Annotated in this window: 63 protein-coding genes and 1 tRNA gene (1 of these 64 cut by a window edge); 16 read left to right on the plus strand and 48 right to left on the minus strand. The window is 69.8% G+C overall.

Annotated elements, in window-relative coordinates; all coding sequences use genetic code 11:
• From ACZ6S5_RS09735 to ACZ6S5_RS09835, 21 genes are all read right to left on the minus strand, one after another.
• On the minus strand, positions 1-2051 hold a 2051-nt coding region (locus tag ACZ6S5_RS09735; protein ID WP_465999560.1), incomplete at its 3' end, for a tetratricopeptide repeat protein.
• Positions 2048-2440: a hypothetical protein gene (locus ACZ6S5_RS09740; RefSeq protein WP_465999562.1), complete on the minus strand. Its 393-nt coding sequence runs from the start codon at positions 2438-2440 to the stop codon at positions 2048-2050. The genes ACZ6S5_RS09740 and ACZ6S5_RS09735, both read right to left, overlap by 4 nt.
• 344 nt (positions 2441-2784) lie before the next feature.
• Entirely contained in the window at positions 2785-3084 is a 300-nt protein-coding gene (locus ACZ6S5_RS09745) for a hypothetical protein (protein ID WP_465999564.1), read from the minus strand.
• A complete protein-coding gene (locus tag ACZ6S5_RS09750) occupies positions 3045-3395 on the minus strand; it encodes a hypothetical protein (RefSeq protein ID WP_465999566.1) in 351 nt (116 codons plus the stop codon). The genes ACZ6S5_RS09745 and ACZ6S5_RS09750 overlap by 40 nt, the downstream gene beginning before the upstream one ends.
• A 12-nt stretch (positions 3396-3407) precedes the next feature.
• Positions 3408-3839 carry a hypothetical protein gene (locus ACZ6S5_RS09755; RefSeq protein WP_465999567.1) on the minus strand — a complete coding sequence of 144 codons (432 nt, stop codon included), beginning with the start codon at positions 3837-3839 and terminating at the stop codon, positions 3408-3410.
• Positions 3839-4093, minus strand: coding sequence for a hypothetical protein (locus ACZ6S5_RS09760; protein ID WP_465999569.1), 255 nt, complete (start codon positions 4091-4093; stop codon positions 3839-3841). The genes ACZ6S5_RS09755 and ACZ6S5_RS09760 overlap by 1 nt, the downstream gene beginning before the upstream one ends.
• Before the next feature lie 5 nt (positions 4094-4098).
• Positions 4099-4644, minus strand: coding sequence for a hypothetical protein (locus ACZ6S5_RS09765; RefSeq protein WP_465999570.1), 546 nt, complete (start codon positions 4642-4644; stop codon positions 4099-4101).
• Positions 4641-5423, minus strand: a complete 783-nt coding sequence (locus ACZ6S5_RS09770; RefSeq protein WP_465999572.1) for a hypothetical protein — start codon at positions 5421-5423, stop codon at positions 4641-4643. Before ACZ6S5_RS09770 ends, ACZ6S5_RS09765 begins: the two co-directional genes overlap by 4 nt.
• An 8-nt stretch (positions 5424-5431) precedes the next feature.
• Positions 5432-6373, minus strand: a complete 942-nt coding sequence (locus ACZ6S5_RS09775) for a PKD domain-containing protein (protein ID WP_465999574.1) — start codon at positions 6371-6373, stop codon at positions 5432-5434.
• Between the two features lie 137 nt (positions 6374-6510).
• Positions 6511-6801 carry a hypothetical protein gene (locus tag ACZ6S5_RS09780; protein WP_465999576.1) on the minus strand — a complete coding sequence of 97 codons (291 nt, stop codon included), beginning with the start codon at positions 6799-6801 and terminating at the stop codon, positions 6511-6513.
• Complete coding sequence (locus ACZ6S5_RS09785; RefSeq protein WP_465999578.1) at positions 6801-7187, minus strand: hypothetical protein; 387 nt, start codon at positions 7185-7187, stop codon at positions 6801-6803. Before ACZ6S5_RS09785 ends, ACZ6S5_RS09780 begins: the two co-directional genes overlap by 1 nt.
• A complete protein-coding gene (locus ACZ6S5_RS09790; RefSeq protein WP_465999580.1) occupies positions 7184-7690 on the minus strand; it encodes a hypothetical protein in 507 nt (168 codons plus the stop codon). Before ACZ6S5_RS09790 ends, ACZ6S5_RS09785 begins: the two co-directional genes overlap by 4 nt.
• Positions 7687-8235 (minus strand): hypothetical protein, encoded by a 549-nt coding sequence (locus ACZ6S5_RS09795; RefSeq protein ID WP_465999582.1) that lies wholly within the window; start codon positions 8233-8235, stop codon positions 7687-7689. Before ACZ6S5_RS09795 ends, ACZ6S5_RS09790 begins: the two co-directional genes overlap by 4 nt.
• Positions 8236-8382: 147 nt before the next feature.
• Positions 8383-8817 carry a hypothetical protein gene (locus ACZ6S5_RS09800; RefSeq protein ID WP_465999583.1) on the minus strand — a complete coding sequence of 145 codons (435 nt, stop codon included), beginning with the start codon at positions 8815-8817 and terminating at the stop codon, positions 8383-8385.
• A gap of 115 nt (positions 8818-8932) precedes the next feature.
• A complete protein-coding gene (locus tag ACZ6S5_RS09805) occupies positions 8933-9946 on the minus strand; it encodes an N-6 DNA methylase (RefSeq protein WP_465999585.1) in 1014 nt (337 codons plus the stop codon).
• 93 nt (positions 9947-10039) lie between these two features.
• Entirely contained in the window at positions 10040-10321 is a 282-nt protein-coding gene (locus ACZ6S5_RS09810; protein ID WP_465999587.1) for a hypothetical protein, read from the minus strand.
• 25 nt (positions 10322-10346) lie between these two features.
• On the minus strand, positions 10347-10655 hold the full coding sequence (locus tag ACZ6S5_RS09815; RefSeq protein ID WP_465999589.1) for a hypothetical protein: 309 nt from the start codon (positions 10653-10655) through the stop codon (positions 10347-10349).
• A gap of 165 nt (positions 10656-10820) precedes the next feature.
• The gene (locus ACZ6S5_RS09820; RefSeq protein ID WP_465999591.1) at positions 10821-11402 is read right to left on the minus strand and encodes a hypothetical protein; all 582 of its coding nucleotides are present in this window, start codon (positions 11400-11402) and stop codon (positions 10821-10823) included.
• A gap of 181 nt (positions 11403-11583) precedes the next feature.
• Positions 11584-11922: a hypothetical protein gene (locus ACZ6S5_RS09825; RefSeq protein ID WP_465999592.1), complete on the minus strand. Its 339-nt coding sequence runs from the start codon at positions 11920-11922 to the stop codon at positions 11584-11586.
• Between the two features lie 9 nt (positions 11923-11931).
• Positions 11932-12759: a hypothetical protein gene (locus ACZ6S5_RS09830; protein ID WP_465999593.1), complete on the minus strand. Its 828-nt coding sequence runs from the start codon at positions 12757-12759 to the stop codon at positions 11932-11934.
• A 64-nt stretch (positions 12760-12823) separates the two neighbouring features.
• Positions 12824-14533, minus strand: coding sequence for a major capsid protein (locus ACZ6S5_RS09835; RefSeq protein WP_465999594.1), 1710 nt, complete (start codon positions 14531-14533; stop codon positions 12824-12826).
• 446 nt (positions 14534-14979) lie between these two features.
• On the opposite strand from ACZ6S5_RS09835, the gene ACZ6S5_RS09840 reads away from it, so the two are divergent.
• Positions 14980-16629, plus strand: a complete 1650-nt coding sequence (locus ACZ6S5_RS09840; RefSeq protein ID WP_465999595.1) for a site-specific DNA-methyltransferase — start codon at positions 14980-14982, stop codon at positions 16627-16629.
• A 7-nt stretch (positions 16630-16636) separates the two neighbouring features.
• Positions 16637-17413: a DUF4145 domain-containing protein gene (locus ACZ6S5_RS09845; protein WP_465999596.1), complete on the plus strand. Its 777-nt coding sequence runs from the start codon at positions 16637-16639 to the stop codon at positions 17411-17413.
• 221 nt (positions 17414-17634) lie between these two features.
• On the opposite strand, the gene ACZ6S5_RS09850 is transcribed toward ACZ6S5_RS09845, so the two are convergent.
• From ACZ6S5_RS09850 to ACZ6S5_RS09870, 5 genes are read right to left on the minus strand one after another with little or no spacing between them, the layout of a single operon-like run.
• Positions 17635-19842: a phage minor head protein gene (locus tag ACZ6S5_RS09850; RefSeq protein WP_465999597.1), complete on the minus strand. Its 2208-nt coding sequence runs from the start codon at positions 19840-19842 to the stop codon at positions 17635-17637.
• A gap of 3 nt (positions 19843-19845) precedes the next feature.
• Positions 19846-20073 (minus strand): hypothetical protein, encoded by a 228-nt coding sequence (locus tag ACZ6S5_RS09855; RefSeq protein ID WP_465999598.1) that lies wholly within the window; start codon positions 20071-20073, stop codon positions 19846-19848.
• Complete coding sequence (locus ACZ6S5_RS09860) at positions 20066-20296, minus strand: hypothetical protein (protein WP_465999599.1); 231 nt, start codon at positions 20294-20296, stop codon at positions 20066-20068. Before ACZ6S5_RS09860 ends, ACZ6S5_RS09855 begins: the two co-directional genes overlap by 8 nt.
• Entirely contained in the window at positions 20293-22167 is a 1875-nt protein-coding gene (locus ACZ6S5_RS09865) for a hypothetical protein (RefSeq protein ID WP_465999600.1), read from the minus strand. The genes ACZ6S5_RS09860 and ACZ6S5_RS09865 overlap by 4 nt, the downstream gene beginning before the upstream one ends.
• Before the next feature lie 3 nt (positions 22168-22170).
• A complete protein-coding gene (locus ACZ6S5_RS09870; RefSeq protein ID WP_465999601.1) occupies positions 22171-22485 on the minus strand; it encodes a hypothetical protein in 315 nt (104 codons plus the stop codon).
• A 570-nt stretch (positions 22486-23055) separates the two neighbouring features.
• On the opposite strand from ACZ6S5_RS09870, the gene ACZ6S5_RS09875 reads away from it, so the two are divergent.
• Positions 23056-26412 (plus strand): hypothetical protein, encoded by a 3357-nt coding sequence (locus ACZ6S5_RS09875; RefSeq protein WP_465999602.1) that lies wholly within the window; start codon positions 23056-23058, stop codon positions 26410-26412.
• A gap of 145 nt (positions 26413-26557) precedes the next feature.
• Here the strand turns inward: ACZ6S5_RS09875 and ACZ6S5_RS09880 are convergent, their stop codons facing one another.
• The 4 genes from ACZ6S5_RS09880 to ACZ6S5_RS09895 form a co-directional block, all read right to left on the minus strand.
• The gene (locus ACZ6S5_RS09880) at positions 26558-29374 is read right to left on the minus strand and encodes a DEAD/DEAH box helicase family protein (RefSeq protein WP_465999603.1); all 2817 of its coding nucleotides are present in this window, start codon (positions 29372-29374) and stop codon (positions 26558-26560) included.
• Positions 29374-31854, minus strand: a complete 2481-nt coding sequence (locus ACZ6S5_RS09885; RefSeq protein WP_465999604.1) for a site-specific DNA-methyltransferase — start codon at positions 31852-31854, stop codon at positions 29374-29376. The genes ACZ6S5_RS09880 and ACZ6S5_RS09885 overlap by 1 nt, the downstream gene beginning before the upstream one ends.
• Before the next feature lie 247 nt (positions 31855-32101).
• Positions 32102-33214 carry a hypothetical protein gene (locus ACZ6S5_RS09890; protein WP_465999605.1) on the minus strand — a complete coding sequence of 371 codons (1113 nt, stop codon included), beginning with the start codon at positions 33212-33214 and terminating at the stop codon, positions 32102-32104.
• A complete protein-coding gene (locus ACZ6S5_RS09895; RefSeq protein ID WP_465999606.1) occupies positions 33211-33405 on the minus strand; it encodes a hypothetical protein in 195 nt (64 codons plus the stop codon). The genes ACZ6S5_RS09890 and ACZ6S5_RS09895 overlap by 4 nt, the downstream gene beginning before the upstream one ends.
• A 514-nt stretch (positions 33406-33919) precedes the next feature.
• Here ACZ6S5_RS09895 and ACZ6S5_RS09900 point away from each other — a divergent pair.
• Together ACZ6S5_RS09900 and ACZ6S5_RS09905 are read left to right on the plus strand one after the other, a co-directional pair.
• Positions 33920-34156: a hypothetical protein gene (locus ACZ6S5_RS09900; protein WP_465999607.1), complete on the plus strand. Its 237-nt coding sequence runs from the start codon at positions 33920-33922 to the stop codon at positions 34154-34156.
• Between the two features lie 117 nt (positions 34157-34273).
• Positions 34274-34933 (plus strand): HNH endonuclease family protein, encoded by a 660-nt coding sequence (locus tag ACZ6S5_RS09905; protein WP_465999608.1) that lies wholly within the window; start codon positions 34274-34276, stop codon positions 34931-34933.
• A gap of 80 nt (positions 34934-35013) precedes the next feature.
• On the opposite strand, the gene ACZ6S5_RS09910 is transcribed toward ACZ6S5_RS09905, so the two are convergent.
• A complete protein-coding gene (locus ACZ6S5_RS09910; RefSeq protein WP_465999609.1) occupies positions 35014-35301 on the minus strand; it encodes a hypothetical protein in 288 nt (95 codons plus the stop codon).
• Between the two features lie 234 nt (positions 35302-35535).
• Between ACZ6S5_RS09910 and ACZ6S5_RS09915 the strand changes: the two genes are divergently transcribed.
• The 4 genes from ACZ6S5_RS09915 (at position 35536) to ACZ6S5_RS09930 (ending at position 37017) form a co-directional block, all read left to right on the plus strand.
• Positions 35536-36138: a hypothetical protein gene (locus ACZ6S5_RS09915; protein WP_465999610.1), complete on the plus strand. Its 603-nt coding sequence runs from the start codon at positions 35536-35538 to the stop codon at positions 36136-36138.
• Positions 36139-36227: 89 nt separating this feature from the next.
• Entirely contained in the window at positions 36228-36512 is a 285-nt protein-coding gene (locus ACZ6S5_RS09920) for a hypothetical protein (RefSeq protein ID WP_393359842.1), read from the plus strand.
• On the plus strand, positions 36509-36805 hold the full coding sequence (locus ACZ6S5_RS09925) for a hypothetical protein (RefSeq protein ID WP_465999611.1): 297 nt from the start codon (positions 36509-36511) through the stop codon (positions 36803-36805). The genes ACZ6S5_RS09920 and ACZ6S5_RS09925 overlap by 4 nt, the downstream gene beginning before the upstream one ends.
• 5 nt (positions 36806-36810) lie before the next feature.
• Positions 36811-37017 carry a hypothetical protein gene (locus ACZ6S5_RS09930; RefSeq protein ID WP_465999612.1) on the plus strand — a complete coding sequence of 69 codons (207 nt, stop codon included), beginning with the start codon at positions 36811-36813 and terminating at the stop codon, positions 37015-37017.
• Here ACZ6S5_RS09930 and ACZ6S5_RS09935 read toward each other — a convergent pair.
• Positions 36948-37157 (minus strand): hypothetical protein, encoded by a 210-nt coding sequence (locus ACZ6S5_RS09935; protein WP_465999613.1) that lies wholly within the window; start codon positions 37155-37157, stop codon positions 36948-36950. The two genes, ACZ6S5_RS09930 and ACZ6S5_RS09935, sit on opposite strands and share 70 nt — an antisense overlap.
• 180 nt (positions 37158-37337) lie before the next feature.
• On the opposite strand from ACZ6S5_RS09935, the gene ACZ6S5_RS09940 reads away from it, so the two are divergent.
• The gene (locus ACZ6S5_RS09940; protein WP_465999614.1) at positions 37338-38399 is read left to right on the plus strand and encodes an ATP-dependent DNA ligase; all 1062 of its coding nucleotides are present in this window, start codon (positions 37338-37340) and stop codon (positions 38397-38399) included.
• Between the two features lie 56 nt (positions 38400-38455).
• On the opposite strand, the gene ACZ6S5_RS09945 is transcribed toward ACZ6S5_RS09940, so the two are convergent.
• On the minus strand, positions 38456-38578 hold the full coding sequence (locus ACZ6S5_RS09945) for a hypothetical protein (RefSeq protein ID WP_465999615.1): 123 nt from the start codon (positions 38576-38578) through the stop codon (positions 38456-38458).
• Positions 38579-39247: 669 nt separating this feature from the next.
• Here ACZ6S5_RS09945 and ACZ6S5_RS09950 point away from each other — a divergent pair.
• Together ACZ6S5_RS09950 and ACZ6S5_RS09955 are read left to right on the plus strand one after the other, a co-directional pair.
• Complete coding sequence (locus ACZ6S5_RS09950) at positions 39248-39988, plus strand: hypothetical protein (protein ID WP_465999616.1); 741 nt, start codon at positions 39248-39250, stop codon at positions 39986-39988.
• A gap of 553 nt (positions 39989-40541) precedes the next feature.
• Positions 40542-40919: a hypothetical protein gene (locus ACZ6S5_RS09955; RefSeq protein ID WP_465999617.1), complete on the plus strand. Its 378-nt coding sequence runs from the start codon at positions 40542-40544 to the stop codon at positions 40917-40919.
• A gap of 147 nt (positions 40920-41066) precedes the next feature.
• Here the strand turns inward: ACZ6S5_RS09955 and ACZ6S5_RS09960 are convergent, their stop codons facing one another.
• Genes ACZ6S5_RS09960 through ACZ6S5_RS09970 form a run of 3 tightly spaced genes read right to left on the minus strand, consistent with a single transcriptional unit; the run spans position 41067 to position 44237 of the window.
• Positions 41067-41813: a VOC family protein gene (locus tag ACZ6S5_RS09960; RefSeq protein ID WP_465999618.1), complete on the minus strand. Its 747-nt coding sequence runs from the start codon at positions 41811-41813 to the stop codon at positions 41067-41069.
• 13 nt (positions 41814-41826) lie between these two features.
• Complete coding sequence (locus ACZ6S5_RS09965; RefSeq protein WP_465999619.1) at positions 41827-42579, minus strand: recombinase family protein; 753 nt, start codon at positions 42577-42579, stop codon at positions 41827-41829.
• Entirely contained in the window at positions 42576-44237 is a 1662-nt protein-coding gene (locus tag ACZ6S5_RS09970) for a ParB/RepB/Spo0J family partition protein (RefSeq protein WP_465999620.1), read from the minus strand. Before ACZ6S5_RS09970 ends, ACZ6S5_RS09965 begins: the two co-directional genes overlap by 4 nt.
• 148 nt (positions 44238-44385) lie before the next feature.
• On the opposite strand from ACZ6S5_RS09970, the gene ACZ6S5_RS09975 reads away from it, so the two are divergent.
• A complete protein-coding gene (locus tag ACZ6S5_RS09975) occupies positions 44386-45723 on the plus strand; it encodes an AlbA family DNA-binding domain-containing protein (RefSeq protein WP_465999621.1) in 1338 nt (445 codons plus the stop codon).
• A gap of 20 nt (positions 45724-45743) precedes the next feature.
• Here ACZ6S5_RS09975 and ACZ6S5_RS09980 read toward each other — a convergent pair whose 3' ends face one another.
• The 9 genes from ACZ6S5_RS09980 to ACZ6S5_RS10020 form a co-directional block, all read right to left on the minus strand.
• A complete protein-coding gene (locus ACZ6S5_RS09980) occupies positions 45744-47141 on the minus strand; it encodes a terminase large subunit domain-containing protein (protein ID WP_465999622.1) in 1398 nt (465 codons plus the stop codon).
• A 2-nt stretch (positions 47142-47143) separates the two neighbouring features.
• A complete protein-coding gene (locus ACZ6S5_RS09985) occupies positions 47144-47527 on the minus strand; it encodes a hypothetical protein (protein WP_465999623.1) in 384 nt (127 codons plus the stop codon).
• Entirely contained in the window at positions 47521-47661 is a 141-nt protein-coding gene (locus tag ACZ6S5_RS09990; RefSeq protein ID WP_465999624.1) for a hypothetical protein, read from the minus strand. Before ACZ6S5_RS09990 ends, ACZ6S5_RS09985 begins: the two co-directional genes overlap by 7 nt.
• Positions 47639-48259, minus strand: coding sequence for a hypothetical protein (locus ACZ6S5_RS09995; protein WP_465999625.1), 621 nt, complete (start codon positions 48257-48259; stop codon positions 47639-47641). Before ACZ6S5_RS09995 ends, ACZ6S5_RS09990 begins: the two co-directional genes overlap by 23 nt.
• Positions 48260-48321: 62 nt before the next feature.
• Entirely contained in the window at positions 48322-48612 is a 291-nt protein-coding gene (locus ACZ6S5_RS10000) for an Acb2/Tad1 domain-containing protein (protein ID WP_465999626.1), read from the minus strand.
• A gap of 185 nt (positions 48613-48797) precedes the next feature.
• Positions 48798-49739: a hypothetical protein gene (locus ACZ6S5_RS10005; protein ID WP_465999627.1), complete on the minus strand. Its 942-nt coding sequence runs from the start codon at positions 49737-49739 to the stop codon at positions 48798-48800.
• The gene (locus tag ACZ6S5_RS10010) at positions 49736-50194 is read right to left on the minus strand and encodes a hypothetical protein (protein ID WP_465999628.1); all 459 of its coding nucleotides are present in this window, start codon (positions 50192-50194) and stop codon (positions 49736-49738) included. The genes ACZ6S5_RS10005 and ACZ6S5_RS10010 overlap by 4 nt, the downstream gene beginning before the upstream one ends.
• Positions 50191-51543, minus strand: coding sequence for a putative antirestriction adenine methyltransferase (locus tag ACZ6S5_RS10015; RefSeq protein ID WP_465999629.1), 1353 nt, complete (start codon positions 51541-51543; stop codon positions 50191-50193). Before ACZ6S5_RS10015 ends, ACZ6S5_RS10010 begins: the two co-directional genes overlap by 4 nt.
• Positions 51544-51568: 25 nt before the next feature.
• A tRNA-Gly gene (locus ACZ6S5_RS10020) sits at positions 51569-51641 on the minus strand.
• A gap of 123 nt (positions 51642-51764) precedes the next feature.
• Between ACZ6S5_RS10020 and ACZ6S5_RS10025 the strand changes: the two genes are divergently transcribed.
• The 3 genes from ACZ6S5_RS10025 to ACZ6S5_RS10035 all read left to right on the plus strand — a co-directional run bounded on the left by ACZ6S5_RS10025 (position 51765) and on the right by ACZ6S5_RS10035 (position 53079).
• A complete protein-coding gene (locus ACZ6S5_RS10025) occupies positions 51765-51995 on the plus strand; it encodes a helix-turn-helix domain-containing protein (protein WP_465999630.1) in 231 nt (76 codons plus the stop codon).
• A gap of 174 nt (positions 51996-52169) precedes the next feature.
• Positions 52170-52823 carry an HAD family hydrolase gene (locus tag ACZ6S5_RS10030; protein ID WP_465999631.1) on the plus strand — a complete coding sequence of 218 codons (654 nt, stop codon included), beginning with the start codon at positions 52170-52172 and terminating at the stop codon, positions 52821-52823.
• Between the two features lie 34 nt (positions 52824-52857).
• Positions 52858-53079, plus strand: coding sequence for a VOC family protein (locus ACZ6S5_RS10035; protein ID WP_465999632.1), 222 nt, complete (start codon positions 52858-52860; stop codon positions 53077-53079).
• A 139-nt stretch (positions 53080-53218) separates the two neighbouring features.
• Here ACZ6S5_RS10035 and ACZ6S5_RS10040 read toward each other — a convergent pair whose 3' ends face one another.
• The 3 genes in view from ACZ6S5_RS10040 to ACZ6S5_RS10050 are tightly spaced (at most 6 nt apart) and all read right to left on the minus strand, a layout consistent with a single transcriptional unit that may run on beyond the window.
• On the minus strand, positions 53219-53704 hold the full coding sequence (locus tag ACZ6S5_RS10040; protein ID WP_465999633.1) for a hypothetical protein: 486 nt from the start codon (positions 53702-53704) through the stop codon (positions 53219-53221).
• Positions 53701-54537: an AbiV family abortive infection protein gene (locus ACZ6S5_RS10045; protein WP_465999634.1), complete on the minus strand. Its 837-nt coding sequence runs from the start codon at positions 54535-54537 to the stop codon at positions 53701-53703. Before ACZ6S5_RS10045 ends, ACZ6S5_RS10040 begins: the two co-directional genes overlap by 4 nt.
• A gap of 6 nt (positions 54538-54543) precedes the next feature.
• On the minus strand, positions 54544-54733 hold the end of the coding sequence (locus ACZ6S5_RS10050) for a hypothetical protein (protein WP_465999635.1). The gene runs 503 nt beyond the window's last position; only the last 190 of its 693 coding nucleotides appear in the window; its start codon lies off the right edge, out of view; the stop codon is at positions 54544-54546.

Raw genomic sequence — 54733 nt, forward strand, 5'->3', positions numbered from 1 at the left:
ACGATCAGGGTGTTCCGATGATCGTCGCCGAGCAGCCGCACGAAGTCGGCGAGGACCTGCTCGAACAGGGTGATCGCCTCGCCCACCCGCCCCGCCGATTGGTAGGCGGAGGCGAGGCTGTTGCGGGCGATCAGGGTGTTCCGATGATCGTCGCCGAGCAGCCGCACGAAGTCGGCGAGGACCTGCTCGAACAGGGTGATCGCCTCGCCCACCCGCCCCGCCGACTCGTAGGCGGAGGCGAGGCTGTTGCGGGCGATCAGGGTGTTCAGGTGGTCGTCGCCGAGCAGCCGCATGGAGTCGGCGTGGACCCTCTCGAACAGGGTGATCGCCTCGCCCACCCGCCCCGCCGACTCGTAGGCGGAGGCGAGATTGTGGCGAGAACCCAGGGTGTCCAGGTGATCGTCGCCGAGCAGCCGCATGGAGTCGGCGAGGACCTGCTCGAACAGGGTGATCGCCTCGCCCACCCGCCCCGCCGATTGGTAGGCGGAGGCGAGGTTGTGGCGGGCGATCAGGGTGTTCGGGTTTTCGTCGCCGAGCAGCCGCACGAAGTCGGCGAGGACCTGCTCGAACAGGGTGATCGCCTCGCCCACCCGCCCCGCCGACTCGTAGGCGGAGGCGAGATTGTGGCGAGAGGTCAGGGTGTCCGGGTGGTCGTCGCCCAGCAGCCGCCGCCGGCCGGCGAGGATCCGCTTGAACAAGTTGACTGCAGGTACAAGCTGGCCTTGGAACTGTCGGTAGGCCGCTACCCGGTCGCCGAGAAACAAGACGTCGGTGTTGTCATGACCGTTGCCGATGCTTGCGATCAGCGCGTCTATGTGTGGCAGCAGACGATTCCACGAGGGCCAGCCCGCCATGTTATTGACCGGATCGTCCGGTATCGCTCGGACGAGCAGCGCGGCGGCAAGACCGACAGCGTCCTCACCAGGCCCCGGCAGCTGAGCAGGGCTACCAGTACGGGTGACCGCCTGTACCAGACGATGCACGCTCACCACGCCGCCCGCCCGCTGGATCATGTTGTACGAGGCCAACACCGCCAATGCCTCACCCAGCGCCACCTTGTCTTCGGTGATCGGCGTGAGCACGTCCTCGGGCAGATTCTCGGGCGCCAGCACCGCCAGCACCGCCATGACACGAGCAGCGAGCGGCGAGCGTCTGCTAATGGCTGCCATGGTGACCTGCCAGATCCTCGCGATGCTGCGCTCCGCAGTGGCACCCTCACCGGCGTGGGCGGCTACACGTGCGAACTGCTGTGCCAGCAGCCGTCGGTAGTCATCGAAGCTCAGCCCATCGTGCTGGCTGATGTAGGCGGCAGCCTGCTCCAGCGCCAGCGGCAGATCACCCAAGTCCGCCGCCAGCCGGCTCGCACCTGCGGTATCCCCGGAGCCGGCCAGGCGGGTCAGCAGCTGCACACTCGCCTCCCGGACCAGCACCTGCAGACGGAGCGGCGCCAGGCCGTACCTCGCCCACCGGGCCGCGCCCAGATCCCGGCGGGTGGTCACCAGAACCTGACCACGCCCAGCAACCTGACCCAGCAGCGGCGCAATATCAGCGATGTCCTCCACGTTGTCCAACACCAACAGCCAGCCCGAATGCGACTGCAGCCAGCCGATCGCCCACTCCTGCGCATCCGCCAACATCGCCACCGGATGCAACCGGCGTGTCAACCCCGCCAACCCCAGCCCGACGTTCTCCGCCGTGTCCGCGGTAATCCACCACACCACGGCATAGCGGTCGCGGTAGGCACGCGCATAGTGCAGCGCCAACTCCGTCTTACCGACGCCGCCCAGCCCATGCACGGCAGCTTGCCCCACCACCACACCCGCATCCGCGCGATGCAACAACGCCGTCAGTCCGGCCAGATCACGGCCAACGAACACCGCCGACGCGACGGGCATGTTGTCCACCCCCGCCGCAGACACCGAGGTTGGAGACGAAATCGTCGAGACATCCACACTTACATTCGTCTGCGTGTTGTGGTCCCCGACCTGCACCCCCGCCGAGCCATTCACCGTGGTCGGGTACGCGCCCGGCTCGGGCTTGCCGCCGGTCACCGGGCCGGGTAGTGGAAGGTGTTGGTCTGCGTGTTGTGATCCCCGACCTGCACACCGGCCGACTGCGACACCGTCACCGTGAACCTGCTGCCTGGCACACCCGCTTCCGTCAGCAGCCTCGCAATATCATCAGCCAGCCGCCCATCCTCGGCCAGGGCCCTCTTCACCTGCGTGAACAACGCCGCAATGAACGCCTCATCCTCCGGGTTCTCCGCCACGTCCGTCACGGCACCACCCACCTGCGCCGACCGCGACGACGCCAACAACCGACCCAGCAGGCGCCGCCCCCAGCCCAGCGTCGCATCAGCTGTGACATCCGCGCTCTGCTCCGTCACCCGCTGTACCACCGCACTGCCGTACGCACCCGCAGCCGCCGACAGGAACGGCACCACCGCACCCGCCAACCCACCAACATCAACCATTAGCCACCCCAGGAATGCCAGCCGACGACCTCCGATCTACCACACCCCCGTGCGCGAGCCGAACCCCCAAAGAGGCTGAACAGTTACCACCAACCAACCCAAACGTTCAACCACAACCGATCCCGGATCACCAATCCGCCGCGCGCCTACAGGAACAACGCGACGATCGAGCCAACGCCCCCAAGTCCACAGCGACACGTCGACAAGGTGAACGCACTACTTTCGGGCTATGACAGCTCGGAATGCAGCCATCAAACATGGCCTGGGACGTGGAGGGCAGCCAGCTAAACATGCCGGCACGCAGCCGGACATCAACTGGAGCCTGACAGCGCCCGGGCGAAACTCTGGTCAGTCTCCTCGTCGGACCACTCCTCGCGGCCCTCCAACTCCGCCGTCGCCGGTGGCGCCTCCAACGCCTGCCGGAACTTTGCCACGTCCTTCTCCGTGCCGCCCTCCACCCACCAGGCGTAGATCACGTCTAAGAGCGACGGCAGCGGCAGGTCCAGCGGCTCCCGGCCGGTCCGCATCAGCAGCGTCCCGTGGAACTCGGGCCAACGCTTGACCGCCAGGGTCAGGAGGCGCTGCCCGACCCAATAGGGCGGCCGGACCACTCCTCGCACACGTGCGTGAAGATCCCCATGGCGTCGGTGAAGTCGAAGCTGTCCTCCGTGGACAGCAGCCGCCGCCGGAACACCGCCAGGCTCTTCGGGTCCAGCGTCTGCTCGAAGAAGTCGAGCACCGCCGCCACCTGGTCGGCCTCACTGCGGCTCGACGACGCCGCCGCCATCAGGTACGCCAGCTGCGCGTCCTTCGGCGCCCGGCACACCATCTCCACCCCGTCCAGCTTGAAGGGCACGTCCGGCAGCTTCTTCTCGCCGCCGGACTCCTTCGCCACCTTCGTGCTGGTCCTGAACTCCCGCATCCTGCTTCCTCCCTACGAGCGGACGAGCCGGAACCCCTCCGACCCCGCTACCTCTTCCATCGCCTCGCGCAGCCACGGCTGCGCCCGCGTCCCCGGGTGACGCACCAGGCTGGTGAACACCACCTGGCCGCCCGTCTCGAACCGCAGCATCCCGCCGGCCCGCCGTGGCCGGATCAGGTGCGCCCCCGTGCCGTCGTGCACGGCGGCCGCGTACTCGACGTCGTTCTCGACGAACCCGTACACCTGGCCCGCCCGCACGCCGACTTCCTCGCGGTGCGCCGACCGCAGCCGGCCGGTGTCCACCGGGCACGTCAGCACCGCCCGGGTCCGCACCTTCCGGGTCACGCTGCGGATGAACGACACCACCTGCCCGGTCGAGCCGGTCAGCAGCTGACGCATCTCGCCGGCGAACAGGTCCAGCCGCGTGTTGACCCGTACCGCCATCAGCGGCGCGTCCTCCGCGTCTTGCCGTCGCCGTCGGCGTCCGTCGTCGGCGCCGGCGTCGGCTGGCTGGCGTCCGGCGGCTCCAGGCCGGCGGTCGCCGCCTGCTCGGCCTCCTCACCCTCCAGCACCTCGTACCGGCCGGCCTCCACGAGCGTGGCCAGCCGCGGCCCCCACTCGACGTGCTGCACCGACCCGTCCGGCACGCCCGGCATCGCCGTCAGCGCCCGCACCGTCACCTTCTGGCCCTTGCGCATCGCCCTCACTCCTCGTCGCACACGCACACGTTGGTCATCACCGCGACCAGGACCTCCTGGCCGACGCAGCCGCCGGACGGGCCGACGCTGGACTGCTCGCCGATCCACACCGACTCGACCTGCCCGAGGTCCTTCAGCTCGCACAGCACCGTCCGCCGGATCCGGCCGGCGTCGTCGGCCAGCTCCGCCGCGCTGCTCTCGAGCTGCGCCGCGGTCGGCGGGTTGCCGGCGTCGTCGGGGCTCGGCGCGCACCGCGCGGTGCCCGCGCCCAGCTCCACCGCCCAGAACGCCCCCGGGTCGGCGCCCTCGTCGAGCGGCGTGCCCCGCCCGCCGGGGAACTCCTCCGGCAGCACCGGGTACGTCCGCACGATCCGCACCCACGCCTGGCCCTCGCAGCAGGAGTCGATCGCCACGTCACGGCCGGGCACCACCGCCACCACGGCGGGCGTGCCGCCGAGCGCGCCGTCCAGCGCGCCGCCGATGAGCTCGCGCAGCTTCACCGCCACCGGCCACGCCACGTCGTCCTGCGGCTCCGCCACCGGCTCGGTCACGACGTCCTCCTTCGTCCATGGTCCAGGTCCGGCGACCACACCACCGTGTCGCGGGGCAGCCGGTGCGGGTTCACCACCCGCAGCCACTGGTCGACGTCCGGCAGCCCGGTCATCCCGTCGCGGACGAGCTGCGCCGGGTCGACGAACGTCTGCTGCACGCCCTGCCGCACCACCGACGCCACCCGCCGGGGCAGCCGGCACGTCGTGTCGGCGACCAGCGCCTTCGCCAGCTCGCAGGCGTACGCGCCGGCCGCCACCTTCCCGCCGGCCGGCAGCGGCACCCCGCGCTGGTAGGTGACCGTCCACGCGCCCGGCTGGTCGTCGGCCGCGGTCAGGTCCTGCCGGGCCGGCCAGCTCTCCCCGTCGATCCGCACCAGCCACCGCCGGTCGTAGACCGCGTACGCCTCGGCCGGCAGCTCCTGGCCGTCGATGACAACCCGGGTTACCGCGTTGATCGGGCCGGGCAGGCTCAGCTCCTGCCCGACCGGCCCGCACGCGCACGCCCCCACCGGGCAGCCGCAGTACGTCACCGCGAAGCTGCCGCCGTACGGCAGGTCCAGCCACGACTCCCACCGCCGCCACGCCTCGCTGTCGCCACGCCGCACCGGCCGCACCGTCGAGTCGCACACGCCGTACCGGCGGCCGGACAGCGCCCACAGGACCTCCGTCGCGAGATCCGTGGCCGCCTTCCGGACCGCCTCGTCGTACTGGTCCCAGCCCTTGCAGTACGCCGTGTTCAGCTCCCACGCGCACGGGCCGGTCCGCGCCGGCTGCGTCACCGTCTACCTCAGGCAGCCGGGGCGACGAACGACTTGAAGCGCTGCGCGCCGCTCGACGTGTGCGTGACCGTCACCAGGTACGTGCCGGGGGCCGCGTACTTGTGGCTGACCGTCGCGTCCGCCGCCGGACCGGCCGACGACGCCCCGTCGCCCCAATCCACCGAGAACGCTTGGTCCGGCGCGGCCGGCACGTACGTCGCGGTGAACTGCGCCGTCATGTTCGTCGCGTCCGCCGGGTCCGCCACCACGGTGCCGTCCGGCGGCCGCACCGTCAGCCCGCACGTCGGCGCCGGCGGCGGCAGGTACGTCCAGTCGAGGTGCAGCAGGTCCTGGTCGCCCATCGGGTCCATCAGCGCCGCGACGCCCGTCGTGCGCAGGTAGACGTCGTACGGCCCGACACCCCAGCCCGGGTTCTCGATCGCCTTGCCGGTCAGCGTGAAGCTCGCCGCCCCGTTCTCGATCGTGAAGTCCCCGATCTGCCCGTCGATGATCTGCGGGAGCAGGAAGTACCCGAACCTCGGCCGCTGGATCGCCCCGGCCACGCACTTCTTCAGCTGCGTGCCCGACCACACCTCCAGCGCCACCGCCGAGTCGAGGTTCACCGCCGACGTGACCCGCATGCCGGTCGCGTTGCCGTCCTCGTCGAGCACCACCGGCATCCCGGTGAACAGCGTGTACAGCTCCGGGTCGACCCGCCCGCAGGTCACCGTCACGTTGTACAGCTTGATCCGCCGCCGGGCCGGCTCGTAGACGAGGCTGTCCCCGTTGGCGTCCTTCTGGTCGATCTCCTCGCCGTCGTCGACCTCGGCCGCGTACTCGACGCTCACGAAGCCCTTCGACGTGACGTGGACCGGCCATCCTCCGGCGCCCAGGATCGGGTCGCCGCACACCCCGAGCTTCGTGGCCCGGAGCATCTTCCCCTTCACCGGGGTGTCGCACACTGCGGTCATCAGGCATCCCTCAACAGCGAAGGTCCATGCCCGGCCCGCAGCCAGCGGCGAATACCCCGTCAGCGTAGCCGAGACGCAGCCCCTCCAAGGCGGAGCGGGGCCGCACCCGATGGGTGCGGCCCCGTCCTCTGCGGCCGTCAGCGCAGCTTCCGGCCGTCGATCACCTCCAGCGTCGCGCCGATCTCCTCGGCCTTCTGCTTCGTCCACTCCTCCATGCGGTCCCAGGCCTCACCGTCGAGCACCCACGCGCCCCGCTTGTCGCCGAGGATCGTTGTCACCATCACGGCCCGGTCGACGTCGAGCACCACGCCCGTCCGCTGGCAGGTGATCGTCCGCTGCACCGCGTACAGCAGCGTCTCCCGGTCGAGGTACTTCTGCCGCTCTTCCTCGCTGTCGGCCATCAGCGCCCGCAGCACGTTGCTCGACATCAGTACCTCCCCGCCGGCACCGGCTGCGTCCACCGCGCGGTGCCCTCGACGATCCGGCCACGGCACCGCCCGCACAGCACGGCGGGCGGCTGCCCATGCGCCAGGTCGACCGGCAGCTTCACCACGGACTTGCAGCCCTGGCAGTTCATCGGCACCAGCCGGGGCAGCCGCAGCCCGAGCAGCAGCATGTCCCGGGGCACCAGCGTCTCCCTCGGCTGCCCGCCGCCGGTCGGCAGGATCACCAGGTTGACGCACGTCGGGAACTCCCGCACCTGCTGCACGTCGGCGATCTCCACGACCTGCCCGAACAGCAGCACCTGGTCCCGGCGCTGCAACTCCTCGGTCCGGACCGTCGGGTCCGCCTGCTTCCTCGTCTCGACGGTCACGCCGCCGCCTCCTCTCGCTCCAGCCAGCAGAACCTGGCCTCCACATCGATCACCAGCTGCGTCGTCAGCCCGGCCCACACGTCGGCCGGCAGCGTCGCCAGGTGGTGCCACCGGCCGCCGTGCGCCCCGTAGACGTGCAGCGCGCCGCAGCCGTGCTCCCACAGGTACGCCCAGCCCTCGTCGTGGAACGGCTGGTCGGAGCCCATCAGCCCGACCGCCGCCGGGCTGCTGATCTCGTCCTTGTAGCCCCGGCCGACGCCGCACACGTACGTCCACTCCGGCCGCCGCTCGGACACCGCCTGCTGCGGCCAGTGCGTGTTCGCCAGCACCGACCAGTGCCGGTGCAGCAGCACCTCGACCATCGCCCGGGTGTCCCGCTGGAAGCTGCGCTCCCACATCACCCGCATCTGCGCGAGGGTCCAGCTGGGCTGGCCCTCCAGCTCGACCAGGCTGGCCCGGTACCACTTGCTGCCCGGGGCGAACTGCCCCACCAGCGCCCTCATCGGCCGGCCTGCATCAGCTGGATGCGGGTCGAGTCGCGGGCCGAATCGCGGACGGCCTCCATGTAGCCGCGGTAGTCGGACGCCCGCCACTGCGCCGCGTAGCCCGCCTTCTGGACCTCCAGCAGGTCCAGCTGCGACAGGTCGCCCAGCTCGTGCAGCGACCAGCACGCCCACGCCTCCCACCGCTTCGGGCCGCGCTCGGGGAACACCCCCAGGTAGACGTGCAGCCGGTGGCCGCCGAACAGGTACGCCCACTCGCGGTCGCCCGCGCGGGCCTCGGCGATCCGGCCGGTCTGCGCCGGGTAGCCCTCGGACGGCACGCCGACCAGGTGGCCGCTCGGTCCGGTGCCGGGCACCGCGAACAGCCGCGACCAGTCGTTCTGCAGCAGCACCGCCGCCGCCCTCTCCGGACGATGGCCGCACAGCTCGTGCAGCAGCACCGACAGGGCGGGGACGACCATCGTCGGGCAGCCGTCGTGCTGCACGCCCCGCGCCACGTACACACCGTCGGCACCCTCGGTGCCGACCAGCGCGCGTAGACCCATGGTTTACCTCCACGTGAACCGGGTCTTGCTTCGGACAGTTACCTTGCGCTGTCCGGCCGCAATCGTCAATAGCGACCGGACAGCAGAACCCCGGCTAGGGGCTCCGCACCGGAGCCGGACACCCGCCCAGCCCCGCCTACGCAGCCACTAGGCGACGTCTGCCGGCCGCGCGTCGCACTCGTCGGCCGGCCCGCCGTCGTAGTGCTTGCAGCCCGGCGCGCACGGCCCGGAGAAGTGCTCCCCGCAGTGCTTGCAGCAGTCGGTCTCGTCCAGGCAGTTGAACTGCCCGCACTCGTCCGCCGCGCTCACGGCGGCGGCCACCAGCTCGGCCAGGTCGCCGCCCTCGCTCGCCGCCTTGTGGATCGCCTGCCGCGTCTGCTCGGGCAGCGCCCGCAGCCGCTCCTCCAGCTCGGACGACTCGACGAGCTGCACCAGGTCGCGCCCCTCCAGCGCCGCCTGGTAGATCGCCAGCTGCGCCCGCTCCGGCAGCGCCGCCAGCTTGTCGGCGTACACGTCGTGCTCGTCGCGCGTCACCCGGTCCACGCTTGCCAGGTACCGCTCCTTGATGCTGCTCAGGTCCATCTCTTCCTCCACGCAAGCTGGGCAGGGCGTACACATTCATTGTATGCGACCGGCTCCCCCGCATACATTTTTTATGTACGCGGGGGGCTGTGTAGCACGTCACACGACCGGCCACTCAGAACAGCTGGCCCTGCCGGAACACCGCCTCGGCGTCGAACGTGGACGAGTCCGGCGCCGGCGGCGGCGGCGGGGGCGGCGGGGGCGGCGGCTTCGGCCGCGCCTTACGCATGTGCCGCTCCAGTGGGCTCTCCGGCGTCGGCAGCTCCAGCACGTTCCGCACCGCGCGGATCTGCATGGCGACCTTCCACGCCCGCCGCATCTCGTCGATCGCGATCTGCCGATCCCGCAGGGCCTCGTGCATCCACACGTCCAGCAGGCCGTCACCGCAGCCGACGACCACTCGCCAGCCCAGCCCCCACAGGTGCAGGTTCACCGCGCACAGCGCCGCCGCGAGCGGGTCCAGGTCGTTCGCCCACCACTCGCACGTCGTCGGGTCGAGGCCGTTCTCCCGCATGGCCCGGGCCGCGCCGAGGAACATCGTGCCCGTGCCGGCGCACGGCTCCAGGATCCGATCGCCCTCCTTCGGCCCGGCCATCCGGCCGAGCAGCTCCGTCACGTCGACCGGCGTCAGGAACTGGCCGATGCCCTTCCGCCCGCCGTGGCTCTTCATCTGCTGGAGCAGCGTCCCCAGCAGGTCGTAGTCGCCCCACCCGTCCGGCCCGAACCGGCCGAGCACCCCGCGCCGCAGCGCCGCCTGGCCGACCGCGTGGATCGCCCTCTGCGTCGTCTCGTCCGGCTCGTCGTCGATCCACGACCACAGGTGCTTCGTCCGCGGGTTCAGGTCCGGCCGCAGCGCCGCGAACTCGCACCACAGCCGCTGGATCAGCAGCGTGAACCCCTCGTGGTCCAGGCGCTCGGCCACCTCGCCCAGCCGGTCCAGCTGCTCCGGGCCCGGCGCCTCCCGGGCCACCAGCGCCAGCGCGGCCACCACGCTCATCGGCACCTCGATCCGCGAGCCGCCGTACCGGCTGTGCCACGCCTCGTCGACCGCCTCGGCGATCGCCCGCGCGTGCTCGCGCGGGTCGGCCGGCACGGCGTTCGCGCGCCGCGCCACCGTCGTTGTCGTCATGCTCTTCCTCCACGTGAACTGCCGGCGGCCTGCCCGCCGGCGGGAACGGCAGCGCCCCCGCAGCCAGCACGGCTGCGGGGGCGCTCGGGCGGCTCAGACCAGCCGCAACAGCTCCATCTCGGGGACGCCCACCACCGTCGGGCAGGCCAGGTCGTAGAAGTCCAGCCGCACCATCTCCCCCAGCTCGTCCTTGCCCGCCACGGCGGCGGCCTCCTCCATCACCCGCGACCAGTCGACGCGCGGCGCGCTCTCGTGCCGCCGCTCGGCCAGCGCGCCCAGGTCGAACGACACGACGTCGCCGTCCTCCACCTGGGACAGCGCGACGACCTCCCACTGCTCGGCGGTCGCCTCGGTCTCCATCAGCTCCATGCTCACGGTCATCTCCCTCTCTCTCGCTCGGTCAGCAGTTGCCGCACACGCCCGACGCCGGCAGCTCGCAGAAGCAGCTGTCGCACAGCCGCTTGCGCACCGCCGCCACCTCGCGCCGGTTGGCCGCCGCCTGCTTCTCGCGGGCGACCCGCTCGCGCTCGGCCAGCACCCGCGCGTTGTGCTCGCGCACCCGCCGGTTGTGGGCCAGGCGGGCACGCTCCTGTTCCTCCGTCTCGCGCGGGAGCAGGCCCTCGCCGGATGCGACGCGCCACCGGGGCTCGGTGAACGCCTCCAGGGCGGCGATCGTCCGCTGCATCTCGTAGCTCATCTCCTTGGCCATCGGGCACTCCTCACGCAGTCGGGGCGGCTTGCTGTACAACTTCATTGTATGCGACCGCCAGGTCCGCATACAAGTTTTATGTACGCGCCCGGCTGTGGAGCGGGCCACACAACGACGACGCCCCCCGCGCCCACGTGGGGCGCGAGGGGCGTCGACCCGCTCGGCTCAGAACGACTGGCGGTACAGCTCGTGCGTGTAGCAGTGCCAGTAGAACTCCTGGTTGTCGAAGCCCTGGCACGCCAGGTGCTCGTCGACCTTCGCCGGCGGCACCCTCGTCAGCTCGGCGGCCGGCAGGTACCACCGCGCCTCGTCCGGGTCGATCACCACCACCTTGTCGCCCATCGGCCGGTCGACCAGGCCGCGGTGCTCCTGGGCGTCCCAGGTCCAGGTCACCACGTCGCCCTCGGCCAGCTCGGGCGCCGGCTTCGGCCGCGCCGCCTTCACGCTCTCGGCGACGAGCGCCAGGGCCTGCCGCCGCTCGGCCACCTTCATCAGCGCCGCGTCCACCGCCGCCGCCTTGTCGCTCACGGCGGCCAGCAGGTCGCCGCGCACCGACGTCCGCAGGTCGCCCGCCTTCGCGGTGACCACCGCGTCCTCGGTCGCGCCGGTCAGCTCACGCGCGCGCCGCTCCAGCTCCCGCTCGGCCTCGATCACGTGCCGCACCAGCTGGGCGACCAGGCCCCACTGGTCGGCGGCCTCAGCCTCGACGCCGAACTCGGTGGCCAGCTCCTTGACTCGCCTCTCCATCTCTCAGCCCTCCTGTAGGGGTAGCGCGTGACGTACACATTCATTGTATGCGAATTTCGGTCTCGCGTACAAATTTTATGTACGCCTCGGGTCGTGGAGCGGGTCACACAAAAAGCGCCGCCCCACCTGGCACGGGGAAGAGACCAGGTGAGGCGGCGCGGCCCGGGACGCGGGGCTCCGGTCAGCTGCTCCGCGAGGAACGCGACGACCGGGACGCCTTCGCCGGCGGCTGGGAGGAACCGTCCGCCGGCTCGGCGTCCGCCCCGGACCCGTCGGCCCCGGCGTCAGCCGACGTGCTCTGCGCGGCGGCCTGAGCCTCCGCGGGAGCCTCCACACGCTGCCGGCCGTCGCCGGAGCTCAGCACCTTGTCCGCCAGGTCGTCCGGCACGTCGAACGCCAGCCCCACCGGGCCGTCCGTCGTCGTCTGCACCTCGAAGCGGCGCTCCTCGCCGGCCGCCTCCAGCAGCTCCTTCGCGAGGACCTGCGCGTCCGCACGGTCCTTCGGGTAGATCACCGTCATGTCACCCTCCTACGCCGGGACGCCCGGCAGCTTGACCTTCACCGCCGCCGTCGTGCAGCTCCACCCCACCGTGTAGAACCGCTCCGCGACGGCGAACACCTCGTTGTCCTTGCGGTCCAGGGCCTCCGGCAGCTTCGGCAGGAACACCGCCGACCGCCGCACCATCACCGGCCCCGTCGCGTACAGCCACGCCTCGTCGTCACCCGGCGCCGCGCCGCCCGGGCCGACGCCGGTCGTCTGCGCGAAGACGATCGGGTCGCCCAGCGGCGCGACCATGCGCGGACCCTCGATCCGCGTCAGGCCCTTGCCCTGGAACCACCCGGACGTCCACCGCGGTGCCCACAGCGCGCCGAGCACGCCGGCCCGGTCGGCGATGTGCGCCTCCAGCCGGCCGACGCCCTCCTCCAGCGGCACCGGCGCCACGTCCGACCCCGCCAGGACCTCCGTGTCGGCCGCCGCCAGGAACTCCTCGCTCCCGGCCTCGCCGGTCCACACGTAGTGCTCCAGCGACTGCTGCTCGACCTGGCCCATCGCCCGCCGCGCCCGGTCGAGCAGGTCCGGCCGGGCCACCGACCGGCCGGTCAGGCCGGCGTACAGCCGGATCACCGCCGACTTCACCGACGGCACCCCGTCCGGCAGCGCCATCGGCGCGCGGGCCGGGTCCGAGGCCGCCGCCGCGCTCGTCGGCGCGGGCGCGTCGACGCACTGCGGCTCCCACTCCACGCCGGCCTGGAACTCGCGCTGGTCGGCGGGGTCGACCACGGCGGCCGCCGCGAACAGCCCGAAGCGGTACGGCGTCGTCGCCGGGGCGTCCACATACAGCAGGGGCTGCGTCACCCGTCATCTCCTCACCGGCTGGGGACCGCGCCCAGCGCGGGCGCGGCCCCGTCAAACGGGTAGCTCAGACCGCTGAGCAGTCGAACGCCACGGTGCTGCCGGTGACGCCCGTCGGGCACAGCGGCACGCTCACCTTGTAGGACACGAAGCACCGCTTCACCAGCAGCGTCGCTTGCTCGGTGAACAGCGCGATGTACTCGTTGTCCTTCAGCTTCGTGCTGTCGTAGACCGCCGACAGGTCGATGATCGGCTTGGAGCCCTTGACCCACGTGCCCGGCGCGTAGATCAGCAGGTCCGCAATGCCCGGCCACTGGCCCGGGGCGGCGCTGCCGCCGAAGCCGTTGCCGCCCGCGTCGGCGTACCCGTCCTGCCAGTCGTAGACGAACTGCGGCCGCAGGTGGCGTCGGGTGAACCACGCCGTGATCTGCTCGTCGGTCACGTCGAGGTAGTTCACGCCGGCCCGGCGGCTCATGTCCGCCCGGATCCAGTCGATCAGCCACAGCGGCGCCACGCACTCCAGCAGTTGCCGGCGGCTCAGCCGGTACCGGTACCGGTAGTCGGTCGCCGCGAGGGAGATCGCGCCGAGCAGGGCAGTGGTGGTCTCGTCGCCGTCGACGTCGCCACCGAGGGTCAGCGCGAACTGCGTCGACTGGCCCGGGGCGGTGGCCATCCGCTGGATCAACCGGGCATTGATCTTGTGCTCGTGGGCGGTCAGCGTGCGCCGCACCACGTCCCGGGTCAGCTCAGGCCACACCGCGTTCTGCACGATGTCCTGCTCGATCTGCACCCCGTCCACCTCGAGGCGCGTCTCGGCCCAGTTCACCGTCGGCACCCGGTACGAGGGCTTGTCAACCCCCGCGGTGCTGTCGGCCTCGGTCTGCACGAAGCCGATCCCCGAGTACAGGTCGCGGAAGTCGAGGTTGGCCGGCACCTTGATACCGCCGCCGCGGGGGATCGTGATACCCGGGAGGTCCAGCAGGCCCTCGGTCGTCTCCAGGCCCTCGCACAGCTCCCACAGCGTCTCCGACGGGGCGCCCCATCCGCCGGCCGCGACGAGGTTGCCGCCCGACAGCCGCGACTCCGACGCGGCGAGCTCCACCAGCTCCATGTCGGTGAGGCCCCTGCCCCCGGCGACGAGCGCCTGGTCGACGGGCAGCTCCACCCGGGCCACGTTCTGCTTGATGCGGGTCGCGACGCCCACCCCGCGCGGGAAGCCGGCGAACTTGTCGTCGAACGCCGATGCGACCTCCGACACCGAGGAGAACACGTGCCCGTGCGGCACGTTCGGCACGTCCGCCGCCGCCTTGATGACCGCCGACTTGCCAGCGCTGGTCACCTTCGGCTTCGGCTGACGGCGGGCCGCCCGGCGCGCCAGCGAAGCGACGACCGGCGTCGGCTGCTGCTGCGCTGGCTCCTCGACCGCCGGCTCCTCGGCCGGCGTTCCCTCGACCGGCGTCTCCTCGGCCGGCTCCTTCTCGGCTTCGCCGCCGTCGCCCTCGTCACCGTCGCCATCGCCGCCCTCCGGAGCGCCGTGCACCGTCGCGGTCAGGTCGTCCAGCTCGGAGGCGACCTGCTCGGCCGCCTGCTCGATCCGCGCCTGCTCGGTACGCACCGACTGGACGAACGTGGCCAGCTCCCGCAGCCGGGCGAGGCCGTCGACGTCCAAGGCCGTGTCGTCGCGGAGAGCATCGAACGCCGCGACGGCCTGGCTCTCCAGCTCGGTCAGCGCATCCAGGTCGAGCCCATCCAGGCTCGGAGGGATTTGAAAGTCCACCGTCGGCTCCTCAGCACGGAAGGGATCTCGTCCCGACCGGCCCGCAGCCAGCATCGGCGGTTCAGCGCCCAGCCTAGCCCACGTTCCGCAACGTACCGATCATCGAGCGACTCAGTGATCATGCGCGCAACCCACCCGCCACGCTCACGGCGAGATGAACGCGGGAACCGCAGCGACTGGGCTTGACCTCATGGGCGCGGCGCTTCATGCGACTGGACGTCGACGGGTTTCACCGAAGCAGCCGGGTCCGTCGATAGCCCCGGCAGGCCATCCGGCCTGCCATCCGCCCCGGGCGACCCGAGCGAACTACCGCGCGACCCGTCAGCGTCGGAACCATTCGTCAAGGTCTCATTAGCATGGCGGGCCGATGGCCCTCTCCCGCCGAGGCGAGTCGACGGCTGATGGGGTGATGCGACGCGCTGGCGGCTTCTGGCAAGCTCGCCTCCATGGCACTGGCGAGGGCGGACGCAACCCGGCTCAATAAGCTCTACTTTGGCGACAATCTCGCCGTCCTGCGCGAGCACGTGGGCACTGAATCGGTTGACCTCGTCTACTTAGACCCGCCCCTCACCTCCCACACGTCACCCAGCGGCTTGCTGGGCAAGAAGGGTGACGTGACGGCAACCTCCACAGGGGGCAGCATCCAAGCCTTTGACGTGCCGTGGTCATGGGGTTACGACGCAGAGGCCTGCTACAGAGAGGTGCTCCATGGAGTTGCCCCTCCGGCGGTCGTCAGCTCGCTACAGGCAATGCGCCAGTTGATGGGCGAGAGCGGAGTACTTGCCTACATAACAATGATGACGCCTCGCCTAATTGAGTGTCAGAGGATCCTCAAACCGAGTGGGTCTCTGTTCATTCATTGCGACCCTGCAGTCTCGCACTACTTGAGAATAATTCTTGACTCAATCTTCGGCCCAGAGACTTTTCGCAATGAGATCGTCTGGCAAAAGACTCTGACGAAGTCACCGGCCACCCACCGCCTTCCCTCCAGTCACGACGTAATACTTGCGTATGGAAAAACCGAGGCGGCGCGTTGGAATCAGGAGGCCCTTTTTCAACCGCACGGTGCTGACGATCTCAAGAGGTATCCGCACCGCGATCCCGATGGGCGCAGATACCAGCTTGCCAGCCTGGCAAGTCCGACTCCCGACCGGCCTAACCTCACCTACGAGTTCCTAGGTGTCACAAGAGTCTGGCGTTGGACCAAGGAGCGGATGGGAGAGGCCCACCGGGCTGGACTAGTCGTCCAAGCAGGACCGGGAAGGGAACCCCGACTCAAACGGTATATGGACGAACAGCGGGGACATCCCCTCGGAGACGTCTGGACAGACATCCCTCCCCTCAACGCGCGCGCTCCCGAACGGGTCGGCTATCCCACACAGAAACCACTGGCGCTCATAGCAAGGATTATTGAGGCGACGACAAGGCCGGGGGATCTGGTGCTTGACCCCTTCGCTGGGAGCGGCACGACGATCGACGCCGCACAAAGCTTGGACCGGAACTGGGTTGGCATCGATATGACTGCATCTGCTATCGACCTGATCGACGCCCGGCTTCGCGACAGGTATTCCGAGTCAGTCCGAGGCTCTTACGAGATCTTGGGCACGCCCAAGACCCTCCATGACGCCCAGGCACTACTTTCTCGCTCGCCACTCGAGTTCGGACGCTGGTGCGTCATGCTCGTTGACGGCCAACCCGAAGAGGGACGAGCCGAAGACAGGGCAATTGACGGAGTGATCCGCATTCCAATTGACGAAGAGGACGGATCTCACCGGGTCCTCGTGTCTGTCAAGAGTGGACGGCCGAACTTGCGACACCTGCAAGACCTGATCAACTCGGTCGACACCCAGCAGGCCGCCATGGGCCTGTTGATCCTGATGAACGAGCCGGCACGCGGAATGATGGATGGGGCGCAACGTGCCGGCGCATATCGCTATCCCCTCAATGGACAAGAGTACCCACGGATCCAGCTAATCACGGTTGAAGAACTGATCAGGGGTGAGCGGCCCAACCTGCCAATTCCGCTGCTGCCATTCCTGCAATCCCGACCAAGAAGCGACGGCGCAGATACTTCGGCAGCCTCTGGCGACTGCTGACGCGACGATGCCTGACTACGTCGAAAGAAGTAATTTCATCGATCTGGCAGGGCCATTTGAACAGTGGCCCGAGTTGCAGTGCCCACGCTGTAGGCGGAGCGCACTAGAACCCGACGTTCAGACCTTTGAGAGCGCAAGCAGCACTGAGGCCCGTCTAGGCGATCCGGTCTGGGATGGGTGGACGGAAGGGCACTTCTACGGCACATTAGCCTGCCCCCGCACGCCGTGCGGAAACAAGTACGCGGTCGCAGGAAACTGGAGCAGTAGATCCGCTGATTTGCCCGAGCAGGACGACGACTTTCTGGACGACCCTCACCTGGCTGGCTTCTCGGTGAGGCATATTTTGCCGGCCTTTCCAGTCATACCGTTTCCCGACAAAACGCCGGAAGGCGTCCGCGCCCTAGTGCAGTCGGCTAGCTCGGCATTGCTGTCCGATACGAGCGCTGCAGCGAACCGCATGAGATCTGCGGTTGAGTGCTTACTAGATGCTAGAAATGTGCGCCGATTTCCTCCAGGCAAGCGAGGCGCGAAGTATCGCTTTACAACAGACCGCCGAATCAAGGAATTCGCCGCCGAGAACGACGAGGTAGGCGACCTTTTGATGGCGATCAAGTGGATAGGCAACGCGGGGAGCCATGAAAGTAGTCCCCTACCCCTCGATGTGGTGCTGGACGGGATCGAACTCTTCGCGCACGCTATTCACTTGTTGTATGACGACACAGCCCAGGCACTGCTGAGGCGGGCTGCTCGCATTAATAGGCGCCGCGGGCCCGACCGCCGATGAAAGCGCAGTGACGGGCAAGGCTCCCGCGCAGTCGCTCGTGCTGATCAACCTCTACTTCTGCACCTGGCGGATCGTGCCACCGCCGCCTTTGCGCACGTCGGCGATCTCCGCGTCCGTCTTCGACCCGAACTCGCCGCCCGCGCGGCCGTCCCCGTAGGACAGCACCCACACCGTCGCGCCCCGGCGCCTCGCGCCGCAGTTGCACCCCACTGTCTCTTCCCCTACTTCCCGTGCACCTCGGCGGTCATCGCCGCCACGAGAGTCATGCGGTCCCGGCCGATCGACGCGGCGATCCGGTCCGCGCTGGCCGCGGTGGCGATCCGCTGCCGCTCGGCGGCGAACCCGGCCGCCACCGCCCGGCGCACGGTCGCGTCGAGGGCGGCCGGCGACATCGCCCGCGTCTCCCGCCGACCGGCCAGATCCGACGGCTTCCAGCCGGCCCAGCCGGAAGCGACCATCGCGTATGCCCGCCCGCCCGACGAGCGGCCCCGCACCACCGGGAACCCGCCGACGTTCACGCACAAGGCCGCGACGAGCTGCCGCGCCCCGCCGATCCAGCGCCAGTCCCCCGACAGCGGCGACCTGCGCAGCAGCTGCACCTGCTCCTCGGTGGCCTCCGGCACCAGCGACCCGGCAACCCAGGTGCCGTGAACGTCCCGGCCCGCCCGCACCACCGCCACCTGCGTGCCGGTGTCGTCGTAGTGCTCTACGGCGGCCGCCGCGCTGGCGGACAGGTCGGCGTGCCCGGTCGCCGCCGTGATGTGCCCGACCGCGACCAACTCCCCCTCGGCGGTCTGGATTTCCGGCCGGTGGAACCAGTCGAAGCCGCCCTCGTCGGGCGGCATCACGCACTGCCCGCCGGTCAGGAACGACAGGTGGCAGTCCCGGTCGGCGAGGTGCCCGAACACCCGTCCGTCGGCCGTCACCGTGATCGGGGTCAGCTCGGTCAGGCTCGGGTCGTCGAACCACGCCCTCGGCGGGTAAAGCGGCGCGACCTGCTTGCTCTTCGCCGCCGCGCCGGCCGCGGTGACCGGCTCCTCCTCCTTATCGGAGGGCTCAGCCTCATCGGAGGGCTCGCCGTCGGCCGGCTCGTCGTCGACCAGCGCCAGCTTCGCCTCCATGAACGCCTGCGTTCCGACGAGCGTCACCGCCATCACCCGGCCCTTGGTCACCGTGATGTACGGCTCCTCGCCGGCCTCCATGAAGGCGTCCCACTCGTCGTCGGTCATCTCCTCGATCGGCTTGCCGTCCGCGTCGGTGAACACGAACTCGAAGTCGTCGAGGTCGACCGACGGGAACAGCACCCCCTGGCGCAGCAGCTCCAGCGCCTCGCCCAGCTCTGGCACCGCGTCGATGAAGTCACCCGCGCCGACCAGCTTCGTCTTTTGCACCTCACCGACGGTGATCCGGCCGATGGTCACCGCGCCCTCGTGCCCGGGGGCGTCCTCCCGGGCCCACCGCAGCGCCAGGGGCAGCTCGCGGAACGACCACTCGCCGTCCGCCGCGAAGATCCGCCGGTCTCCCGACCTGGCACCCAGCGGCGCCAGCGTCCCCTCCCACGTCGCCATCTGCTTGCCACCCTTCGCGGCTGCCGCCGCCGTCACCGTGATGTCCAACCCGGTGGCCCGGTCGCGCCGGGCCCATGGGTGCTTCGGGACCGCAGGCAGGGGCTCGCCGGCCTCCACCTCGATCATCGTGCAGCGGCAGTTCACCGTCTGCCCAGGCGGCGCCGCCGGGTCGCCCGGGTACCGCATCGGCGCCCCGCCGACCATGAACACGCCGTCCAGGGCGACCCGCTGCCCGTCGGCGTCCCGGTGGTCGTCCCGGGTCCGCTCGTCGTGCGTGGCCACCCACACCTTGTCCAGCTTCTCGTCGAGCGCCTGCTCGGCGGTCAGCCACGCGGTCAGGGTCCCCGCGTTGTACGCGCCGATCGTCTCCGTCCGGGCGATCGTCACCGCCCGCTCCTCCCACGACCGCTCGCCCAGGATCGCCTCGATCGCGTCGCGGATCCTCGGCACGCTCGCGCCCTCGCCGGTCAGCTCGGCGACCGCCGCGACGACCTGCTGCCACGCGCTGTCGGGCACGCCGGTCAGCCGGTTTGGCAGCGCCGCCAGGTACTCGTCCTTCATCTGTGCGACGCGCAGCAGGTCGACGTCGCCGCCCGCGTCGGCGACCCCCTCGAGGAACGTCTTGTCGACGGCGGGCACCAGGTGCACCGTCATCGCCTCGAACCACGCCTGCCCGGCGCCGGCGAGCGCCGACGGGTCGGGCGGCAGCGCCGCCGCGGTGACCGGCAGCGCCTTCGCCCGCGCGTCGGCCAGCCACGTCCGCAGGGCCTTCCGGGCGGCCCGCAGCACCCGCCGCTCGGCGGCCAGCACCCGCGCCGCGTGGTCGAGGCGCAGCGGCAGCCACGGGTCCTGCTCGGCCACGGCTCAGCCTCCCGCCGGCGGGTCGGCGACCACGGCGACCTGCACGCCCTGGACCTGCACACCGCCGTCGGGGCGGGACACCGGCAGCCCGGCCGGGCTGCGGATGAGCCGCTCAAGGATCAACACGTCGTCGTGCAGCTCCAGCTTCACGAAATCGCCGCCGAGGTCGATACCCACCGACGCGAAACACTCGCGCAGCTGGGTCAGGGTCACGCTCTCCGGATCAGCCATCGGTCTTCCTCCTCGCGTGGTTGTGCCGCGCCACCACCTCCGGGTCGCACACGTGGCCGGCGTCGGTCAGCGGCGGCTGGTCGCCCTCCCACAGGTCACCCCACCAGCCGCAGGTGCGGCAGATCGTCCACCGCAGCCGCTCGCAGCCCTTGCCGCTCCCGGACCGCTGGCAGGCGTACCCGTGGGCGGCCACCAGATCCGGCACCAGGACGACCGCGCTCATGCCGGCACCAGTTCCCCGCGCACCGTGCCGGCCAGGTGCTCACGCAGCTCGGCGACGTCGTGCCGCGCGCCGGTCACCAGCAACCCGCCGACATACGCGGTCAGCGCGGCCGTCAGCTTCTCCACGTCGACGCCGAGCTTCGTCGCCACCGCCGGCACCGCCGCCCATGCGCCGTCCAGCAGCCGGGGCACTGACGTCGGCGTGGACTGCCGCACCGTGTGGTACTCCCACGCCTTCAACCCGGCGTGCCGGTACCTTTCCCGGCCCAGCACCCGCTTGCCGGCGATCTCCAGCGCCCGCAGCGCCAGCACCTCACACGCCGCAACGAAAGGCTCGCTCGGCCCGGCCGCCGCGGCGGCGATCGCCGACTTCTCGGGCGGGCCACGGTCCTCGGTGTCGCCCGGGGTCGGCACCTCCGTCGTCGGCTGCTCGTCGGCCGGCGGCTCGACGGGCGGCAGCTCGGCCGGGGCCGAAGCCGGCTTCAACGCCTCCGGGTCGACGTCGACGGCCACCCCGGCGACCTCCAGCAGCCGCTGCACCAGCAGCGGCCCGGACGCCGGCACCGTGCGGATGATCTCCAGCAGCCGGCGCAGCTCCCGCTCATCGTCGGTCGGCTTATCGCCGTCGGCGAAGCCGGTCTCCCGGCGCAGCGCGTCACCCGACAGCTCGCCGAGCCCGTACAGGTCCTTCGCGTCCGCGCCCTTGTCCGGGGTCTGCGTCAGCTCGCTGGTGTCGTACCAGACGATCCAGCGCTTCGCGTCGGCGACGCCGGGCGCGCCCTCCAACGCGGGCCACAGCATCTGCTGGGTGAGCGCCGCGCAGAACAGCTCCAGCTTCGACTCGACGTGGTACTTGATGGTCGCCTCGTCGGTCATCCAGGCGCCCCAGTGGTTCGCCTGCGTCATGCCGAGCAGCATCTCCGGCGGGGCGTCCAGGCCCAGGGCGAGCCGCCGGATCGCGCCGTCCAGCATCGACGGCACCGTGGCCGACAGCTCCGTGGCGAAGCTGAGCAACCGGGCCTTTTCCAGGTGCTCGGCGGGGCCCTGCACCACGATCGGCACGAGGGCGGCCACCGAGTCGCGGTCCTTCACCGCGGTGGTCATCGCCTCGGTCAGCGTCGCCAGGAACGACGTCACCCCGTCCTCGGCGTTCTCCTCCTGCTCGGCGGCGGCGAACGACAGCTCGTTCGGCAGCAGCAGGATGCCCGCGCCGGCCAGCCGGGAGTCGATCTGCGACTGGACGTACTGCGTCAGCCGCTCGATGAGCCGCAGCACCCGCCGGTTGGCCTGCACCTGCGACTTCGGCAGGGCGTGCTTGCGCGGCGACGGTGCCCAGATGCGGACGATGACCGTCTCGTCGGCTTCCAGCTCGCGCGGGCCGTCGCCCTGGTCGAGCACGTACTTCCCGGCGCGCTCTTGCAGCTCCTCGTTGGAGGCGATGAACCACCGCTCCCGGTCGGTCGCGTTGCCGGCGTTGTCCTTCTCCGGCTCGCCGATCAGGTAGCACTCGCCGGGCACGCCGAGCTGGATCCCGGCGTCGTGCAGCAGCTCGCCCTGCTGGCCGGGGCCGCCGAGGAACGTCTCGTTGACGCCGGCCGGCGCCTGGTCGGGTGTCTCGACCGGCCTGCCCTGCTCGTCGATCTGCGTGATGTATAGCCGTGCGCGGCCCATCGCCTTTGCGATGAGGTCGACCAGGTACGCCAGCTCGCCGCACTGCTCGTAGTGCCGCCACGCCTCGTCCTGCCACTCCTGCTTGGTGACCTTCCGCAGGCTGCCGCTGGACTCGTAACGCATCTTCGCCGCCGACGCGACGACCGCGGTCGCCTTGCCGACCGCGCTGTCAACGTTGGGCTTCGTGCCCCACCAGGCCATGCGCTACTCCTCTGACTCGGCGCGCACCAGCAGGCACGTCGCGTGGGACAGAGCCAGCGCGACGGTGGGCACGTCGACCCACCAGTAGCCCGACCAGCGGGGGACGTCGGACAGGTGCCACCAGGCGGCGGCAGCCGGCGCGGCGATCCACACGGACAGGCACCAGCGGCAGAACAGCAGGTACGCGAACGCGCTGCCCTCGGGCAGCCGCCTCACGATCGCTTCTCGGGGTCGCCGGGTGATCTCGTCAGCGGTGACCAGCCTGGTCACGCGGGCGACGACGAAGAGCACCACCACGATCTCGATCAGCCCCGTCACGGATATGAGCATAGGCGGAGGTATTGCGACCGTACAGCCGATGCGAGGCGTAGCTGCTTTGCGGTGTCGCAATTGGTGTTCGACGTTCCGCCCGGGGTTGCCATGCAAGTGGGGCGTTAACCCGGTCGATTAGCAGCGGCCCTCGGGGCCATGATGGGCGGCATGATTGCTGGTGACTCGGGCGGAGACGACCGGGCTGGTGAGGTAGCCGCAGCGGCACGGATGAGCCGTGGTGGGGATGTTCAGTGGACTGGCATCGATCGGGCGCTGGCTGGGTTCACCGCCGAGTCGCTACTGGCGGTCGTGGGCGCAGCGATGGATTCACCGGGGTGCCGCCCATGGGAGTACCACCTGTCGCTGCTGTGGGTGCGAACGCTTCGCCGCCGTCCGGCTGGCGAAGCGGTCGCGCGGGCCGCGGACCTTGCTGGCCTGGTGTCCGTCGCGATGCGGGCCGCGCCTGCAAGGCCGATCGCGATGTCGCGGTGGCCGAATGATCCACGGCAGGTGGTGGGGTTCTCTGTCGGAGGGCGGCGCCGGCGCGTGCACCCAGGGGACTATGAGCATCCGGTAATGCTGCTGCGCCAGATCGCGGCCACCGCGCAGGCTGTGGACCCGGCGGTCATGGCCGCCATGGGTTTCACGCTCACCGACGTGCTGGAGGTGGTCCTGGCGCACGGGCACCGGACAGTGGAAGCGCTCGGGCCGGCTTGGGCCGACACCGGTCTCGACTCTGACTCCGTCGACGAGGTTGTGGAGCCGGTGGTGGCCGAGGCGGAGGTCACCGTGGTCGCCGACCTACTCAACAGCGACGATGCGGACTCGTTGCCCGGGGAGTGCACTCACCCGAAACGTGCAGCAGCGGCGTTGGCGTGGCTGACCCGCGACGCCCGCCGGTTAACCGTCCGGCATGCGCCGCACGCCCCGGCTCTGGGTGCCGTACTCCGGGTGAACGGCGACCTCGGTTCGGTTGGAGTGCCCGCCTGCCTGACCTTGAGCACGCTGGCGGCGGCGACGGAGGCGTTGACCGGCAGGATCGCGAGTGACCAGGCCGCGGCGGCCCGGCTGCAGGCATTGACACTGGCCCACGCCGCGGCGCTTTTCTCCAAGCAGATCGTCGACCGCGCCGATTTGGCAATGCCGTCGAGTACGCGGCCGCCGGTCATCGTCGGGCATGGTCACGCGGTAACCGTGGTCAGCGCCTTGGGGCATCGCGCCCTGAGACGGGCGATCAACTCAGCGACTGCATACTTGCACGGTCAGGGCTGGCACGATCTCGCCGGACAGCTGACCGACCAGGAGGCCGCAAAGCTGGTGAAGGTCGTCGTCTACGGCGGGCCCTTGCTGGTCGGGTTTCACGCCGTGGACAAAACGGTCTTGGTCCACGTTGAAGAGCTGGCTGAGATCCTCGACGACGTGGCCGGCGACTGGACGACCGTCGGGTGCTTCCTGGAGGAGCTGGGCCGCCACGACGGCTTCAAGGAGGTCATGTTCCTGGACATCCTCGATGTCTGGTGGACATGGCGCGATCACGGTGTACTCGGTCCGCTCACGCCGGCCGAACACCCGACCGCTCTGCAGATCAACCCGTATCCGCGTGACATGACCTGGCGCCGCGCCGCGCAGTGGGAGCGGACCGACGCGATCCTGGCGGCTGCCGGCGAGCCAGAGCATGTGGACTGGCCGCACGCCCGCCTCGGAGACGATGGATCGGCTGACCTGTTCACCACGGCGCGCGGCGAGGCCGCGGTGGTCAACGCTGATCCGCCGCTGTTGGTCTGCGTGAACTTCGCCGACGCCGAACGGCTCGGGTTGAGCCCGGACACATTGTTCGGCTTCATCGACGGCCTGCGGATGTGCATTGCCCGGGACGACGATGTCGCGGAACACTTCCGCCTGGCCGACGGCGTGCCCATTCTGTTGATCATGCGGCTGATCGAGGAACGCACCCCAGACGACGCGGACGGATACCAGGTGCGCCTCGCCACCGACGCGGCCCGCGCCGGGCTGTCGACTGCCATCGGACCGGATGTGCTCGAGCAGTTCGCCGGGGACGGAATGGCCGGGCACGACCTGCTGGGCCTGGCCTTGCACGAGGCGGTGAAGACGCTGCGGATCCGGCGGGGGGAGGCCGCAGGCGTACCGTTCGAGGTGTTCCGCGCGGCTTGGGCCGGCGTGGGCCCCGTAGTCACGTTGACGGCACTGCGCGAGAGCATCCCGCACGTCACGCCCGTGGACACCCTGCCGCGGACACCGGCGGTGCGGGCCCGCGCCAGTCGCGCCGTGTTCGATGAGGTGCGCCGCCGGGACGCGCCATCGGGGCGTTTCCGCGATGAGGCTGCGCATCGAGTGGCACAGACCTACCTGGTGCCCGCCATCGAGCAGGAGCTGCGCGGCCGACTCGCGGGCTTCGCCCCGGCGCTGCTGTGGGAGGTCGCCGGCCGGCTCAACGCTGCGCACGCCACCCGCTACGCACGGAACAGACAGCTGGACCAGGCTTTGGCGGGGCAGTGGGCGCAGAACTGGCACGACTACGCCATGGACGACGACCTGAACGCCATGGCCAGCCGGGCGTTGGAGCTGCTGTTCGAGCTCGCCCTGGCCTACCCGCCGGCGGGCGAACGCAAGGTCGATGAGCTCGCCGTCGCCGAGCTCGCCGCGTTGGCCGAGTTGCTGCTGGTCATCGCGGGCCTGGACCACGGATTCGCCCGTGACCTGCACGGCCTCGACGTGTCGATCGACGACGATGGGGCGTTCGCCGTGAACGCGTCCGCCCGGCGAACCGCAGATGAGCCGGAAGCCGATGACGACTCGCTGGATATCGACATGGCGGCGTACGAGCAGGCACTGCGCAGGAACCGGATCGCGCTGTCGCGACCATCAACCGGCACCGATCCCGGCGGGACTGCGTCGCAGCCCGACGGGGAACAGGCTGTTCCGCAGGTGGGCGTCCACACGCGGGTCGCGACGGACTTCAGATCAATACGGGAGGCGCTCCCACCCGCACTGGCCGTAGTCGACGATCAGCTCAAGGCACTGTGGGGTACAGGATTCGACGCCGTCGCCGCCGTGCTCGGCACGGCGGCGGACTGGCCCACCGGCGCCGACGGCTTGGCCGTGGTCGACCGAGAGAAGCTAGTCGGCGAGGTAATCGCCTGGTCACGCCTGCCGGAGCAGGAGGTGAAAGCTGCCCTGGAAACACTGCTGCTGACGGGCGACGCGCTGCGGGTCGCCGGGGATCGCAGCTACCTGGAGATCGAGCAGCGGGCTCACCGTGTCGCGCTTCGGCCCCTGCCGCTGGTAGACGGTCGGGTGTGGATCCTGCCCTGGCAGGTCACGGCAGCGCAGCAACTCTATGGCGACTACCTCGCCCATGCACGACTGCCCTACCCAGCCACATCGCTCCTGGGGCCGACCGTCGACGCGATGACCGAACATCGGAAGGAGCACAACACCCAACTCGAGGAGCTGGCCCGCGACGTCATCGTCCGACTCGGGCTTCCGCACCGGTTCCGGTTCGAGCAACACCAAATGGCCTCAGCCGGTATCAGAAACCCGCTCGGCGAGATCGACCTGCTGATCGCTGACGCATCGACCCGCCGGCTGTGGGTATGCGAAATAAAAGACCCGGTGGCCGCATACAGCCCTGGCACGCTCCGCCGACACGTCCGGAAGTTCACACGGCGGGGCGGGTACATCAGCAAGCTGCTCGCGAAAGCCGAGCAGATCTCGCAGCACGTCGACCTGGCAGCAGCGGCCTGTGGCGTGCCCGAACACGGGCCGTGGCGGGTGATCCCACTGATGATCACTCGACGCGTTGAGCCCGCCGCCTATACCCACCAGCCACGGGTCGCCTTCGCCATGTCGCACACCTTGGCTACCGTGCTCACCACCGACGATGACCCTGTGCCAGGACCGACGCCGTTCTGAGCCGGGCCACGGGCGCTGCTGAACATGTCTGCTCCCTCCCGCATAGGCACACGTGAGCTTCGGCTGCAACGCTCGCACGGACCACGACTGGGGCAGGTTGCTACGCCAGACTGCCGACCATGCTTCTCATCGCGTGGTGCGTCGGTCAGAGCGCGCTTGACTGGCGAAGGTCCTCGTCGTGTTCTCCGTCGGACGGTGTCGGGAGAGTCACGGCCGCGGCCATAGGCGCCCGACCGGGCCCGTGGAGAGCATTCAGGTCTGCGTCGAGCGTGGCCGGGTCGTAGCAGATGTGGTGGATCCAGGTGCCGAGGCCGTTCCAGGTGTTGACGGCCTCAATCCAGCGCCGTGCGGCCGTCGCTTTGGCGTCATCCTTCTCGTCAGGATTTCCCTTGCCCTCAAGGAGCACCGTGAGGCCGTTCTTCATTCGGACCACGAAGTCCGGGCGGTAGCGGTGAGTGATGCCGAAGTAGAGGTACGGGATTTCCAGGAACAGCTTGTGATTCTTTACCCAGGCCTGCACCTCGTCGTGTGCGTCCAGCACGGCGCAGATCTTGCGTTCCAGGCCGGAGTCGACGACGGCGTGTGACAGCTGACTCTTGGCGGCGGGGACGCACCGATCAGTGGGTGAGTTGAAGTTCAAGCCGTCGGTGGTGCCGATGGGCTGGTACTCGTCGAGGGCCGGCAGAAATCGCTCCGGTCCCTCGCCCGGCCGCAGTGCGGCGGAGAGCCGCTCGCGGATGACCGTCAGGTAGCGGAGGTTGCAGATCTCGCGTGGGTCAACGCCGTCCGCGTAGTCAATCTTGCCGCCCTCCGTGACCGGCCGGATGACCTGCCGGGCGATGCGGAGCGCCTGCGGAAACAGCCATGGCTTCTTGTACGGCTGAATCAGCCCAGCAGCAACGCGGAACAGGAGCCGCTGGATGCGGAAGTTCCCGTAGGCGCGCTCCCGGTCCTGTGTCTCGCCGCCCATGCCGGCGTGCGGAGTGCCGAGGTCGAACTCGACCCATGTCTGGGTCGGATCGAATCGGGGCGTGACCCGGATCGGCTCGATCGCGTCCAGGTCGATATCTAGCATGTCCTGGATGTCGGGCACCACCTGGACCAGCCGTGGGAACTCAATCCGCAGGTCCGGTCGGTCACGCACTGTGTGCACGTTCGTGTAGTCCGGCGGTGGACTCGGCTTCCCGCCGGTGGCCTTCGCCATCGGCAGCAGCTGGAACGGGACACCGTAGATGTCGACGAACTCCGGCTGGGACAGGTCACTCATGCTTGAGCGACGCAGGCCGCGACCCACGACCTGCTCGCACAGGAGCTGGGACGCGAACGCTCGAAGGCCAAGGATCTGCGTCACGTTGCGTGCATCCCAGCCCTCGCTGAGCATGGCGACGGAGATGAGGCAGCGGACCTGCTCGCCCGGCTTGCCGACGCGGCCCACCGTGGCGACGATCTCGCGAGTCTGCTCAGCGACGCCGTTGCCCTGGCCAGCCTCGGCCTTAGCGAGAGCGTCCGAGTCGATGCGGATGGTGACGCGGTCGCCAGTCTTCGAGTTGACCAGCATTGGCGAGGCCTCGCCCAGCTCGGCGATGTGCTTCTCCAGCAGCCGCGCAACCGTGGTGTCGTGGGCGATGACGACCATCGCCGGCGGTACGGCGCGGCCAGCCTGCTCCCATGTGGTGGACGTGGCCTCCCACGCGGCGGCGAGCTGCTTGAGCGGCCCATCGGCCTCGGCGAGATAGTCCATCATCGGGTGCGACTCGGCCTCGGCCTGGTTGCGCTTGGGCAGCGTCTTACGGATGTGCTCCCACAGGTTCCGGTACTTAGGCACGGCCTCGCCGGCATCGTCGGCCGTCGGCGTGCGCGGGATCTTCACGAGGCCGGACTCGATCGCGTCGACCAGAGCAAAATCGCTGATGATCCACTCGAACGGCGTCCATGCCCGGTCCTTGAACATGCCGGGATACATGGGGGTCGCGGACAGATCGATTGCGCGTAGGACGCCACGGTGGCGGTGGACCCGCTCCAGCCCGTCAATCCACACGGTCGCCTCGCGCAGCTCGTCGGCGTCCGCACCACGGGCGACCGCGTCGGGCGGAAACCGGTAGGCGTGATGGGCTTCGTCGTTGAGGACAAGGACCCGACCGGTCGGCGACAGGTCTGTGAGGACGCGCCGACAGAACGCGGCATCGGACTCCCGGCCACGCTTGAGCACGGATCGCTTGGGGTCCTCCTTGGGCGCGAGCCCATGCCAGTTCATCACCTGGACGCGGATCTGGCCGAGCAGCGTCGTGTACTGCGGCGGGATCAGATCGAACTCGATGTAGAGCGACTCGGGGTGTGTCGGGTCGATGCCGCCCGCACCAGCGAGCCGGTCCCGGACGGTGATGTTGGGCGCGATGACGAGGATCTGATCGGCGAACCGCGTGTCCTGCCGGTTGGCGGCCTTGTTCAGTCCCGACCAGGTGGTGACCAGGGCCATCACCATCGTCTTGCCGGTGCCAGTGGCCATCTTCACCGCCCAGCGCGCATACGCCTCACCGGAGCCCGGCACGTCGACGCCGACCTTGAGATGGTCGGGCGCCTCGACGAGAAACACGATGGTCTCGACGGCCTCCTGTTGGCAGAAGAACGGCCGGGTGGCGGACGCGACCCGGTCGTCGTCGAACCAATGCCGGAACAGGTCGCGGGTGATCGTCGTGGCCCCGATGTACCCATCCGCGCGCCACTGCCGGACGCGGTCCCGAAGGTCATTGGCCAGCGCGAGTGGGATGACATCGTCGGTGATTTTGAGTTGGCCGTCAGGTGACGGCGCCAGGTAGCCCGCAGTCCGCCGGCCGTCGCGGATCTCTGGGGTGACGCCGCTGAAGTGCCAGTAGCGCGTCGGTTCCGCGAAGGCGTTGTTGATGATGGGGTTGCCCTCGATGACGGTGCTGACGCCACCGCTCTCAGCCGTGTCGCTCGCCATCAGGAGCCGCTCCCGGGCAGCGGAAGCACGACCTCGGCGGCGTTGCCGTCCTGGGCGATGACGCGGACCGCGACGCGGTTGTGTTCCCCGGCGTCGAACGGCAGCGATGTCCACCCGTGAAGCTCGGCGAGCAGGTCGGCGTCCACGGTTCCGCGCAGCGCCGCCTGGAGCTTGTTCCACGCTTCGGTGACGGGGAAGAACGCCTGCGCCACCCGGAACACCGTGCCGTCGTAGTCGTCGTCGAGGAACCAGGCCTGGACGCCGGTCCGGCCGTGGGAGACGACCTCGCCGGTCGCGGCGTCAAAGGTGTCGACGCCTTCGACCATGACCTGGTACCCGTCCTTGCCCTGCTCGATCTTCACGTCGGGCGCGGAGTAGAGCCGGAAGGTCTGGGACGCCTTGGTGTTCTTGAGCAGGTCGCCGACGAGCAGATCTGGGTTGGCCAGCAGCAGCGACACCCGTGTTCCGCCGACCTTGCCGGTGGCGAGGCGTTCCTGGGCGTCGGCGGACACCGCGAACCCGGCAAACACCACCATGTCAAAGCCGATAGCCTCGCGCAGCGCATCCGATACCTGTGCCATCGTGATCGCGCCGAACTTCGGGCCCAGCGCGACGCCGAACCGGCGACGCTTTCCGCCGAGGTCCGCGACACCCTCCGCTTGCAGCGCACCCGCGGCGGCAAGGGGCGTCAGAGACTCTATCTTCGCCGGCTGGCTGCCCGGGCGCGGGATGCCCTGCGCCTGGAGTGCGGCGAGCAGTGTCCCGACATGGTCCGTCGCGTCAGCCTCAACATGCGCCGACTCGCTCGGCGCCTCGTCTGCCGGATTGACCGCGTAGCGCGATAGTGCCTCCACTGTGAACGGCCCAGCCACCCGGACCTTCCCCTTCACCGCGAGGGGCTCGTCGTACAGGGCGACCTGCTCCGATTGCTCACCCCGGGCGATGGACCGTAGCGTCACTCGCTGGAGGGTCTTGTACTGCAGGCCTCCGTCGACTCCCCGGCTCGGGTCGACAAGGCTGTAGTAATCGTACTGGGCAGTGAGCAGGCGCTCCCGGGCGATGGCAAGCGCGACCCGACTGGTGTCCACGGTGATCCACCGCCTTCCATACTGCTCGGCGACGAATGCTGTGGTGCCGGAGCCACACGTCGGATCAAGAACCAGATCGCCGGGATCGGTGGACATGAGGACGCATCGGGCGATGGCCTTGGGAAGGCTCTGTACGACGTACCGCTTCTCGGAAGAGAAGCCGCTAGTGACCGTGTCGTCCCAGACCGTCGACAACGGCACGCTCGGAAAGTCGTCGAGGTAACGCACATACGAGGGCGTGTTCCCTACGACTGCGACGCGACGCGCAGCGAGCAGTCGGGTCATCCCCTCCTCGTTGGTTTTCCATCGCGCACTCATCGACGGCGTGTAGGACCTGCCATCCAGCGTGATGGGGAACCACGACGCGGCGCCCTCTCCCTTGGCGCGTCCGATTGACTGCGAGGTCAGGTTGTCCATCCGGAACCGTCGAGCACCTGCGGGCAGGGGCTGAGCGCCGGTTTTCTCCGCAGCAGTCATCCGGCGCCGGGTCCCGTCAGTGAGCTCAACCCAGGCGTAATTGTCATCGGTCGACTTCGCTGAAGCCTTGCTGGTGTAGAGCGGCCGATACTTCAGCTGGTCCTTGTCCTTGGCGAACCAGACGATGTAGTCCATCGTTCCGCCGAGGAAGGGGCTTGTGCTGCTTGACGTCTTGACATAGTTGATCATGGTCACGAAGTTCACGGCGCCGAAGACCTCGTCGAGCAGCGTGCGGACTCGGTGAACGTTCTCCTCACCGATCTGCACGAAGATCGAACCGGAGTCCGCCAGCAGCTCGTGCGCGACTGCGAACCGATCCCGTAGGTAAGTCAAGTAAGAGTGGACACCCAGTTCCCACGTGTCGCGGTACGCCTGGATCATCTCCGGCTCGCGCGTCAGTGATGCGTCGTCGCCGTCCTTCACGGCCCGGTTGCTAATCGTCGGTTGGAAGTTGCTCTGGTACCTAATGCCGTACGGCGGGTCCATGAACACGCACTGGACCTGGCCAGCCAAGCGCTCACGGTCGAGCAGACTCGTCAGCACCATCAGGCTGTCGCCAAGGATCATCCGGTTCGACCAGTTCAGATCGTGCTGGTAGAACTCGACGGCCTCAGCGGGGTCGAGCACGTCGAGATCGAACAGCGGCTGCTGGAGCCGCTGCCGCCGCACGGACCCGACGATCTTCTGCGCGGACAGTTCCTCGTGCACGTGGATGGAAGGTGCGGGGACCTCAACCAGGTTCCGCTCGGCCTTGCCGGCCCACACGAGTTGGGGGTCGAGGTGCGGGTCATACGCGAGCCGGCGTACCGGTGTTTCATCGCGGTCGAGGTGCGCCAGGCCGGCGGGCGGATTATTGGTCCGCTTAGCGGCAACGTGTTCGTAGTCGTCGACAAAGACCGTCTTGTCGACGTTCACCCCGCTTCGACGCGCCACCTACATCCACTCCCCGTCGCTCAACTCACGTGCCTTTCCGCCTTAACCGGATGACCGTACCTGTGAGCGGCCATACATACGAGACCGCTCGGGCGGCGCCAGCGGTCCTTGGGGTTCGCCTCCGTAGATGCAGCCCCTTCCCACACGAAGCGCGGACCACCATCGAGCGCGCCCGGCGCCGACCCGCACGTAGGTCGGATGGCTTGACGCCGGCCGGCCACCTGGTGCCTCACAAGGCGTCGATCAGTGAGTCCGGTGCCTGCTCGGCCAGCGGACCGCGCTCACGGCGGATCAGGTCCTTCTCAGTCGGTTCGGTGAGCACCTGCCACGCTGTGCTCAGGGCGTTGGCCTGTAGCGCCGCGTCGTTGATCTTGTAGCGCACCACCGGTTTGCGGGCGTTCTTGCCGTGCTGGCCCGGGTCGCCGATCTTCCCCGTACGGAAGTTGCGGCCCGTGCTGGGCAGCCGGTCGACCAGACGCAGCCGGTACAGCATGTCCGCCGAACGCCAGGTCGCGCGGTGCAGGCCGAACATGTCCTCCCGGTCTGCGGAGGTGACGAACACGCCGCCCTGCTCATGCCTGCGCCGGCGCCGGGCGCGCATCGTCAGCAGCATTAGATACGTGGCGATTTCCGCGTCGGACAGCACCCACACCCACAGGCTGGTGAAGAACTCCTGGGGGATGGCGATGCCCCGGGCCGGCACGGTGTAGTCCGGCGCCTCGCTGCTGCCGACCTCCGACAGCAGCTGGACGTCGCGGTAGCGGCGGTTGCCGCCCGGCTGGCGCGGAATGCGCACCAGGTGCAGGTCCTCGAGGCCGGCCAGCGCCTCGGTGATCTGCCGCTGCCGCAGCATCGCCGTCGACCGCGGCGGGCGGCCGTCGCGACCCGTGCTCCCCTCCGGCCGTACGTCGGTGAGCACCAGTTCCCGCCAGCCGGGGTACCTGTCGTCGGCGCGGCGCACGATGTTGCGCGGGTTGCGCACGATAGTGGAGGCCCCGTAGCGGCATTGCGCGTCGAACAGCAGCAGCAACTCCAGGCGCAGTTGCAGCCCCTGGGTGCGCAGCAGCCGCGGCACGATTGGCTCGTGGTTGTCGCCGCGGCGGGCATAGATGAACGCCGGCCGAACACGCACATGCGTCGGCCGTCGGCCCATCGCGGTGGCGCCGTCGCGGCCGCCGGTGCCCCACAGGTGCGCCAGGCGCTCGCTAACCGCGTCGGCCAGCAGCCGTTTTCGATCCTCGCCGTCGAGCGCCTTCCGCAGCCGGGCCAGCCGACCGATACGAGAACTGATGCCCTCCTCGCCGGTGCTCGGCGCGCCGCCGTTCGGATGCGGCGCGCTCACCCGCGGCTCCGCAGCACCCGCGCGAACCGGGTCAGGGCCTGCAGCACCTGCAGGCAGTGCCGTCGGGTCGACGCCGAGCGGGCCGCCAGGGCCAGCACCGCGATCACCACGACCGCGGCGGTGACCAGCGAGATCGGGACCGCCAGTATCAGCAGGACTAGCGGCAGAGGGTGGTCAGGACCGCCCCACATGTGTCACGCTCCGAGAGGTAGTAACTGGTGCGGGCCTGCCTGCCGGAGCTTTCCAGGGTCACCGGCGGCGCGGGCCTTCGCCGTCTTCGGCGATGGGCCAAGCGTGCCGCATCGGAGGGCCCGCCGCACGGATTTGATCTTGAGCGGGAATCCCCTCTTGCCGACCACATAGCTGTACTAGGAGTAGCAACACTGTGTGGTCGGCGGGAGGGTGTTTTCCAGAGGGCGTTTTTCGATGTACAGCGCTGCTCGCGAGAGGCGGGGTGGCGCTGCACCGAGCGCGACGCTGGTCGACGGCTGCGGGACGCCAATGCCCGCGCCGTGCTTGGAAACAGCCCCCGTGCCGTACGCCACCTCAAGCGGGCCTGCGCCGACCCGCATATCGTCGCGTTCCCGTATCGGCCTGGGAGCTGGTCGGCGACAAGCCGCAGCCATGCACGCCTAGGCGCCGTTGCTGCGCACCGGTCTTGGCCGGCGCGATCCCTATCGGGGCCGGATGCGGCACGATGGCCGGATGGCGGCAGTAGAGGCATGGTTTTGCGGCGGGCCGGTCGACGGGAAACTGATGCCCGTGGAGGTGGGCGCCGACGGCAGCCCGCCGGCGGTGGTCAAACTGCCTCAGACAGGTTTCTACGTCGGGCCGAGCGATGTCCCGGCGCCCGCGGTTGAGCACGTCTACGTCCTGACCGACGGGTTTGATGACTTCGAGGTCTACCAGTACCGGCAGCCCGTTTCCGATCCGGCGGACTGACCAGCCACCGCCAGCGGAACGCTGTTCTGCCGTTGTTCGCTTGTAGACCATTGCTCTGCCGGCCGGCACCTGTGTATATCGAAGTACCGCTATCTTCGATGACCGGGAGAGCCGATCGTGACCCGTACCCCGCGCTGGGCCGCCACCTTGCTGGCCGCCGTCACCGCCACCACCGCCCTGACCGCCGCCCCCGCCTACGCCGAAACCTACTCGGCTTACCTGCGCACCGCGGTGTCGAACCTGCCGGTGGCGAGCGAGGTTCGCACCGGCTACGACCGGAGCCTGTTCCCGCTCTGGATCGACGCTGACGGGGATGGATGCAACACCCGCTACGAGGTCCTCATCGCCGAAGCCACCACCAAACCGTCCGTCGGCTCCGGCTGCTCGCTGTCCGGCGGTCGCTGGTACTCCTACTACGACAACGCCTACTGGACCCTCACCAGCGACCTGGACATCGACCACATGGTGCCCCTGGCCGAGGCGTGGGACTCCGGCGCCCGGAACTGGACTACCAGCCGCCGCCAGTCCTACGCCAACGACCTCGGCGACTCCCGGCCCCTCGTGGCGGTCACCGACAACGTCAACCAGGCCAAGGGCGACCAGGACCCCGCCACCTGGATGCCGCCCTACAGCTCGGCGCGTTGCCGCTACATCAACGAGTGGGTGGCTACGAAGATCCGCTGGCGGCTCACCGTCGACACCGCCGAGAAGAACGCCCTGACCAGCTGGGCGAACTCCTGTCCGAACGTCACCATCACCGTCGTCCGGGCCTTCTGACAGCATCCGAAGGGCGCCGCGCTGGCCGGTTCTCGCTGCTTGCCCCGGTTGGTTGCGGCGCCCTTTCGTGCAAGTCGTGCTCAGCGGGCCCTTTTCAACGTCCCCGGCCCGGTTGACCAGGCGCGGGCCGGCGGCGAAAGGCCGCCCGCTGGCGCCCAGACATAGATCCACGGCGGGCCAGCGCCGGCGAGGGGCTCAAGCTCGTAGACGCCGGCCATGTCGGCGTCGAGTAACTCGCCACCGAACTCCACCCACAGCCAGTTCTGGTCGATCACGTCGGGCGGAACGCCGTCCTCGTCGACGGGCACCAGCAAGGATCGGCCATCGACCGGACCTCCGACGCACGGCACGTCGACCTTCTCCCACATGCACCGATCATCGGACGGCTGTCCTGATGACCAGGCAATTTCGCGCGTTCCCGCTTGGCGCTCACCCTGGGCTGGAAGGTCGCGTTCGTGGCCATGCTCCCGCCGGCTACTACCTGGTCGTCAGCGGTGCCGTCCGACGGCGTGACCGCCGGTGCGGTGCGCAGCACGGGGGCAGCCGATCCGCCGCGCACATGGCACGGTGGACACTCCCGACGCAGCACGGTGAGGAGACCCATGATCCCGCAGGGTTACGAGCTCTGGCTCGCTGAGGACCTCGACGACGGCGAGGATCCGTTGATCGGCCGCGTCATCGGCTGGCATGTGCCGAGGGAGATCGCGGACACCGAGGACGCCAGCCACATCGCCCCGGTCGTGGCGTACGACGGCCTTCGTGGCCGTCCCGGCGGGATCGGGTTGGCGACGGCAGACGTCTATTTCGGCGCCACGAGGGAGGAGGTGACGAAGCTCGTCGCTGAGCACATCGAGCGCAAGCAGCGGCCCGAGCTGGAGGCGCAGATGAAGGAGATGGAGGCGCAGGCGCGCCGCCGCGCCTGGGACATGGCGCGCGACGACGCCGAGAAGGGCGACCTCAGCTCGGTCCGGGAGTGCGTCGCCAACCAGCTGCAGCGGTTCGCCCCGCGCCTGCGCCCCGTCGCCGAGTCGGCCGAGTGGACCATGACCGGGCCGCGGGAGATCGAGGTGAAGGTGCCCCGCAAGGAGAACGTCGACTTCCTGCCGATCTACGAGCGCCACATCTCCCGCACCGTGGGCGTTGTGTTGGGCGAGGGATGGACGGTCACGGTCGCCAGGGTCGGCTTCCTGCGCGGCCTGCGCTGACGCGATCCGGACAAATGGGAGGACATGGGCCTCGGCGGGCCGTTTCGCCGAGCGGTAGTGACCTGCGTTTACGCGTGTAAACTGGAGGCGTGGTGGAGGAGCAGTTCCGCTGGGACGAGGAGAGCTACCGGGCGATCGCCGCGAACGGCGTCGCCTGGCAGGACGCCTCGTACGTCCTACGTCACGGACGCCCGCGGGTGCGCCGCCACATCGGGGCGCTGCTGCACATCGCCGCGCACGCGCCCAACGGCTCCATCATCGGGGTCACCCTGATCGAGGAGAGCGACGACCAGTACCTCGTCGTCAGCGCCCGCCGCTTGGAGGGCGACGAGCGCGACGCCGTGGCGAAGATGCTGTCAGGAGGCAGGGGATGAACCGCGAAGACGCTCTCAACGCCGCCAACGCACCAGTCGACTGGACCGCCGGCGAGGTCGAGCACCAGCCGCGGCCGGTCAAGTCCGTGTACTCGATCCGACCGGGCGAGGATCTGGCGCGCTGGCTCGAGGACGAGGCCGACCGACTGGGCACCGACCCAGGCCGGTACCTAAAGCAACTACTCGTCGACGCCCGGGCCCGCGCCGCCGCGGCCGAGGACCCGACCGTCACCGTGCGGCTATCCGAGCTACACCGGGCCATCGACCAGGCCGCCGGCCTAGCGGCGGCCTGACGCCCGTGGCTGAGCCCACCAGGCTCGTCGAGCCGGCAGCCAACTTCGCCTCCACCGACTTCTGGCGCCGGCTCACCCGGGGCGTCCGTGGACACGACGACCACCCGCTCATGCTCGTCGGGTTGGCCGAGAACACCGCCCGCTACGACCTGCGCTGCAACCGGTGCGACAGCGTCCTCGTCGAGGTCCTCGTCGACCGGCCGGCCGCCTGACCGGTGAGCATCGCGTACGCCACCCGCACCTCGGCCAGGCGCACGCCGCCGTTGTAGCGCAGCTGCGCGCCGACCCGCCGCGCGGTGGCGACCTCGAACACCACCGTCGCCGGCGGCTCGGCGTCAGGAAGCCCGGTCACGCCATCCAGCCTGCCGGCTCGCGGTGGTGCTCGCGGGCCGCCGCCGTGTTCAGGTAGAAGAGCGCTGGCGCCATTCGCCCTGCCCGATCTGCGCCCGCGGCGCCATGCCGGTCCGGCACGATCGCGGCAGGGGGGCCGGATGAGCGCGGTGCGCTGCGTAGGTGGCTCGGCCCGGCCGGGGTGAGCCTCGGCCGGGCCGAGCCGGTGCTGCGTCGGCCGGTCGCCCCGATGCTCTCAGCGCCGGTGGACGCGGTGCCGCAGGGACCGCGCCTGGCGTACGAACCCAAGTGGGACGGGTTCCGCGCCCTCGCCTTCGTCGACGCGGCCGGCGTCTACCTGCAGTCGCGCGCCGGCAAGAACCTGACCCCGTACTTCCCGGACGTCACCCGGGCGCTCCGCCACACCTTCCCGCCCGGGCTGATCGTCGACGGGGAGCTGATCGTGTGGGAGCGGGGGCGGACCAGCTTCGCCCGGCTGCAGCGCCGGATCACCGCCGGACGGGGCCTGCTGATGATGATGCGGGAACACCCGGCGCACTACGTCATGTGGGATCTGCTCGCCGACGCCGGCGGCCATGTCGTGATCAACGCGCCGCTGTTCGAGCGACGGGCCCGGCTGGCGGAGCTGCTCGAGGCCGCGCCGGCGCAGCTGACCCTCACGCCGCAGACCACCGACATGGACGAGGTCGGGGAGTGGCTGACCACGTACACGGCGGCCGGAATCGAGGGTGTAGTCGTCAAGCGGCTGGACGGCCGGTACGAGCCCGGCCGGCGCGGCTGGCAGAAGTTCCGGGTGCGAGCGGCAACCGAGGCGATCATCGGCGGGGTGACCGGCAGCCTCGCCAATCCGAGCACGCTGCTCCTCGGTCGGTTCGATCGACGGGGACACGTGCGCTACACGGGGAGGACGCACCCGTTGGCGATGGTCCAACGCCGGGAGCTCGCGCCGCTGCTGTCCCCGCTCCGGCCGCAGCAGCGCCGGGGCATCGTGGCCCCGCACCCCTGGCCGCAGCCGCTGCCGGCGAGCTGGAGCGGACAGCTGGACCGACCCGAGCCGCTGCGCTACGTGCAGGTGGAGCCGACGGTGGTGGCCGAGATCGAGGTGGATACCGCTTTCGAGCACCGGCGATGGCGCCACCGCGTGTGGTTCCTGCGTCCGCGGCTGGACCTGTCGGTGTACGACGTGCCGCTGCTGCTCGGCGACGAGGCCGACCCGTTCTGGGACGCCGCCGCCGGTGCGTGAACGGTCGTGCGGCAGTGAACAATCTCGCCCCGCTCCGGCCTCTCGGGCGGGCGTACTCACGCATCTATCAAGGACGCGTCGAACACATCGACCACATCCTCGTCTTCCGCGACCTGCCCATACGAGTCGCCAGCGTCGACAGCCTCGTCGAAGGCATGGGGCTCCATCACCGCATCCACCGAAAGCCGAGTCCCCGCCACCGTTCCCGACCACGCCCCCGTCATCGCCCGCTTCCACGCCTGAGCAACGTTGACAACCGGCTGACAGCCGCTTCCGGCCCATGGCTCTCAGCGTCCATAGAGGTCCCGCGACCTGACTGCTGCCGCTGGCGAACCCGCATCGGTCTACCGGCTAGCTGTCAAGGTGACGATCATCGTCGTCACAGCTGCGACCAGGCCCGCCAGAGCGGTGAGTAGCCCACTGATATCTCGGATCCACTCACGCGCAGCGCCAGTCCTGCCCTCTCCATCGAGATGGCTGCCGTGCCGGTTGTCCATGCCTAGTCTCCCCTGCCGGCTTGTAGGTGCTACGGCAGCATGGAGCAGGCCTCGAGGAGCCGCACACCCCTGTGGACGACACGCGGGTTGTCCACAGCCACGGACCGTGTTTATCCTGCTCAAACGGTATGACCTCGCTGCCCCACCCAAGATCCATCTCTCTTGTTGCTCTGGGCGATCCCGGAGCGCTGCGAGTGATCCTGGAACAGCCTCCGCCCCGCGTCGCGGCTTTGGCTGCTCGCTGCGCCGCTCCGCGGCCCCACCTCTCAGGCGAATGAAGGAGCAAACTGGCTCCCTACTTTCGCGCATGGGCCAGAGGAGGATGCAGTGGGCCGAAGGAGGTCGGTATCGGTGCCGAGGGCGCACCAGGATTGGCTTGACGAGCAGCCACGGAACATCCGAATCGGGCCTGTCGGCGAAGTGGCCTATACCCAGCGGCTTGCTCAAGCTCTCGCTACCGCCAACGCCGGCGGCCTCGCTGCTTTCAACGCTCTCGCCGGTGGGCTCCGGCGTTCCGTGCGTGCGCTACTGGACGGCCTTCCCATCGTCTACGTCGCTACGCCGACGAAGGGGCCGGATCTGATCGTTGCGGCCGGGCAGCCCGAAAAGATCGACAGCTGGATGGGCATTGCTATCGAGCACAAGCGGCTTGGCAACGCCCACGCCCGGCCACGCGCGTACTACCAGCGGTGGTGGCCCAACGGCGACTTTCGCACTGACTCCGCGCGCTACGACTTCAGCAAGCGCCGCGAGGCCTACACCTTGCGCGGCCAGGAGGGAATGTGGCAGCTCGACGCGGTCCGGTGCTACCCGTCCGACTGGCTTCCCGATGAGGTACATGACATGACGATCTGCGGCTGGCTGTTCTTTGATGCCGAGTCCCGCGCGGTGTCCGACGCGTACAACTACGGTGACGACCCTGATCCTGACCTAGCCGCCGGCCCACCCCAGACCGCCGACGATTGGGATGCTCTCGGCTACGACGCTTTCAGCGCCGCTCTCATCGCTGCCCATCGCTCCCTGATCGCGAAGCGGGACATCTCTGGCGCGGCCACGCTCGCACCGCTGCTTACCGCTCTCTACCACTTCTGATCGCCGGCGTCGGCGTCTTCAACTCGGTGTGTACGCCGCCTCTTCGCTCCCCGCCGCAATCTCGACCGGGCTGCGCTCCCACCTGGCGCTTGGAACTTGGACGTGCCCCACAGGCAGGGGACGGGCTGCCGCTACCCCAACCCCGTACGCCCAGACTGTCTCGGTCAGCGCTGCTACCAGCTGTCGGCACCTCGACCTCAGGGACTTTTTTCGACTGGTCATGGCTTCCTCCTTCTGCTCCCCTGGAGCCACCTTGTTCTGGTCATGAACGAGGCGAACCAGGGTGAGGGCAAGGATCAGCCCGGCCACCGCCTGTACGTCGTGTGGGATTTGAACCCACGCCTCCCCCACCTGCGGGGCACGTCCCGAATCAAGTCTAGGCGCCCCACGCAACCCGCCTGTGCCGCCCGAACCGGGCGGCCCGTCTCCAGAATCCGCCGTACAGGTCCACTCGTCCGTCGCCCCGGTTTGGCTGCTCAGTCACGTCGCTCGGCCCGGCCGGCATTTCCCGGCCTCGAGCATATTAGTACGTGTGTTCGACTACCCTGCGTGCATGGAGTGGCGAACGCGCTGGCGCATCACGGTCCGCTGGGACCGGGCCGACAACTCGCCCGCCGGCGTGACCGTCGTCGAGCACGTCGTGGACTCCCCCGCGGAGCTGCGGCAGCTGGTCGCGCAGGCCCGCGCCGACCGACACGTGGTCGCCTTCCCCTACTGCCGCGTGCGAGAGCTGGTCGGCGACGAGCCGCAGCGCTGCAGAAGCGGGCACAGCTACGTCGGCGGGTCGGCGACCCGGCCGGTGCGGGACTGGTGGCCGTGCCGCTGCGGCGGGCACCTCGTGCTGCGTTGCCGCCGCTGCCCGGACGTCCTGGCGGATCCGCCGGTTGGCGCGGACTGCGACACACGGAAGGGGCGGGCCACGTCTCCGTGACCCACCCCGGGTTGGTCCGCTGAGCGGACTAGCCCGCTCCGGAAACTACATAATCCGAGGCCGGGTTACATAGTTTGTGTGGTTCCGTTGGGTACTTTCCCGCGCCCGCTGGTCCGCTCAGCGGACTAGCTCGTGCGGACGGCAGCGCTACTCGCTCTTGGGCCAGATGGGGCCCTGGTCGGTCCAGGTGACACCCTTGTTGTGGCAGAGGCAGAACGGGTGGCCGACGGGGTCGGTGTAGACGCGCCAGCCGTAGCCGTCGGGGCCGATGGAGTCCTGCTGCAGGGTCGCGCCGAGGGCCAGGACGCGGCTCTGTTCGGCCTCGATGTCGTCGACTTCGAAGTCGAGATGGAACTGCTTGGGGTGCTCGCTGTCGGGCCACTGCGGGGCGCGGTAGTCCTCCACCCGGATGAAGGCCAGCTCGATTTCGCCGAACCGGATACCGGCCCAGTTGCTGTGGCTGCCCTCCTTGACCGGGCGACCCGTCACCTCTGAATAGAAGGCTGCCAGCTCCATCGGGTCCGGGCAGTCGATGATGAAATCGGTGAGTCGCAGCATCCGGCGATCTTGCCACAAGATCAAATACGCCGGAGTTTGAGACAGAACACCTAGCCGCGGTCGGCCGTCGCCGCCGCCGAGGTGCCCGACGATCCCGCCGCCGCGCTTGTGCTGCTCGACGATGGCGCACCCCATGCACAGCACCAGCGTCGCCTGCGGCGCGCGGCCCGCTGCCGCCCGCTGGTTCGGCCCGATCCACACGTCCGTCAAGCAGTCGACGCACCGCGTCAAGCTGTGCTCGACGGTCGGCACGAACGCCGGCACCCCCATGCCCTCCAGCAGCTCGTTGATGTTCGTCGGCGGGCACGCCAGCGTGACCCGCTTCTCTCGCTCCACCGCGGAACGCTCCTCATATCTCCTCGACGCTCGTCGACGCCGTGACGATCTTGCCGCCCTCGTCGACGCGCACGCCGGGGCCGGCCACCGTGCCGCCCGCCCGCCGCACCGCGTCGACCCGCTCGAACACCTGCTTGCCGAATCCCAGCCGGTCCACCGACGGCACCACCACCACGTCGGCCTTGCCCTCGTCGACGTCGGCGACGGCCTCCCGCCAGCCGCGAGCGCCGACGTGCTCGCCGACCACCTCGTAGCCCTGCTCCGCGCAGTACCGCCGCGCCAGCTTCGTCAGCTCCTCCAGCGTGGCCCGGCCGCCGCGCACCGCCCGGGAGAACAGCACCGCCCGGCGCCGCACCCACCGCCGCGCCTCCCGGTCCCACCGCGCGTGCTCGTACAGCCGCGACAGGTCCGGCCCAGAGCCGGGCACGTCGGGGGCGCAGCGCACGAACCGCCGCGCCTCCACGTCCCACTGCACGTGCCAGCCGAACTCGCGGGCCTCCGCGTGCGCCGGCCACCCGCCGGTCCAGTCCGCGCGGCCGCAGTCGTGGCCCGCGGTGTCGGGCTGCGCCCGGCACCACATGCGCTTCCGGCCGGTGGCCAGGCATTCGGCCACGTCGCAGTCGTCGCGGTGCGCCTCGCCGATCGCCGCCTGGCAGGCCGGGCAGGTGCCGCGCGGCAGCTCCTCCATGCTGTCGGTCGGGCCGGCGCCGGAGGCGCGCACCAGGTCGGTACGCGCCTCCGGCTGACCCGCTGGGGTCACGCTCACTCGCTGTCCTTCGCGTCAGGCTCGGCCGCGTCCAGGTCGGCCTCCGGGCACGGGTCCGGCTCGGCGTCGGCCTCGGCGGCCTCGTGCTCCTCGGCCTCGGCCAACGGCTCCTCGGGCTCGACGTCGCCCTCGGGCAGGTGCACGTCCTCGATCGGCCGCACGCCCTCGGTGTCCTCCACGTAGCCCTCGGCCTCGTCGTACTCCAGCGCGGCCTCGGCGTCCTCCTGCTCCTGGGCCAGCCGCCGCTCTTCCTCCTCCTCGACCAGCTCGCCGTGCCAGGTCTTCTCGGCGTCCGACAGCTCGTAGCCCTCGGCCACCAGGCGGTTCAGCCACGGCAGCACCAGGTGCTCCCGGTTGGAGTACCGCCCGGCCGCCACGGTCGCCGTGTTGCCCTCGTGCGCGGCGACGAACCGGGCGACCAGCAGCCGGTTCAGCCGGTCGATGCCGGCCGTCTGCCCGTCGCGCGGGTCACCGCCGGCCAGGGCGACGACCAGCTCGTCCTCGCACCGGTCGAAGAAGCCGGGCATCACCACGGCGGCGCGCATCGCGTCGACCAGCAGCGTCTTCGCCGCCTTCGCGCTGCCCCACTTCTCGACGAGGAAACGCCGCCGCACTTCGCCGGCGTCGAGCAGCTTCTGCCGCCGCTCCTCGGCCTCCCGCTTCTTCAGCTCCTCGGCGACCTTCTGCGCGGGGCTCTTGTACTGCGTCCACTTCGTGCGCTTGTACCCGTGCGCCTCGGGGTCCTCGCACACGATGACGGCCCGCATGTTCCCGTACGAGCCCTCGATGATCGCGCCGAAGCCCTCGACCGTCTTCAACGACTCGACGTCGAGCGGCTGGTCGTCGGTGTCGGCCAGGTCCTCGACCTTCGCCATCTGGCAGTTCCACGGCCAGTCCTTCGGCTTCTTCAACACCCGGACGCCGGCCGCCGTCAGCTCCTCGGTCAGCTGCTCGGTGGCGCTCTTGTCGTCGCGCTTGCGCTTCTCCTCCTGGACCCGGTGGCGCACACCCCAGCCGGACTCGACGCCCTTGAGGATCCGCTCCATCGCCTTCGGGTCGTCCTCGAACTGCTCCAGCGCGGCGACGTCCTCCAGCGTCAGTTTTCCCGCGTCGGCCGCCTCGGCGGCGACGTCGCCGAGCGTCTTGAGCTTCAACGCCGACTTGACGTGCTTCTGGCTGCGGCCGGTGCGCCGCGCGATCTCGGCGACGTCCAGGCCGAACAGCTCCAGCTGCGCGTACCCGTTGGCCCGCTCGCTCTCGGTCAGGTCGGCGCGCTGGTCGTTCTCGATCAGCATGGCCACGACCTGGGCGGGGGCCAGGCCCTCCATGTCGGGCCGCACCAGGCACGGCACGGTGGTCGGCGTGCCGTCCGGCCACTCGCCGGCCTCGATCGCCTCGGCGGCGGCCGCCGCGCGACGGTGCCCGGCGACGATCCGCATTCCGCCGTCCTCGGGGACGACGGTCAGCGCCTGCAGAACGCCGCTCGCGGCGATCGAGGCGCGTAGCTCGGTCAGGTCGCCGAGCTGGGTGCGCAGGTTGGTCGGGTGCGCGACCAGCTCCCGCGGGTCGAGCTGCGCGAGGTACGGCGCGTTGTTCGCGGTCTTGGCCGCCGCCTTCGCCGCCGCCCTCGGGCGGCGGGTCTTCGTGGGTGCTGTCACCTCTCGGTCCTTCCTACTCCACGTGAACTCGCGTACGGTCTTGGCCGTACATATTCATTGTATAGGACAAGATCCACTACCGTCCAATCAGGAACCTCGCTGACCTGCCGATTTGCTCGGAACGGCGGGGCGGTCCACGATCGAACGCATGCCACCTCTGCGAAACCGAAGGCTCGAACAGCTCCTCGGCGGGCCGATCGACGAAACCCTGACCTACGCCCAGGTCAAGGGGCTCATCCCGAACACCACGGAAGGCCCCGACCTGGACTTCAAGCGCGACACGTACGGCCGAAACGACCCGGAGCGGAAGAAGCTGTGCGGCGACGTCGGCGCGCTCGCCAACGCCAACGGCGGCCTCCTCATCCTCGGCATGGAAGAGGACAACCAGGGCCGCGCCAAGAAGGACTTCGGCGTCGACATCAGCGACGGCGAGCGCATCCGGCTCCGGCAGACCGTCATCACCAACGTGCAGCCGCCGCCGACCTTCGAGATCATCCCGGTCGAGGACCCCGACCGGGATGGCACCGGCTTCCTCGTCATCTCGGTCGCCCGGACGGCGACAGCCCCGCACGCCTACATCCAGAACAAGGCGCTGCTCTACCCGAAGCGGATCGGCACCGAGACCGCCTGGCTGTCCGAGGCAGAGGTGGCCGAGGCATACCGGGCGCGGTTCGCCGGATTCAAGGACCGCATCGATGAGGCCGCCCGCATCGAAGTCGACCTCCTCCAACGTCTCGCGACCGACGAGATGTTCCTGGTCGTCACCCTGGTCCCAGACCTGCCAGGTCGCTTCACCGTCGACAGCGCCGCTCTGAACGCCTTTCAGCTGAGCAATGCCGGACAGCCGCCAGCCGCATTCGGGATGCGGGTACGTAGCTTCGTGCGGTCCACAGTGCGGCATCGCCGCCTGGTCGGTGCCGCCACCTCTGAAGCAAACAAGCCGTACTCGCGTGGGGCGTGCGAGCTGCACGAGAACGGGAGTGGCGTCTTCGCTACGGCAGTCGGTCCGCGGTCCGGACACCCGACTGGGCGTCCGAACCTCGTGGACGGCCCGTCGCTCACCGTCGGCATCTGCGCGGCACTGCGGTTTCTTGCCCGCCACGCACGCGACCGCGCGGCCGCCGGTGGCCTCGCGACCATCCGAGCCACCCTTTGGCCGGTCATGTCCGCCTTCCCGGGCGGCCCGGTCGTCCCGGTCAAGTTGGTCTCCAGCGTTGGGGACCCAAACGAGGAACTCGGCACCGACGCCGTAACCGAGTCGCCGGTCGCTGACATGGTCGCCGACGTCGACGATCTCTGCGACGACGGTCCGGCGCTGGTCGCGGCGACGTACCGGCTCGCCAGCGAGCTGTTCCAGGCGTTCGGTGCCCCCGAGGTGCCTGCGATCACGCCGGACGGAGCCGTCCGCCTCACCTTCTGGTATCGGGACCAGCAGGCCTATATCGCCGAGTGGGCCAAGGAGGCCGGCGTCGAGCTGCGCAGGTAGTAGCTCAGCTGATCTCCACCTCATCTCGGCCCCGCACTCGGTCGGAGTCGTTGGCTGAGAGGCGACGCCACCACCGCCCGCCGGGACTCCTTCGACCGCAGGTACGTCACGCCGTGCACCAGGGCGTCCAGCCGGTCCGGGGAGTCGCCCGACTCGGGCGTCCACGTCGTCAGCTGGTCCTCCAGCGCCGGGAACGTCCCCACGTGGTGCACGCGCGGCGGGTCGACCTCGTACCGGGCGGCCACCGGCTCGGCGCGCACCCGCTTCGACTGGCGGGCCTGCACCACGTCGATCGGCGGGTCACCGCCGCCGACCAGGCCCTCCTTCTGCATGGCCACCCAGGCGTCGACCAGGATGTCCCGCAGCCACGCCGACGAGCCCTCGTACACCACCACGTCCGCGTCGACGTCCAGGTAGCACTGCCAGATCCGGCGGGCCGCCGCCATGCCCGCGATCTTCATGCTCCGGTCCGCCAGCACGTAGTGCTCGCCGTCCTCGCCCCGGCCGACCGCGACGATGCCCGTCTCGTCGCTCGTCTCCGACACCGTGTCCGCCGGGTCGACGCTCACGACCGTGCGCACCAGCGGCGGCACGTCTTCCTTGTCGACCCGGCCGGCCTCGATCCACGCCGACTTCCACAGCGCGCCGTCGACGTCGGACAGCAGCTCGGCGTCCAGCTCCTGCCGGCCCAGCCGGGTGCCGCCGTACTGCTCCAGCAGCTCCTCCAGCGCCTCCGCGCTGAGGTTCGCCGCGTTGTCCAGCGTCCGCCCACGGGTGATGACCACCCGGGGCCGGCGGGACCGGGCCCGCTGCTTCTTCGCCCGCGCCAGCAGCTTCTTCACGTGCGGCAGCGGCTTCGGGGTCGTGCTGATGACCATGCGCGGGTCGGGCGCCTCACGCATGCAGAACCACAGCATGTCGAACACGCCCTGCGCCGTCTGCAACGGCCAGGCCGCGTATTCGTCGAGCCAGCAGCCGTCGAAGTCGTAGCCGCGCAGCGTGTCCGGGTCCTGCGCGCCGAACCCGCGGATGATCGCCCCGTTGGTCAGCTCCAGGTACGGCTCGCTCTTGTTGAACGTCCGCACCTCCTTCGCCGGGATCACCGCCAGCAGGCCGGCACGCCGCGCCGTGAAGCAGACGTTGTACACCTCGCGGTGCGTCTTCGCGATCACCGCGTAGTGCCCGCCCGGCCGGGTGCCCGCCCAGCCGCGCACCGTCTCCGCCCCGGTGCGGGTCTTGCCGAAGCCACGGCCGGCCAGCAGCATCCAGATCCGGTAGTACGCCGGCTCCATTTGCTCGGGCCGGGCGTGCCGCCGCCAGTCGTACCGGACGAGGCCCTGGACCTCCGACACCTCGCGCAGGTACGCCGCCAGCTCGACGTCGGTCATCAGCGCCGGGTCCGGGTACGCCAGCAGCATCGTCAGCCCTCGCCGCGCAGCTCGCGCTCGTGCTCGCGCACGTCCGCCGAGCCGGCGTAGGCCAGGCCCGCCAGCACGGCCGTCATCAGCACCGGGCAGCCGAGCGAGCGGGGGCCGATCCACCGCAGCCCGGCCCACGCGGCGGCCGCCATCAGCAGCAGCCACGCGCCGAGCAGCACCCGCCAGCCCCACGCCCGCCGGGCGAGAGCTCGCTTCTGCTCGCGGCTCAGCGTGGCCGGCGGCGGCACGCTCAGCCGCGGTGCCGGCCGCAGCGCCTCCCACGTCTGCGGGCCGACCACCGGGCCGCCCTGCCGGTACGCGGGGGCGGCGGCCGGCGTCCGGTGCCCGTGCAGCAGCCGCGCCGACCGCAGGCCGCGGGTCACCATCGCAGCGCCACCAGCGCCACCCCGGACATGCCGGCCAGCAGCGCGCCGACCGACACGCACCACACCGCCCAGCGGGGCGCGCGGATCTCCACCGCGATCCACGCCTCCCCGTCAGCCTTGCTCCGCCGGACCATCGGGCGCCTCCTCGTCCTCTTCGTCGTCCTCGCCGCCCCGGTCGCCGGGCTCGGCGGTCGGGTTGCCCTGGCCGGCGCGGGCCGCCGCCTCGGCCATCAGCGCCCGGAAGAAGTCGGCGCGCTGCTGCTCGCTCATCGACTCGACCTCGGCGCGGATCGGCCCGCCGTCCGGCCCGGTGTGCGCCGTCGTGGAGTCCGGCAGGCCCAGCGCCAGGCGCTCGACCCGCGTCGACACCTCCAGCCAGCGGGCGATGTCGCCGGGGGTCAGCTTCGACGCGTCGAGGTTCTGCAACCGGGTGACGAGCTTCCCCTGCAGCGCCGAGGCGATCCGGGCGTGCCGCCGGGCCATGTCGCGCCGCTGCTCGGCCAGGCCCTCGGCGTACAGCCGGTCCTCTTCCCGGTCCCACGCCGACGCCCGCTGCACCCACTTCCAGCGGGTCGCCAGCTTGTGGAGGTAATCCCGGCTTTTGTTGACCTGCTCGGCGACCTTCGCGACGGTGCGGGTGCGGCCGAGGTCGCGGTACAGGGCGAAGTACCCGTACGCCTTCTCGGGCTCGTTGCGCTGCCGGTCCCACGCCAGGGTCTCCGGCTCGCTCATGGTCACCTCCTCGTGCTGCTGGGCGGGCGGCCCGGCGGGTGCAGCGCCGGGCCGCCCACGTCTCAGTGCCCCGGCCTGCGTCCTCCGCTCATAGGCGGCCGGGCGATCGCCGCGTTGCCGTACATCAGGGCGTCGTCCAGGCTGGTCAGCACCATCGACGTCTCCCGGCCGGACGGCAGGCTGCGCATCGCCTCGGCCATCAGCGCCTTGACCGCGGTGCGCCACCGCTGGTGCTGCTCGGCCTGCTCCAGGTTCACCGGCGGGTGGTGGTCGCAGCGCCGGTCCAGCTCGTGCCGCTGGCGCTCGTCGAGCCCGGCGTACAGGTCCTCGCCGCTCTGGGCGGGTCCGGTCATCTCTTCCTCCAGGGGGTCGGGCCGCGGTCGGGTACTGCGGCCGCATCTCCGGTCGGCGGGCTGCCGGCCGGGGGGCTCAGGGGGGCCGGGTCAGCCGGGCCAGTGCGCGATGCAGCCGGCCAGCAGGCCGCCGACGACCACCACCACGGCGGCGATCGTCAGGCCGTACGGCACGCGCACGCCGGTCACCCGGCCAGGTAGTCGGCGGCCAGCAGCTCCAGCGCCCGCCACCGCTGGTCGGCGGGCACCTCGCCCGAGCGGACCAGCTTGTCCACGGCGCGGTGCAGCACCGCCGCCGCGTCGGCCGGCATCGAGCGCGTCTCCAGCACCGTCTCGATCGGCACCAGGCGGTGCGCGTGGCCGATCGGCTCGCCGCTCTCCTCGTCGAGCCACACGCCGTCGCGCAGCTCGCCGAGGTGCCGCTCGAACACCGCCAGGATGAGGCCGAGCGCGGTGGCCACGTTGCCGACGTTGTGGGCGCCGTGGGCCGTCGCGAGCGCGTCCAGGGTGGATTCGTAGTCGCCGTACCCGGCGAGCCAGCGGGCGTCCGCCTGGGTGAGCTTGCGGGCCTCGTCGAAGCTGGCGCGGGCCGCCTCGAGTTCGTGCGGCAGGAACACCAGCTGCACCGTGGCGAAGTCCAGGTTCGCCTCGGACAGGCCCTCCAGGTCGACCTGGGCGAGCAGGTCGAGCTGCTTGTCGTCCAGGCCCGAGTAGGCCCGCCAGTCCACGTCGTCCAGCTCCTCGTACAGGTGCTTCAACGTGGCCGGGTCGTCCTCGCCCTCGATCGCGTTGTGGGACAGCTGCAAGGCGACCTGCCGGGCGCGGGTCAGCGGCTGGTCGACCACGATGACGTCGACCTGCTCCAGGCCGACGTCCAGCGCGGCCATGATCCGGTGGTTGCCGGACAGCACCACCATCCGCTCGCCGGCGGTGTCGTTCCACACCAGCGGCGTGCTGGTGAGCGCGCCGTCTCGGCGCACGTTCGCCACCAGGCGGTCGTACACCTCCTTGCGCATGTACCGCGCGTTGACCTCCAGCAGGGTCAGGGTGCGGGGGTCGACCCGTTCGGGGCGCAGGTTCAGCGGGCCGCTGTCGGCGGGCCCGGCCAGCTCGTCGACGTCGCTCACCGCTCGCCTCCCGCCCGGTACTGGATGGCGAACCCAGGGATGCCGAGGCCGAAGTCCGGGTCGGCGCTCGCCGGCCGGATCGGCGCGTGCAGCACGAACTCGTCGGGCGAGCAGGCGGGCCGGTTCGGCATCATCCCGGCGGGCACGCCCTTCCAGCGGAACCGCTCCTGGCAGCCGAGGCAGCGGATCGAGAGCTCCACGATGTACGCCACCACCGTGGTGTCGTCGTCGGGGGCGGTCAGGCGCTGCACGTCGGCGTCCAGGTGCATGTCGACGTGCTGGCACGGCTTGTCCGGGTCCGCCGACGGCGGCGGCATCCGGAACCGGCCGTGGGTCGGGCACACGCCCGTGTCGGCGCCCTCGTCGCACTGGTAGGGCGTCATCCCGTCCCACAGCGTCTTCGGGCAGCCGGGCAGCTCGGCGGGCGGCTCGCCGCCGCGGTGCTCGTCGCTCATCGCTCGTCCTTCCCGTGGCGGCGCTTCCACTCCGCCAGCGCCTCTTGCAGGGTCCAGTCACCCAGGGGGCCGCCGTACTGGAGCTGGTAGCGGTGGATGCCGTCGGCGGCCGGCTCGCTGCGCTTCTGCAGCTTCACGCCGGGGATGCCCCGGCCGTACTTCGCGCTGTTCGGCCGGTCGGTGAACGCCGTGGTCGACCAGCCGGTCAGCCGCTTCGACAGGGACCGCTGCAACAGCAGCTGCGCCTCGCGGCTGGCGGCCGCCATCACGATCAGCTTCGCCAGCCGCCGGTACCGGGTCCAGGACACCGGGAAGTCGCTCATCAGGTACGCGGTGCTCGGGTCGAACTTCGGCGGCAGGTACGCGAACGCGCCGATCAGCTTCCCGTCGACGCTGACGCCGCAGGCGAGCAGCGGCGACCCGGGCAGGATCGTCTTGCTCATGAACTGCGACCGCACCGCCGAGAACTGGCCGCCGGTCAGCACGTGCAGCGCCATCCGGTCGCCGAGGTCCTCGTCCGGCCCGATCTTCGGCAGCAGGATCGGCGCGACCTGCTGGGCGGGCGCGACGACCCGCCGCGCGCCCGAGCTGGCGTACACGTAGATCGGCATGCCGCGATTGGAGGTCTGGACGACGCCGCGCAGCCAGGGGCGCAGCTCGTCGCGGGCGATGTGCAGGCCGAGGATCCAGTGGGGCCGGTCGAGCACCGCCCCGATGATCTCCTCCTTCCCGTCCTCGTCCAGCAGGTCGTAGCTCGGCGCCGGCCAGTCGAAGAACTCGTCGATCCCGGCGAACTGCGCCTCGTAGTCGCCGGCGTAGAACGGCGGGAACATCGCCACCGGCGCGTCGGCCGGCACGACGTCTCGCAGGTAGTCCCGCACGTCCCCGCAGTAGTAGTCGGCCAGGCGCAGCGTCAGCGCGGACAGCTTCGCCACCGTCTTCGCGTGCATCGTCGGGAACTGCCCGACGGTCGCGCGGACCATCCGCTCGTAGTAGACGCCCTGCTGGCCGACGTACTGGAGGAACCGGGTGCCGAGCATCAGCGTCGCCAGGGTGTCCGTCGACGTGCCGAGGTACGGCTCCAGCCAGGCCAGCTCCTCGGCGTGCTCGTCCTTCAGCCGGTAGTCCAGCTCCCGGCCGGCGAGCCACCAGCCGAGGGCGCTCGAGTACGCCTGGACGTCGTTGCCGTGGATCGCCCGGCGCTCGCCGGGCCGGCTGTGCAGCGTCCGCTCGATCGTGAAGTTCCCCGAGCATCCGACGTACAGGTCGGTGTCCGGCCAGGACTCCGCGTGCTCGTAGATGATCGAGCGCAGGTCAGCCGGGATGCTGCCGTGGAACACGCCGCTCACCACCTTCCCCTGTGGCCGGGCGTCGAGCGCCGGCCAGGACTCGAACCTGGGCCTCCACCGTGGAACGGCGGCGTGCCAGCCAACAGCACTTCCAGCGCACCGCGTGCCATGCACGCGCAGTGCCACATCGTAGCCGTACACCCGGCGGCCGGCGAGAGGTGCTGGCGGCTTCCGATCTTGCCGTGGCCGGGCGTAGCCCACAGTAGATCTATCGGGCCGCAATGGTCTACAGTGACCCCGCACCCAACGTCGGAGGGCAGGAGGAGGACGAGGTGGCCAGGGACTACACCTACGCCGAGGCCGCGGCGAAGCTTCGCGTCGCGGAAACCACCCTCCGGCGCTGGGTGTCCAAGGGCCGCATCCCCTGCCATCGCCTCGGTCGCAAGGTCCGCTTCACCGACGAGGACCTGGCCGCCGCCTACAAGCCGGCACCCGCCACGGCCCGGCGCTGATCGTGGGGGCCACCGGCACGCGATCGCTACATCGCACTCATCGGTTCTCCGCCGGTCAGATGCCGGCACCCGGTGGCCCCCCGCACCACCCCTAGACCGTCCTAGGAGGCCGGCGACTCGACGCCCACGGGAATCGTCCTGCTGATCTAGGGTGACTTGGTGCCTTCGAAACCCGTGACAACCGTCCTGTTCGATTTCGCTTGGACCCTGTTCGCCCGCGACCCTAACCGCTGGGTTGGCAGCGCGGCGGCCTTGATCGGCCGGGAGGTGGCCGCCAGTGAGGCGCAGCGCATCGCCGCGGATTTCGCTGAGTTGTTGCGGACAACGGCTACGGACCCTGCTCACATCGCCAGGGACTTGGACCCACAGGTGTGGGACCGGGCGATTCTGGCGGTGCTGCAGCAAATCCGTGGGGTGGACCTGCCGTTTGCGCGAGCGCTGAACGAAACCCACGCCGAAGCACTCGAGCCGTACGCGGACACGTCATCCACCCTCGCCGCGCTGCGTGCCCGCAACATTCGCCTTGGCGTGGTCAGCAACATCGGCTGGGATATTCGCAAATGCTTTGCCCGGCACGGGCTTGACCGTTACATCGATGCATTCGTTCTTTCCTACGAGGTCGGCTTCGTCAAACCCGATGTACGGATCTGGCGCACCGCACTCGACGTCCTGGTGGCACAGCCAGGTCGGACGCTGATGGTGGGCGACCATCCCAGCGGCGACGGCGGTTCCGTGGCCGCCGGGGTACCGGCCCTGGTACTACCGATGGTGAGTTCGCCTGCCCAGAATCGCGGATTCGATCACGTGCTGACGTTGGCCGGAATTTGAAGCTGGTTCGGTTCTTGTTCGTCAAGGTTGCCCTATGTACTTCGGGAAAGATATCCGATTCGTCCTGTATATCCCCGAAGGCAAGATCGCCAAGAACCGGGTACATCTTGACATCCATGTCGATGCCGACCGCAAGACGGCCGAGGTCGAACGCCTGGTAGGACTCGGCGCACAGCTGATCGAGACGCATAGTGATCGCGGGCCCATCACCAACGTCATGCGCGACCCGGAAGGCAACGAGTTCTGCCTACACTGATGTCCGACCAGCAAGACTGACTTATGAAACACGGCAGAACACCTAGCTCGCCGCCCGCTCTGCGTTCTCTGAGCTGTGCGCCACACATCGGCCACTGACAGAGCGACGAGCTATCGCGTCATGCCTTCCCGCCCCTGAACTACCTCAGCGGGACCGCCTTTTGGGAGTAGACCCGGCGACCGTCACCCACGTCGACCCACGGGCGCATCTTGCGGAACGGTATGCCGTGGTCCTGGTGAGCCCTCCTGAGGTCTGCGACCGGAACCAGAAGCTGCGCTGGCTCCCCACCGGGCGCGACAGCTGCGGGCAGTCTGGTGGCCCAGGCGGGCCGGTTCGTGACGAAGAGGTTCTTCTTGGAGCCCTTGCCGCCCATGGCCACCCCGTAGTTCGTCACCGTGACCGGCGCTCCTCCGCGATTGCTGACGATGATCGCCACTTGGTCGTCGTCGTGAAACTCGGGGGCGTGAGGTGGCCCATAGACCGGCATGATGTACGCCGACGTCACGGAGACGAGGCGGCCTGAACGGCGGTGGACGAGGATCTGCCAGGCCAGTGAGAGCACGCCGGTCAGAGCCCCGACCACGCCAGTCAGGGCCCCAATGATGGCGAGGGTTTCCGTACTCATTGGCTCTCCCGCCGGTCCAACTCCTCGGCCAGCCGCCTCAGCTCCCGCGTTTCGGCTTCGTAGCCCGGCTTGCCCAGGTTCTCGAAAGGGCTGCTCCCGGGTTCGGGCAAGTGGAGTCGGTAGCCGTCGTTGTTCAACTTTCGGCCTTCGCGTCCCTCCCGCATGGAGTTGTAGAACTCCTCGTCTAAGGCCGGGCCCGGAAGGCCTGAGAACATCTCACGCATTTCCTCGATCTCGGCCTCGGTCTTGGGCGGAGTGCCTCGCGCTTCTTCAGCCTGTTGTTTGGCCTCGATGTGCTCACCCAGTCGGAGTTGCCAGCCGATCTGGTGGACATGACTGATGACATCGACCAGCGGCTCTCGATCGGAGACGCCCGTGGGTGCGAGTACACCCCCCGCTCGGTCGATGTCTACGTAGAAGCCCCGCTGCTTCAGCTTGTCGTGCCGCCGAGTCCACCGCTTGATGGTTCCCAGGTAGGCGAGGTTCCTCTCTGGGTCTGCGGGCTCAGCGCCGAACCAGTACCGCTCCTCGGCAAGAAAGCTGTGGACCAGTTCCAGCTTCTCTTGGTGGCTTGCCCACAGGTTCTCCAGTCGGGCGTTCACGAACGGCTCGCCGTCCGGCGCGTAGGCCATCTCCACGCGCCGTTCGTGGATGGCGATAGCCTTCCCAGATTCCTCCATGGCGAGGATGGCCAGCGACCGCGCGAGCCCGACGTTGCCAAGGTCGAGTACGGCGAGTGCGGAGGTCAGGAGCCGATCGGCGTTGGCCAAGAGAGCGTCCTGTAGTTCGACCACCCGGGTCGGTGAGAGGTTCGGTAGCTTCCGTACAGGCATGACCAGCTAATCGCCCTTGCGCTCGGGGTCGGCGATGAACGCTAGGAACTCGATACCGAGCGGAGTCGTCGCCGGCACCCACAGTCCGGTCCCCGTCATCGCCCCGGTGAGCGACTGGTTGATCAGGCCAGCGGTGGTAAGTGCCCCGGCGTACCGGTCGATCAGATCGCGACGGCCGGCAAGCTCAGGCATACCG

Source organism: Micromonospora sp. NPDC051924, from assembly GCF_055586005.1.

What these genes read in the sequence shown, in the direction of transcription:
- ACZ6S5_RS09975 (WP_465999621.1), top strand. Translation starts at nt 44,386, where the DNA reads ATGCCACCTCTGCGAAACCGAAGGCTCGAACAGCTCCTCGGCGGGCCG.
- ACZ6S5_RS09780 (WP_465999576.1), bottom strand. Translation starts at nt 6,801, where the DNA reads ATGTCGAGCAACGTGCTGCGGGCGCTGATGGCCGACAGCGAGGAAGAG.
- ACZ6S5_RS09820 (WP_465999591.1), bottom strand. Translation starts at nt 11,402, where the DNA reads ATGGAGAGGCGAGTCAAGGAGCTGGCCACCGAGTTCGGCGTCGAGGCT.
- ACZ6S5_RS09875 (WP_465999602.1), top strand. Translation starts at nt 23,056, where the DNA reads ATGCTGCTGCGCCAGATCGCGGCCACCGCGCAGGCTGTGGACCCGGCG.
- ACZ6S5_RS10035 (WP_465999632.1), top strand. Translation starts at nt 52,858, where the DNA reads ATGTACTTCGGGAAAGATATCCGATTCGTCCTGTATATCCCCGAAGGC.
- ACZ6S5_RS09925 (WP_465999611.1), top strand. Translation starts at nt 36,509, where the DNA reads ATGAACCGCGAAGACGCTCTCAACGCCGCCAACGCACCAGTCGACTGG.
- ACZ6S5_RS09855 (WP_465999598.1), bottom strand. Translation starts at nt 20,073, where the DNA reads ATGGCTGATCCGGAGAGCGTGACCCTGACCCAGCTGCGCGAGTGTTTC.
- ACZ6S5_RS09880 (WP_465999603.1), bottom strand. Translation starts at nt 29,374, where the DNA reads ATGGCGAGCGACACGGCTGAGAGCGGTGGCGTCAGCACCGTCATCGAG.
- ACZ6S5_RS09845 (WP_465999596.1), top strand. Translation starts at nt 16,637, where the DNA reads ATGCCTGACTACGTCGAAAGAAGTAATTTCATCGATCTGGCAGGGCCA.
- ACZ6S5_RS09840 (WP_465999595.1), top strand. Translation starts at nt 14,980, where the DNA reads ATGGCACTGGCGAGGGCGGACGCAACCCGGCTCAATAAGCTCTACTTT.
- ACZ6S5_RS09795 (WP_465999582.1), bottom strand. Translation starts at nt 8,235, where the DNA reads ATGGGTCTACGCGCGCTGGTCGGCACCGAGGGTGCCGACGGTGTGTAC.
- ACZ6S5_RS09955 (WP_465999617.1), top strand. Translation starts at nt 40,542, where the DNA reads ATGGAGTGGCGAACGCGCTGGCGCATCACGGTCCGCTGGGACCGGGCC.
- ACZ6S5_RS09915 (WP_465999610.1), top strand. Translation starts at nt 35,536, where the DNA reads ATGATCCCGCAGGGTTACGAGCTCTGGCTCGCTGAGGACCTCGACGAC.
- ACZ6S5_RS09750 (WP_465999566.1), bottom strand. Translation starts at nt 3,395, where the DNA reads ATGCGGGAGTTCAGGACCAGCACGAAGGTGGCGAAGGAGTCCGGCGGC.
- ACZ6S5_RS09865 (WP_465999600.1), bottom strand. Translation starts at nt 22,167, where the DNA reads ATGGCCTGGTGGGGCACGAAGCCCAACGTTGACAGCGCGGTCGGCAAG.
- ACZ6S5_RS10000 (WP_465999626.1), bottom strand. Translation starts at nt 48,612, where the DNA reads ATGACCGGACCCGCCCAGAGCGGCGAGGACCTGTACGCCGGGCTCGAC.
- ACZ6S5_RS09815 (WP_465999589.1), bottom strand. Translation starts at nt 10,655, where the DNA reads ATGGCCAAGGAGATGAGCTACGAGATGCAGCGGACGATCGCCGCCCTG.
- ACZ6S5_RS10025 (WP_465999630.1), top strand. Translation starts at nt 51,765, where the DNA reads ATGGTCTACAGTGACCCCGCACCCAACGTCGGAGGGCAGGAGGAGGAC.
- ACZ6S5_RS09860 (WP_465999599.1), bottom strand. Translation starts at nt 20,296, where the DNA reads ATGAGCGCGGTCGTCCTGGTGCCGGATCTGGTGGCCGCCCACGGGTAC.
- ACZ6S5_RS09790 (WP_465999580.1), bottom strand. Translation starts at nt 7,690, where the DNA reads ATGAGGGCGCTGGTGGGGCAGTTCGCCCCGGGCAGCAAGTGGTACCGG.
- ACZ6S5_RS09805 (WP_465999585.1), bottom strand. Translation starts at nt 9,946, where the DNA reads ATGACGACAACGACGGTGGCGCGGCGCGCGAACGCCGTGCCGGCCGAC.
- ACZ6S5_RS10045 (WP_465999634.1), bottom strand. Translation starts at nt 54,537, where the DNA reads ATGCCTGTACGGAAGCTACCGAACCTCTCACCGACCCGGGTGGTCGAA.
- ACZ6S5_RS09760 (WP_465999569.1), bottom strand. Translation starts at nt 4,093, where the DNA reads ATGCGCAAGGGCCAGAAGGTGACGGTGCGGGCGCTGACGGCGATGCCG.
- ACZ6S5_RS09995 (WP_465999625.1), bottom strand. Translation starts at nt 48,259, where the DNA reads ATGAGCGAGCCGGAGACCCTGGCGTGGGACCGGCAGCGCAACGAGCCC.
- ACZ6S5_RS09895 (WP_465999606.1), bottom strand. Translation starts at nt 33,405, where the DNA reads ATGTGGGGCGGTCCTGACCACCCTCTGCCGCTAGTCCTGCTGATACTG.
- ACZ6S5_RS10010 (WP_465999628.1), bottom strand. Translation starts at nt 50,194, where the DNA reads ATGAGCGACGAGCACCGCGGCGGCGAGCCGCCCGCCGAGCTGCCCGGC.
- ACZ6S5_RS09985 (WP_465999623.1), bottom strand. Translation starts at nt 47,527, where the DNA reads ATGGTGACCCGCGGCCTGCGGTCGGCGCGGCTGCTGCACGGGCACCGG.
- ACZ6S5_RS09825 (WP_465999592.1), bottom strand. Translation starts at nt 11,922, where the DNA reads ATGACGGTGATCTACCCGAAGGACCGTGCGGACGCGCAGGTCCTCGCG.
- ACZ6S5_RS09980 (WP_465999622.1), bottom strand. Translation starts at nt 47,141, where the DNA reads ATGCTGCTGGCGTACCCGGACCCGGCGCTGATGACCGACGTCGAGCTG.
- ACZ6S5_RS09990 (WP_465999624.1), bottom strand. Translation starts at nt 47,661, where the DNA reads ATGGTCCGGCGGAGCAAGGCTGACGGGGAGGCGTGGATCGCGGTGGAG.
- ACZ6S5_RS10040 (WP_465999633.1), bottom strand. Translation starts at nt 53,704, where the DNA reads ATGAGTACGGAAACCCTCGCCATCATTGGGGCCCTGACTGGCGTGGTC.
- ACZ6S5_RS09900 (WP_465999607.1), top strand. Translation starts at nt 33,920, where the DNA reads ATGGCGGCAGTAGAGGCATGGTTTTGCGGCGGGCCGGTCGACGGGAAA.
- ACZ6S5_RS09910 (WP_465999609.1), bottom strand. Translation starts at nt 35,301, where the DNA reads ATGTGGGAGAAGGTCGACGTGCCGTGCGTCGGAGGTCCGGTCGATGGC.
- ACZ6S5_RS09800 (WP_465999583.1), bottom strand. Translation starts at nt 8,817, where the DNA reads ATGGACCTGAGCAGCATCAAGGAGCGGTACCTGGCAAGCGTGGACCGG.
- ACZ6S5_RS09755 (WP_465999567.1), bottom strand. Translation starts at nt 3,839, where the DNA reads ATGGCGGTACGGGTCAACACGCGGCTGGACCTGTTCGCCGGCGAGATG.
- ACZ6S5_RS09775 (WP_465999574.1), bottom strand. Translation starts at nt 6,373, where the DNA reads ATGACCGCAGTGTGCGACACCCCGGTGAAGGGGAAGATGCTCCGGGCC.